General features: G+C 69.1%; 56 protein-coding genes, 1 tRNA gene and 1 pseudogene (1 of these 58 cut by a window edge). 38 read left to right on the plus strand and 20 right to left on the minus strand.

Annotated features, from left to right (window positions below; all coding sequences use genetic code 11):
* The 8 genes from WEB29_08560 to WEB29_08595 all read left to right on the plus strand — a co-directional run.
* Positions 1-743, plus strand: a 743-nt coding sequence (locus WEB29_08560) for a hypothetical protein (protein MEX2136980.1), incomplete at its 5' end; no start/stop codon positions are given.
* Positions 727-990, plus strand: coding sequence for a hypothetical protein (locus WEB29_08565; GenBank protein ID MEX2136981.1), 264 nt, complete (start codon positions 727-729; stop codon positions 988-990). The genes WEB29_08560 and WEB29_08565, both read left to right, overlap by 17 nt.
* On the plus strand, positions 987-1,826 hold the full coding sequence (locus tag WEB29_08570) for a hypothetical protein (protein MEX2136982.1): 840 nt from the start codon (positions 987-989) through the stop codon (positions 1,824-1,826). The genes WEB29_08565 and WEB29_08570 overlap by 4 nt, the downstream gene beginning before the upstream one ends.
* Positions 1,827-1,828: 2 nt before the next feature.
* Positions 1,829-2,524 carry a ThiF family adenylyltransferase gene (locus tag WEB29_08575; protein MEX2136983.1) on the plus strand — a complete coding sequence of 232 codons (696 nt, stop codon included), beginning with the start codon at positions 1,829-1,831 and terminating at the stop codon, positions 2,522-2,524.
* Between the two features lie 91 nt (positions 2,525-2,615).
* Entirely contained in the window at positions 2,616-3,833 is a 1,218-nt protein-coding gene (locus tag WEB29_08580) for an AAA family ATPase (GenBank protein MEX2136984.1), read from the plus strand.
* Positions 3,834-3,886: 53 nt separating this feature from the next.
* Positions 3,887-4,786: a tyrosine-type recombinase/integrase gene (locus WEB29_08585; protein MEX2136985.1), complete on the plus strand. Its 900-nt coding sequence runs from the start codon at positions 3,887-3,889 to the stop codon at positions 4,784-4,786.
* Between the two features lie 466 nt (positions 4,787-5,252).
* Positions 5,253-5,657, plus strand: a complete 405-nt coding sequence (locus tag WEB29_08590; GenBank protein MEX2136986.1) for a hypothetical protein — start codon at positions 5,253-5,255, stop codon at positions 5,655-5,657.
* Between the two features lie 459 nt (positions 5,658-6,116).
* The gene (locus WEB29_08595; protein MEX2136987.1) at positions 6,117-6,782 is read left to right on the plus strand and encodes a hypothetical protein; all 666 of its coding nucleotides are present in this window, start codon (positions 6,117-6,119) and stop codon (positions 6,780-6,782) included.
* 74 nt (positions 6,783-6,856) lie between these two features.
* Here the strand turns inward: WEB29_08595 and WEB29_08600 are convergent, their stop codons facing one another.
* The 5 genes from WEB29_08600 to WEB29_08620 all read right to left on the minus strand — a co-directional run bounded on the left by WEB29_08600 (position 6,857) and on the right by WEB29_08620 (position 11,982).
* Positions 6,857-7,453, minus strand: a complete 597-nt coding sequence (locus WEB29_08600) for a hypothetical protein (GenBank protein MEX2136988.1) — start codon at positions 7,451-7,453, stop codon at positions 6,857-6,859.
* On the minus strand, positions 7,450-8,727 hold the full coding sequence (locus WEB29_08605; protein ID MEX2136989.1) for a hypothetical protein: 1,278 nt from the start codon (positions 8,725-8,727) through the stop codon (positions 7,450-7,452). The genes WEB29_08600 and WEB29_08605 overlap by 4 nt, the downstream gene beginning before the upstream one ends.
* Positions 8,724-9,512 carry an ATP-binding cassette domain-containing protein gene (locus WEB29_08610; protein ID MEX2136990.1) on the minus strand — a complete coding sequence of 263 codons (789 nt, stop codon included), beginning with the start codon at positions 9,510-9,512 and terminating at the stop codon, positions 8,724-8,726. Before WEB29_08610 ends, WEB29_08605 begins: the two co-directional genes overlap by 4 nt.
* A 584-nt stretch (positions 9,513-10,096) precedes the next feature.
* The gene (locus tag WEB29_08615) at positions 10,097-11,128 is read right to left on the minus strand and encodes a hypothetical protein (protein ID MEX2136991.1); all 1,032 of its coding nucleotides are present in this window, start codon (positions 11,126-11,128) and stop codon (positions 10,097-10,099) included.
* Positions 11,128-11,982 carry an ABC transporter ATP-binding protein gene (locus WEB29_08620; protein MEX2136992.1) on the minus strand — a complete coding sequence of 285 codons (855 nt, stop codon included), beginning with the start codon at positions 11,980-11,982 and terminating at the stop codon, positions 11,128-11,130. Before WEB29_08620 ends, WEB29_08615 begins: the two co-directional genes overlap by 1 nt.
* A 133-nt stretch (positions 11,983-12,115) precedes the next feature.
* On the opposite strand from WEB29_08620, the gene WEB29_08625 reads away from it, so the two are divergent.
* The 8 genes from WEB29_08625 (at position 12,116) to WEB29_08660 (ending at position 20,587) form a co-directional block, all read left to right on the plus strand.
* Positions 12,116-13,777, plus strand: coding sequence for an ATP-binding protein (locus WEB29_08625; GenBank protein MEX2136993.1), 1,662 nt, complete (start codon positions 12,116-12,118; stop codon positions 13,775-13,777).
* Complete coding sequence (locus WEB29_08630) at positions 13,774-14,370, plus strand: response regulator transcription factor (protein ID MEX2136994.1); 597 nt, start codon at positions 13,774-13,776, stop codon at positions 14,368-14,370. The genes WEB29_08625 and WEB29_08630 overlap by 4 nt, the downstream gene beginning before the upstream one ends.
* A 261-nt stretch (positions 14,371-14,631) precedes the next feature.
* The gene (locus WEB29_08635) at positions 14,632-15,168 is read left to right on the plus strand and encodes a PadR family transcriptional regulator (GenBank protein MEX2136995.1); all 537 of its coding nucleotides are present in this window, start codon (positions 14,632-14,634) and stop codon (positions 15,166-15,168) included.
* Positions 15,165-15,869, plus strand: a complete 705-nt coding sequence (locus WEB29_08640) for an ABC transporter ATP-binding protein (protein MEX2136996.1) — start codon at positions 15,165-15,167, stop codon at positions 15,867-15,869. Before WEB29_08635 ends, WEB29_08640 begins: the two co-directional genes overlap by 4 nt.
* A complete protein-coding gene (locus tag WEB29_08645; protein ID MEX2136997.1) occupies positions 15,866-18,298 on the plus strand; it encodes an FtsX-like permease family protein in 2,433 nt (810 codons plus the stop codon). Before WEB29_08640 ends, WEB29_08645 begins: the two co-directional genes overlap by 4 nt.
* A gap of 140 nt (positions 18,299-18,438) precedes the next feature.
* Positions 18,439-18,894, plus strand: a complete 456-nt coding sequence (locus WEB29_08650; GenBank protein MEX2136998.1) for a hypothetical protein — start codon at positions 18,439-18,441, stop codon at positions 18,892-18,894.
* Positions 18,895-19,064: 170 nt separating this feature from the next.
* Positions 19,065-19,766: an IS5 family transposase gene (locus tag WEB29_08655; GenBank protein MEX2136999.1), complete on the plus strand. Its 702-nt coding sequence runs from the start codon at positions 19,065-19,067 to the stop codon at positions 19,764-19,766.
* A gap of 521 nt (positions 19,767-20,287) precedes the next feature.
* The gene (locus WEB29_08660) at positions 20,288-20,587 is read left to right on the plus strand and encodes a hypothetical protein (protein ID MEX2137000.1); all 300 of its coding nucleotides are present in this window, start codon (positions 20,288-20,290) and stop codon (positions 20,585-20,587) included.
* A gap of 148 nt (positions 20,588-20,735) precedes the next feature.
* Here WEB29_08660 and WEB29_08665 read toward each other — a convergent pair whose 3' ends face one another.
* Together WEB29_08665 and WEB29_08670 are read right to left on the minus strand one after the other, a co-directional pair.
* On the minus strand, positions 20,736-20,867 hold the full coding sequence (locus tag WEB29_08665) for a hypothetical protein (GenBank protein MEX2137001.1): 132 nt from the start codon (positions 20,865-20,867) through the stop codon (positions 20,736-20,738).
* A 76-nt stretch (positions 20,868-20,943) separates the two neighbouring features.
* Positions 20,944-21,192, minus strand: a complete 249-nt coding sequence (locus WEB29_08670) for a hypothetical protein (protein MEX2137002.1) — start codon at positions 21,190-21,192, stop codon at positions 20,944-20,946.
* 435 nt (positions 21,193-21,627) lie between these two features.
* Here WEB29_08670 and WEB29_08675 point away from each other — a divergent pair, with 435 nt between their 5' ends.
* A complete protein-coding gene (locus tag WEB29_08675; protein MEX2137003.1) occupies positions 21,628-21,930 on the plus strand; it encodes a hypothetical protein in 303 nt (100 codons plus the stop codon).
* A 91-nt stretch (positions 21,931-22,021) separates the two neighbouring features.
* On the opposite strand, the gene WEB29_08680 is transcribed toward WEB29_08675, so the two are convergent.
* The gene (locus tag WEB29_08680) at positions 22,022-23,041 is read right to left on the minus strand and encodes a tyrosine-type recombinase/integrase (protein MEX2137004.1); all 1,020 of its coding nucleotides are present in this window, start codon (positions 23,039-23,041) and stop codon (positions 22,022-22,024) included.
* Between the two features lie 89 nt (positions 23,042-23,130).
* A tRNA-Gln gene (locus WEB29_08685) sits at positions 23,131-23,205 on the minus strand.
* Between the two features lie 158 nt (positions 23,206-23,363).
* Here WEB29_08685 and WEB29_08690 point away from each other — a divergent pair.
* The 10 genes from WEB29_08690 to WEB29_08735 all read left to right on the plus strand — a co-directional run bounded on the left by WEB29_08690 (position 23,364) and on the right by WEB29_08735 (position 35,414).
* A complete protein-coding gene (locus WEB29_08690; protein MEX2137005.1) occupies positions 23,364-23,750 on the plus strand; it encodes a hypothetical protein in 387 nt (128 codons plus the stop codon).
* A gap of 27 nt (positions 23,751-23,777) precedes the next feature.
* Positions 23,778-24,758, plus strand: a complete 981-nt coding sequence (locus WEB29_08695; GenBank protein ID MEX2137006.1) for a pyridoxal-phosphate dependent enzyme — start codon at positions 23,778-23,780, stop codon at positions 24,756-24,758.
* Positions 24,759-24,767: 9 nt separating this feature from the next.
* Positions 24,768-25,451: a hypothetical protein gene (locus WEB29_08700; GenBank protein ID MEX2137007.1), complete on the plus strand. Its 684-nt coding sequence runs from the start codon at positions 24,768-24,770 to the stop codon at positions 25,449-25,451.
* A gap of 8 nt (positions 25,452-25,459) precedes the next feature.
* Positions 25,460-26,038 (plus strand): GNAT family N-acetyltransferase, encoded by a 579-nt coding sequence (locus WEB29_08705; GenBank protein MEX2137008.1) that lies wholly within the window; start codon positions 25,460-25,462, stop codon positions 26,036-26,038.
* Between the two features lie 28 nt (positions 26,039-26,066).
* Positions 26,067-29,621 (plus strand): multifunctional oxoglutarate decarboxylase/oxoglutarate dehydrogenase thiamine pyrophosphate-binding subunit/dihydrolipoyllysine-residue succinyltransferase subunit, encoded by a 3,555-nt coding sequence (locus WEB29_08710; protein ID MEX2137009.1) that lies wholly within the window; start codon positions 26,067-26,069, stop codon positions 29,619-29,621.
* Positions 29,622-29,820: 199 nt separating this feature from the next.
* A complete protein-coding gene (gene thrC, locus WEB29_08715; protein ID MEX2137010.1) occupies positions 29,821-30,879 on the plus strand; it encodes a threonine synthase in 1,059 nt (352 codons plus the stop codon).
* A gap of 30 nt (positions 30,880-30,909) precedes the next feature.
* On the plus strand, positions 30,910-31,479 hold the full coding sequence (locus tag WEB29_08720; protein ID MEX2137011.1) for a DNA-3-methyladenine glycosylase I: 570 nt from the start codon (positions 30,910-30,912) through the stop codon (positions 31,477-31,479).
* A gap of 28 nt (positions 31,480-31,507) precedes the next feature.
* Positions 31,508-32,446 (plus strand): homoserine kinase, encoded by a 939-nt coding sequence (thrB, locus tag WEB29_08725; protein MEX2137012.1) that lies wholly within the window; start codon positions 31,508-31,510, stop codon positions 32,444-32,446.
* Positions 32,443-34,458: an ABC-F family ATP-binding cassette domain-containing protein gene (locus WEB29_08730; GenBank protein ID MEX2137013.1), complete on the plus strand. Its 2,016-nt coding sequence runs from the start codon at positions 32,443-32,445 to the stop codon at positions 34,456-34,458. Before thrB ends, WEB29_08730 begins: the two co-directional genes overlap by 4 nt.
* Complete coding sequence (locus tag WEB29_08735) at positions 34,455-35,414, plus strand: DMT family transporter (GenBank protein MEX2137014.1); 960 nt, start codon at positions 34,455-34,457, stop codon at positions 35,412-35,414. Before WEB29_08730 ends, WEB29_08735 begins: the two co-directional genes overlap by 4 nt.
* Here WEB29_08735 and WEB29_08740 read toward each other — a convergent pair.
* On the minus strand, positions 35,411-36,133 hold the full coding sequence (locus WEB29_08740) for an HAD-IA family hydrolase (GenBank protein MEX2137015.1): 723 nt from the start codon (positions 36,131-36,133) through the stop codon (positions 35,411-35,413). The genes WEB29_08735 and WEB29_08740 overlap by 4 nt on opposite strands.
* Positions 36,134-36,207: 74 nt before the next feature.
* Here WEB29_08740 and WEB29_08745 point away from each other — a divergent pair, with 74 nt between their 5' ends.
* From WEB29_08745 to WEB29_08755, 3 genes are read left to right on the plus strand one after another with little or no spacing between them, the layout of a single operon-like run.
* Entirely contained in the window at positions 36,208-37,107 is a 900-nt protein-coding gene (locus WEB29_08745; protein ID MEX2137016.1) for an A/G-specific adenine glycosylase, read from the plus strand.
* Positions 37,104-37,601 carry a redoxin domain-containing protein gene (locus tag WEB29_08750; protein MEX2137017.1) on the plus strand — a complete coding sequence of 166 codons (498 nt, stop codon included), beginning with the start codon at positions 37,104-37,106 and terminating at the stop codon, positions 37,599-37,601. The genes WEB29_08745 and WEB29_08750 overlap by 4 nt, the downstream gene beginning before the upstream one ends.
* Before the next feature lie 4 nt (positions 37,602-37,605).
* Positions 37,606-38,634, plus strand: coding sequence for an alcohol dehydrogenase catalytic domain-containing protein (locus WEB29_08755; protein MEX2137018.1), 1,029 nt, complete (start codon positions 37,606-37,608; stop codon positions 38,632-38,634).
* A 241-nt stretch (positions 38,635-38,875) separates the two neighbouring features.
* Here the strand turns inward: WEB29_08755 and gltX are convergent, their stop codons facing one another.
* The 5 genes from gltX to WEB29_08780 form a co-directional block, all read right to left on the minus strand.
* On the minus strand, positions 38,876-40,360 hold the full coding sequence (gene gltX / locus WEB29_08760; protein ID MEX2137019.1) for a glutamate--tRNA ligase: 1,485 nt from the start codon (positions 40,358-40,360) through the stop codon (positions 38,876-38,878).
* 140 nt (positions 40,361-40,500) lie between these two features.
* Complete coding sequence (locus WEB29_08765; protein ID MEX2137020.1) at positions 40,501-41,172, minus strand: SGNH/GDSL hydrolase family protein; 672 nt, start codon at positions 41,170-41,172, stop codon at positions 40,501-40,503.
* The gene (locus tag WEB29_08770; GenBank protein ID MEX2137021.1) at positions 41,169-41,543 is read right to left on the minus strand and encodes a DUF1801 domain-containing protein; all 375 of its coding nucleotides are present in this window, start codon (positions 41,541-41,543) and stop codon (positions 41,169-41,171) included. Before WEB29_08770 ends, WEB29_08765 begins: the two co-directional genes overlap by 4 nt.
* A 56-nt stretch (positions 41,544-41,599) precedes the next feature.
* A complete protein-coding gene (locus WEB29_08775) occupies positions 41,600-42,628 on the minus strand; it encodes an asparaginase (protein ID MEX2137022.1) in 1,029 nt (342 codons plus the stop codon).
* A 20-nt stretch (positions 42,629-42,648) separates the two neighbouring features.
* The gene (locus tag WEB29_08780; GenBank protein MEX2137023.1) at positions 42,649-43,296 is read right to left on the minus strand and encodes a polymer-forming cytoskeletal protein; all 648 of its coding nucleotides are present in this window, start codon (positions 43,294-43,296) and stop codon (positions 42,649-42,651) included.
* A gap of 137 nt (positions 43,297-43,433) precedes the next feature.
* Between WEB29_08780 and upp the strand changes: the two genes are divergently transcribed.
* From upp to WEB29_08805, 5 genes are all read left to right on the plus strand, one after another.
* Positions 43,434-44,165: a uracil phosphoribosyltransferase gene (gene upp / locus WEB29_08785; GenBank protein ID MEX2137024.1), complete on the plus strand. Its 732-nt coding sequence runs from the start codon at positions 43,434-43,436 to the stop codon at positions 44,163-44,165.
* Positions 44,166-44,489: 324 nt separating this feature from the next.
* Positions 44,490-44,948, plus strand: coding sequence for an arsenate reductase ArsC (locus WEB29_08790; protein MEX2137025.1), 459 nt, complete (start codon positions 44,490-44,492; stop codon positions 44,946-44,948).
* 50 nt (positions 44,949-44,998) lie between these two features.
* Entirely contained in the window at positions 44,999-45,988 is a 990-nt protein-coding gene (locus tag WEB29_08795; protein MEX2137026.1) for a malate dehydrogenase, read from the plus strand.
* Entirely contained in the window at positions 45,985-47,292 is a 1,308-nt protein-coding gene (locus WEB29_08800; GenBank protein MEX2137027.1) for a citrate synthase, read from the plus strand. The genes WEB29_08795 and WEB29_08800 overlap by 4 nt, the downstream gene beginning before the upstream one ends.
* 10 nt (positions 47,293-47,302) lie before the next feature.
* Positions 47,303-48,082: an MBL fold metallo-hydrolase gene (locus tag WEB29_08805; protein MEX2137028.1), complete on the plus strand. Its 780-nt coding sequence runs from the start codon at positions 47,303-47,305 to the stop codon at positions 48,080-48,082.
* Here the strand turns inward: WEB29_08805 and WEB29_08810 are convergent.
* From WEB29_08810 to WEB29_08825, 4 genes are all read right to left on the minus strand, one after another.
* Positions 48,070-48,609 carry a hypothetical protein gene (locus WEB29_08810; GenBank protein ID MEX2137029.1) on the minus strand — a complete coding sequence of 180 codons (540 nt, stop codon included), beginning with the start codon at positions 48,607-48,609 and terminating at the stop codon, positions 48,070-48,072. The two genes, WEB29_08805 and WEB29_08810, sit on opposite strands and share 13 nt — an antisense overlap.
* A gap of 2 nt (positions 48,610-48,611) precedes the next feature.
* Positions 48,612-49,766 (minus strand): cystathionine gamma-synthase, encoded by a 1,155-nt coding sequence (locus WEB29_08815; GenBank protein MEX2137030.1) that lies wholly within the window; start codon positions 49,764-49,766, stop codon positions 48,612-48,614.
* 8 nt (positions 49,767-49,774) lie between these two features.
* Positions 49,775-51,313 carry a CoA-acylating methylmalonate-semialdehyde dehydrogenase gene (locus tag WEB29_08820; protein MEX2137031.1) on the minus strand — a complete coding sequence of 513 codons (1,539 nt, stop codon included), beginning with the start codon at positions 51,311-51,313 and terminating at the stop codon, positions 49,775-49,777.
* 146 nt (positions 51,314-51,459) lie between these two features.
* Complete coding sequence (locus WEB29_08825; GenBank protein ID MEX2137032.1) at positions 51,460-54,378, minus strand: AAA family ATPase; 2,919 nt, start codon at positions 54,376-54,378, stop codon at positions 51,460-51,462.
* Between the two features lie 182 nt (positions 54,379-54,560).
* Between WEB29_08825 and WEB29_08830 the strand changes: the two genes are divergently transcribed.
* Genes WEB29_08830 through WEB29_08840 form a run of 3 tightly spaced genes read left to right on the plus strand, consistent with a single transcriptional unit; the run spans position 54,561 to position 55,447 of the window.
* Positions 54,561-54,809 (plus strand): SCO4226 family nickel-binding protein, encoded by a 249-nt coding sequence (locus WEB29_08830; protein MEX2137033.1) that lies wholly within the window; start codon positions 54,561-54,563, stop codon positions 54,807-54,809.
* Between the two features lie 23 nt (positions 54,810-54,832).
* Positions 54,833-55,084 (plus strand): DUF4242 domain-containing protein, encoded by a 252-nt coding sequence (locus tag WEB29_08835; protein MEX2137034.1) that lies wholly within the window; start codon positions 54,833-54,835, stop codon positions 55,082-55,084.
* A 42-nt stretch (positions 55,085-55,126) separates the two neighbouring features.
* Positions 55,127-55,447: a hypothetical protein gene (locus tag WEB29_08840; GenBank protein ID MEX2137035.1), complete on the plus strand. Its 321-nt coding sequence runs from the start codon at positions 55,127-55,129 to the stop codon at positions 55,445-55,447.
* A 138-nt stretch (positions 55,448-55,585) separates the two neighbouring features.
* On the opposite strand, the pseudogene WEB29_08845 reads toward WEB29_08840, so the two are convergent.
* A pseudogene (locus WEB29_08845) lies at positions 55,586-56,263 on the minus strand (pyridoxal-phosphate dependent enzyme) (it continues 267 nt past the right edge of the window).

Here is a 56,263-nt window from a genome sequence, read left to right on the forward strand (position 1 = left end):
GCGACCTGGCCACGCTGGTGACCGAGGTGACCGAACGCGAAGTCGCGCTCGACGACCTCCTGAGCCGGCTGGCCGAGCAGCGGTCGGCGTGCAGCGGTGTGCTGCCCGCCGGCTGCCGCTTCTGGGTTCGCTCGCCCGAGGGACGGGAGGTGTTCGTGGTCGAACAGCTCCCGATGCGGCGCCAGATCGAGTACCACGCCTCACGGCGGTACGGCTCCGAGCCGGTGACCCACCGGCTCAGCTTCCCGTACGTCGTGTTCGTGGTGCCGAGCGTCGGCGGTCGCATCGAGAGCGTCATGAACTTCTTCCGCACCAGCCCGCTGGGCAGCCTCGATGATCCGCTCGAGCACAGCTGCCTGCCCAACACCTCCGACGACGGCATCGTCTGCCTGGGATCGGTACAGGTGGCCGGCGACAGCAGCGCCGAACGGATCGAGGCGCTCATCGGGGCGTTCTGGGGATCGCGCTTCAACGCTGACATCCGGCGCCATCCGCTGCCGTTCAGTGGAGGGTTCCGGGCGTGGGCGTCGCGCTCACGACGGGATCCGCTGGCCGGTCTGTCGGCCCCATACGACCGCTACTGGCGCACGCTGCGCCAGGTGGTGGCCGCAGCGGCCGGCATGGCCCCCGAGGACCTGCCGGGAGCGGCGCCCAGCGGCGAGGGCCAGGCGTCAGTGGAGACGCCGGCGCCGGAGCAGGCGCCGCCCGCGGAAGGAGGCGACTCCCATGCGGCGGCTGCTTGAGCCGATGGCCCGCTGTCGGAGCCTCGAGTCCACGCGGACGACGGCATTGCTCGGCCAGCGCCGGGCGGTGTACGCCACCGACGGCTCGATCCCCGGCGAGCTGGCCTGCGCGGCCTTCGCCGTGGCGGCCAAGCTGCTCAGAGACGGGGGGTTCCCCCTCCGCGACGAGCGGCTGGTCGAGTACCGGCGCTTCGCTCACCTCGAGCGCATCGTCCTATGGCTGCCCGATCAGGAGGTGGGGCCATGAGCCTCTTTCCGATCATCACCGCGGACGAGTCCACGGTCGAGGAGGTCTCACTTCCCGCCTTCCTGGTGGCCCGCGACGGGCTCTACCTGCGCAAGCAGAGTCTTCTAGGACTCTCGCAGACGCGGGTCGATGAAGTGGCCCACCTGCCAGCAGCCCGCGAGTACCTGGAGTACGCACTCCCCAAGGTGCCCGCGGCGCTGATGGGCCAGGTGGTCGGCTTCTTCCGCGCCATCTGGTCGCGGCAGAAGTCCGAGGCGCTGGCGCTGCTGAGCTGGGACGGCGAGTCGTTCGGACTGGTTATCCCAGAGCAGCGCGCCGGTGTTGCATCGGTCAAGCACCGGCTCGCTCCGGCGGACGTGCCCAATGGGGTGCGTCTGGTCGGCTCGGTTCACAGCCACGGCGCGCTGAGCGCCGGGGCCAGCCTGACCGACGAGGCCGACGAGGCCGACTTCGATGGCGTCCACATGGTCGTGGTCGGCGACGTCGACGAACGCAGGCCGAGCTACTCGGCGGCGATCGTGGTCGACGGCCGGCGCTTCGGCTGCCGCACCGCGCTGGTGCTGCAGCGGCCGCGGCGCTTCAGCTCACCTCCGGCCGAATGGCTGGAGCGGGTGAAGCCGATCGCGGTCGAGCCGAAGAAGGCCAAGGCCAACGGTCATGCCAGGCCGAACGGGAAGTCACGGTCCTCGTGGACGGTGTCGACCTGGACCTGGCGCGACCGGACCACGCTCGACCGGCTCCTCATCGAGGCGACCGAGCTGGCCAGCGAGCTGGGCGAGAGCCTGGTCTACCAGCTGACGCCGATCGCGACGTCAGCCACGAAAGGAGGAACGTGATGATGCCTGAGCGCATCGTCCTGGTCGGACTGGGCGGCATCGGCTCCCAGCTGCTGCCCAGCCTGGTCCGCTACCTGGCCTTCCGGCCAGAGCCACGCCCGATGCTGGTGCTCGTCGACGGCGACGCCTACGAGCCGGGCAACCGGACGCGGCAGGTCTTCCCCGAGAGCGCCATCGGTTCGAACAAGGCCGAGGCCTTGGCCGAGGTGTATCGGGGCCTGACGGTGCAAGGGGTTGGCGACTACCTGACGGAGTCGAACGTGGCGGAGGTCATCCGCGACGGCGACGCCGTCCTACTGGCGGTCGATAACCACTGGACCCGCTTCGTGGTCGACCAGCACCTCGCCACCTTGGACGAGGTGACGCTCATCAGCGGCGGCAACGACGAGACGGACGGCAACGTCCAGCTCGTCCGCCGCCGGGGTGGTCAGTTCGTCGACGGCAGCCTGGCCGAGATCCACGTGGAGATCGGGCGGGCCACCGAGGCCGAGTTCGCGGCCCGCAACGGCTGCGAGCGACAGGCCGAGGAGCGACCCCAGCTGGTGGTCACCAACCTGATGGTCGCCAGCGCGATGCTCAACTGCCTGTGGGCGGTGCTCGAGCGCGGCAGCGTGTCCTACTCCGAGGTGTACCTCGACGTGATCGCGAACGCGATGAGATCGCGCTCGTGGTTGCGACAGGTGCAGCCCGCGGCGTAGGGCGGTTACCTCACGAGGTGAGGACCTGGCCGGGGAGGCGTCATGCGGCGCTCCCCGGCCAATCCACTCAACACATAGCAGAGACGTTGCGATGAACACATCGGCGCTGGCACGACAACCGAATCCACTGCCCAACCCGTTCCGACCCGGCAACGGCGTTCCGCCGCCGTACCTGGCAGGGCGCGACCGGCTTCTGGCGGCCTTCGAGGACTGGCTGCTCGAGGCGCCGCCCCTGCACGCCAACTGGGCACTGACCGGCCTGCGCGGCACCGGCAAGACGGTGCTGCTCGGCGAGTTCGCGGCACGCGCCGAACGCGCCGGCTGGCTGACCCTGCAGCGCGAGCTGGGCGACCGCCATCGCGACGACGTGCGCTTCGCCGAGGCGCTGGCCGAGGACTGCGAGGCGCTGATCGGCCGTGCCGACGCGATCGCCGCGGTGGGGCAGGCGGTCGAGCGCGGGGCGCGCTGGCTGCGCCCCAAGCGCATCACCGTCGGCGAGGTCAGCGTCGATCCTGAGTATGCCTCCGAGGAGGCGCCGCCGGCAGATGTCATGCGAATCGCTTTCGCGCAGCTCGATTCGATCCTCAGCCACAGCAAGCGACCGGGAGCCATCCTCCTGTACGACGAGGCCCATCTGCTGGCCGATGACCGGCGATCTGAGCGCTTCCCGCTGTCGAGCCTACTCGCCGCTCTCGGTGCGGTGCAACGCCAGCGGCCCCGGGTCCGTGTTGTCCTGGGCGGCCTCCCGACCCTGAGCCTCAACCTCAAGCGCGCCCGCACCTATGCCGAGCGCATGTTCCGCCACGCGGTGGTCGACAACCTCGAGCTTGAGGCTGCCTCGGAGGCGTTGGCGATCCCTCTGGCCACCAGTGGCCGGGGCTTCGGCCTGTCGCTCATCGGCGAGATCGTCGAGCAGACGGCCGGCTATCCGTACTTCCTGCAGTTCTTCGGCGCGTTCACCTGTAGCCGGATCGGGCTCGACCATATCGCGCTCGAGGACTTCCAGCGGGTCGAGGCGGCACTGCTGCACGAGCTCGACCTGGCCTTCTTCGAGGATCGCTTCGAGGGCGCCGCGCCGACCGAACAGGTACTGCTGCTAGCCATGGCCCGCTGCGGCGGTCGCGCCACGCTGGCGCGCCTGTACGACGAGGCGGGCAGCGCGGTCAATGTGCCGGTTGGCCTGCGGCGGCTGATGGACCGCGGCCTGGTCTACCGGCCCACGCGCGCTACGTACGACTTCGCGCTGCCCCTGTTCGGCTCGTACCTGCGGCGGCGGGCGAAAATAACAAAGTTATCGTCGGGACGATAATTTCGATGCCGATGCGCCCAGCACTGCCATCCAGCCTCCTGTTCGATCCCGCATTGGACGAGCTGATCGCAGACTACGAGCAAGCACTCCGCGCAGAAGGGCGCAGCCCACGCACGATCGAGTGGTATGAAATGTTCCTGCGCGAGTTCTGCCGCTTCGCAGGGCGCGCGGGCCGGACGCTGACGTTGGATGACCTGTCTCCGCCCGTCGCTCGTCGCTGGCTAGTCGCACTTCGATCCAGACCGAAGCCACCGGCGCCCGCCAGCCTGGCCGGACGCGTGCGCTCCCTGCGCGCCTTTGGGAGCTGGATACAGTCCGAGTTCGAACTAGACCGTCACCCGTTGCAGGGACTGAAAACGCCGCGCGTTCCACGCACCCTGATCCATTCGTTGCGCGATTCGGACGTGCGAGCCCTACTCGCCGCCGCCGGTCAAGGGCCGTGTGGCGACCGAGACGCGGCACTCCTGCTCGTCATGCTCGATTCAGGCATACGGTTGAGCGAGGTCAGCGGGTTGCACGTGGCGGATGTCGACTTCGAGAACGGTTACTGTCAGGTCATGGGCAAGGGCTCAAAGGAGCGCCGCGTGCCGCTCGGGCGCTCGGCACGCCGCGCGCTACGTCGGATTGTCTTGGCTCGTGGCCACGTGGCGGCCAGCGCGCCACTATTCATCGCCGCCACCGGAGAGCCATTGAGCCGTTCCGGGGTGCAGAAGATCGTGCGCCGTGCTGCGGACCGCGCCGGCCTCGAGGTCCGTTGCTCGCCGCACATCTTGCGCCACACCTTCGCGCGTTCCTTCTTGGCGAACGGTGGAGATGTCTTTAGCCTGCAGCGGATTCTGGGCCACAGTCCCGCGTCGCTCGACGTGACCCGGCGTTACGTGGAACTCCTCGACGAAGACCTGCGGGAGGTGCACCGCCGGGCATCGCCCATGGACCTACTGCGCCACCGTTGAACGGCGTCCTGAGAAGGAATCAGGTCGTTCCGTGGGCACCGATGGTCCACGCGACCAATTCGTCCTCTCAAAGCCAAGTAGCTCAGCGTCGAGCAACGGTTTCGTAAACCGTGCTCGCCATGCTTTTGCCGCCGATACTCAGATCAGAAACAACTGCTGGGGGGCGTGAGTCGAGCGTAGGCCCCCCGTATGACCGCAGTTCTGGCGGCGCGGCCGGATCTGGGCATTCGACCGCGTACGCCCTCCAGATTGCCCCCCACGCGGGGATGTCACCCCGCCAGATGCACCTCGAACAGCCACGGGCCATCGATCTGAGTGGTGCGTCCGGGCAGTAGCCGTTGGGGTCTCTGACGGTCACTTTATGGCTGCAACCGAGCGGCGGCAGGTCGCGGCGTCGGCTAGTGCTGGAGGGACGCATAGCAGCCCGCTGCTTGCCACGGGGCGCACAACTGGCCACGATGGCGGCATGGCCTACTGGATCATCAGCCTGGCGCTCATTGTCTTTGGATTTCTTGGCTCGTGGAGCATCGGGCAGCCGTTCCTGCTGGTCGGTCTGGCAATGCTGGTGCTCGGCGTATTTCGGCATCGCCCGCTGGTCTTCTGGCCGCCGATGCTTGCGGTGATCGCCTACAACATCGTCTATTGGGCTGTAGCACCCTTTTGGTGTGCTACCAGCGAGGCGATCGGGGGGACCTCGCGCACGGTGTGCCGGAGTCTTATCGGGCTTCGATTTGAGGGAGAAGGCATCTACAACCCGTCGCTCATGCCCGCGATCGTTGCGGGTCACGTGGTAGCCGCGTTAGTCCTGGTAGTCGCCTTTGCGCTCCTATGGCGGGATCGCCGCGAGCAGTGGAACGCGGCCGCGAGCTGAGGCTGCCACACTCGTCCCAGCAGATAGCCGGCCGAACCGCCCGGATCGGCCAATCTGAGCGTGAACCACGGAACGGAAGGCGCGCCGGGAGGCGTCTTGGGCTTGCGTGACCCCGCTTGGGGCCCCGAAGATGGGGACCGTCCCCGCGCCACCGGCCACGGTGTCCAGCGCACTCACCCCCAGCCCGCGGGCACGGCAGCTAAGCATCCTGAAGCACTGCGGTTGGGGCAGCTCTTGCGGCTCGTGTTCCCGGAGTACTTCCGCTAGTCGGGTAGCGCCTGACGAGCACGCACCGGCACTCTTGACGTGGCGCTCGGCTGGTCGCCTAATACCGCGCATGGGGCGGATCGGCGCGGGGTAGTTGCTCATTCCACTGCTGCTGGCCGCCTGTGCCAGGACGGATAGCCCGCGTACCGGCGGTGTCCGGTGCTTCTAAGGCGGCGAGCGCGCACTTTGGCTGTGGTCGGCCTTGCCATCGGGGTGATGCTCTCGGGCTGCGCGGTCGCCGCCGACAACCAACTGGAAGCGTATCTGCGCGCGGCAGCGGGCGCCGAGAGGGATCGCGGGTGGCACTACCTCAACGAGTTCGCTCGTGACTTGGGTTACGCCAACGATCAGGCTGCCTACGTCGCTGATGCCACGGCGGCCGATTGGGACTACTTCGAGTGGTCCGATGCACACATCCTGTGGATCGATGATGGCTTCGCCCAGGTCCGACTCACGCTGGTCTCAGCACCAGCGACTGTGCCGCCGCTCCTGCTGCAGCACGCGCTGCTCCATGGGATCTGCAGGGGTGAGGACTTCTCGCCGGCTGGCCTCGGCGCCTTCGTCGATACCCGGCTGTTCAGCGCCGGTGGCCTGTGGGGGGCGGAACAACCGGGTCCGCTGGGCGCTGCAACAGTCAGTTCATTGGTGACGCTGCATTCGGGGAGTAATCGGACGCCGAGCGCGGTCGGCTTTGTCTTCCAGGACCCTCATCTCCTCCCAGGGCTCTCGACGCTAGAGAACGTCATCGTCGCCGGCCTGCGCGCTCGCGACGCGGGCCGCTCGTGCGCGAAGCCCGTGCGCTGCTCGACGCGGTTGGCCTCGGGGAGCGGATGGACTTTCCGCCGGCCGGCCTATTGAGATGGGCACATTGACTGGCGCGCTGCGTCGCAGTGGGGCACGCTGCTGCCATCAGTGGCGCGATCCCCTACAGATCACTGATCCGGTCGTTCGTCACCCTTGGCCTTTAGCAGCACGTAGGCAAGCAAGCCTCCGAGCAACACGCTACCGGTAAGGAGCCAGGACGCGCGGTCTGCCCCATCAGCTGCGATCCACGCCCATCGGGCAGGGTGGAAGACGTCCTCGCCACCGCCTGCCACCGCCACCGCCAGGAGGTAGACCGCGGGGATGACGGCCGCCACGCGCCAGCCGACGAACGGGTAGGCCAGCAACAGGAGCCCCAGGAAGACGAGCAGGTCGCGGGCAGCGATGGCGCCCGCCGGTGCCAGCCCTGTACGCTGCATGAGGTACGCCCCACTTGCGGTCAGCCCCACGGCCAGTCCCGCCAGCATGAGGTCCAGCCAGCGGACGGGGCGGCTGCCCACTGTCTCCAGCTGTCCATCACCCCGTCCACACCCCCAGCCGACGGCCACCGGCACGGCCAGGGCCAGGAAGCAGGCCGCCGCGACCGTCGCGCCGACGGGGCTCGGAGTCGCTGATGCGGCCGACGCCGGCAGGGCCAGCCCCACCAGCGTCAGCACCATGGCGAGGCCGATGACCGGCGCACCGCGCACCTGGAGCCACAGGCTCATGGGACAACGGCGATCTGATCGATCGGGAGGCCCTCGCACATCTGCGACAGGCGCTCGGCACGGGCCATCCACTCGCGGCGCACCTCAGGTGTGGCAGCCTCGAGGTCCACCACGACCGCGAGTACCTCGGGGTAAGGCGGACCCTGGGTGTATCCGTACTGGTCCTCAAGTCCCGCCTGGCTCATGCCACCGGCCGCCGCGTACCAGGCCTGCAGGTAGTCGAGCACGATGGCCCCGGTGCTGCCGCCCGGACAATCGGGGAAGGGAGGCGCCATGCTGTAGGCGAGGCTGTTGATGATGTCGTCCCGCTGCGATAGGGCGCCGTTGAAGCTGAAGGCAAGGGCGCCTTCGGGCTTCACGCTCGCATCGGCCTCGGTGTAGACCGATGGTGCTGGGATGCCGGCCGCCTGCCAGACCGTGCGGACGTCGCGGACGATGCCGGCCACTTCATCGGCCCGTTGGCGATGCTCCGGCCAGGTGCAGACGGTGACGCCATCCGTGGTCGAGCAGTCGAGTGCGGCGGGATCTCGCGCGACCGTTGGGGAGTACGTCATACCGCTGACCAGCGCGACACCCACGGCCAGCGACAGAGCCAACGGTACCGCCGGAACGACGACGCGACGCAGCATGCCCGCGCCGCCGCTGACGAGCAGCGCCGCGGCGCCGATGATGCCGGCGTCCACCAGACCCGACGCCATCGCGGCTTTGAGGTCCAGGTCGCGCTCAAGCCCGCAGCAGTCGCGGAACATGCCGGTCAGGTGCCGCAGCCAGAGCGGATCCATGGCCGGCAGGAAGGCCAGCCACAGGAACGGCAGCACGATGGCGACTGGGCCGGCCACGGCGAACGGCAGCAGCAGCCCCAGGGCCAGGCCGAGTGCGCCGAAGCCGGCCAGATCGAGCGCCGACATGGCGATGAAGCGAGCATCGGGCAGCCCGCCGCCCGAGCGTGCCAGCTGGGCCACGATAGCGACCGTCACCGCCAGCACCCCGACCAGCACCGCCGGCACGACCGCCCAGAAGCCGATGGCCAGGCGCGATCGGACCGATGGCGCCGACCACACGCGGCCGCGCCGCAGGCGCGACCCCTCCCAGGCGGCGCTGGCGGCGACGAAGGGCGCGATGAACCCCAGGGTGCTGGTCCCCTGAGCCGACGCGTCGACCGCGTATCCGTCGGACGGGTAGAGGAAGCCGACGTAGGCCGCGGCGAGCACGCAGATCGGAATGGCCAGCCAGAAGGCCGGCATGGCCCGCAGAGCGGTGCGCAGACGGATCATCGGTCGCCGTCGACGAGGGTGGCGTAGGCAGCCTCGGCGGGGTAGCTGCTGCCGCCGGGCGCCAGGGCCATGAAGGCGGTTACGGTGCCCTGGAACCGAATCTGGCCGTGGTCAAGGACGACGACGGTGTCGAACAGGTCGGTCAGGTCGTCGACCTGGTGGGTGGAGACGACCACCGGCACGCCTCGCGCGAGGTCGCGGACCGTCTCCCGGAAGCGGGCGCGTTGCCCGGGGTCGAGACCGGCGGTGGGTTCATCGAGGAGCAGCAGCTGTGCTCGGTGCACGAGGAGCTGAGCCAGGCTGACACGACGCTGCTGCCCGCCGGACAGCTGCGCGGTGCGGCGATCCGTCTCGCCGGTCAAGCCGACCTTCTCGAGAGCCGAGGGTGCAGCGTGCCACGCATCGGCGCGCGACATGCCTTTCAGCCAGCCGGCGTAGGCAACCTGCTCACGCGCGGTGGTTCCGGGGATGGCGCGGAAGTGCTGTGGCATCCAGCCCACGGCCCGCCGGATGGCGCCGACATCGCGCCGCCGGGTCGCTTCGTGTTCGCCGAGTCGCACGCTCCCCCCTGTCGGGCGCAGGGCGGTGGCGCCGAGTGACAGCAGGGTCGTCTTGCCGGCGCCGTTCGGGCCCAGGATGACCGTCGCGCCTGCCGGCGTTGCCCAGCTGAACTCATCGAAGACGCGCGGCCCGGCACCGCCCAGGACGGTCGATCGAGGGTATGAGAAGACGAGGCCGGTGAAGGCCAGGCTCGGGTATTCAGGTCCGTGCAGCACGGCGACCACGGCGATCCTCCTTGGGAACTGCATCGTAGTCCGGCCAACGGCGACGGTCACTACGGGAAATCACGGAACCCAACGCGCGAAATCCCGTTCGGGGGATCGCGGTTCGTGTGTCATTCGAAGGGCCTTAGTAACCCGATCTCACTCAGCCACTCGAAGGTAGTCCGTGGCGCCTTTTCGTGGTTGCAGGTCCAGCATGTAATTTGGCCATTTTGGAATTCGTTTGACCCGCCGCGCGATCGTGGATACGCGTGGTCGATGTTCGATTGGAGCGGCCCGTGACCGGAATCGTGGCGGTGAGACCCTAGGCCACTCGTAGGGCGCTCCGCCAGCCCGCGATGCTCGCGGTCGGCCACGACCGCGACGAGGGTCGGGATTGCCGGCACACTATGCACAACAGCTCGCGACCGGAAGCGACATCGTGGGGCTTGCCCGAATCGACGCGGACCGCGAGCGGTAGGTCGAGGATCTCGATGACGACCGTGCGTTTGGCGTCGTTGGTCCCCACGCGGCGGCAGCCTTGGGAACGGCGATCGTTGGCCTGCCGGTGGTTCGTCCCTCACGCTCTTCGAGAGCGTGTCCGCATGTCACGTCGGTCGCCGTCGATTCACGAGCCAGACCGCTGCCCCGACGCCCGCCAATCCGACGAGGCCGAAGGTGATGCCGTCGTACGGAGCCCATCCCAGCGCCATGTCGTCGGTCACCCCAAGGGTCACCCCCACGTACCCGTGCTCCGAGAGCCAAGTACTGCCCGGCGTGTCTTGAACATCGGCAGGGTCGGCTGGCGGCACGCCGGCCTCAGTGGCAACCCTTCGGGCCTCCTCGTGTCCAAGCAGCTGGCCGTCCGGCGCAAACCAGCCCCAGCTGGTTGCGACTGCGCCCGGGATGTTGATGTATTCCCCCGTCTCCGCTGAGTACTCGGCGATAGGCTGCGGCTCCAGGGTTCCAAGCCACCTCTCGTGCGCCTGGCCCAGCGCGAAGAGGATCGCGAAGGTCAGGGCGGCACCGAAGAGGAAGGCCGGGAGCGTCCTCCCGAGGAGTGCACCGACCGCCAGGCCGATGCCGAATGCCCCAAAGGCCCGCACCACGGCCAACGGTCCATTGAGCCCGATTAGCGCCGAGAATCCACCGTACCCCCACCGCACCCAGTCGTCGGCGACTGGCATGGCCGCGATCGCCGCGATGGTCATGGCTGCCAGCAGGACCAGGCCGATGGGCCTCACCTGACGAGCCAACCAGCGAACCCGCGAGCCGTTGAGCGACCATGCCGTTGGAGCCGTCCGGGCTTCCAGCTCGCGCGCGACGATCGGGACACCACCCAGCAGGCCCAGCAGGAAGGGCAGGGCACCCATCACCGACAGCGGCACCGTCCCCTCGCCATCAAGGTAGCTCTCGCCCAGGATCCCCGATCCCGCTTGGATGAGCGCGAAGCAGTCCGCGCCAGCACCGGTTGCATCCTGCAACGCCAAAGCTCGATCGATACATGCCTGCGAGATGTGCAGTGCGTCGATCCGGAGCGCGATGCTGATCCCCAGGACCGTAGCTGCAACCGCTGCGAGAGCCGCCACGCCGACCTCGAAGCGATGCAGCTTGAGGGTCACCCACGCGGCGGCCAGCATCAGGCGGCAGCCTCACTACCGTCGGGTGCAGCCGCGGACATGTGGCCGAGCACGATCTCCTCCAGCGAGGCCGGGCGGCCGATCGAGGTGCGACGCACAAGGGCCAGCGACTCGCCACCGGGGGCGGGGAACGATCCGATCGCGCGATCGCTTCCGAGCTCCCCCGCTGCCACGGTTCGGTATTCCTGCTTCGCGGCTGCGATGGACGTGTGCAGGACCAGCCTGCCGTGGGCCAGCACGACGAGCCAGTCGCAGGCCTGGTCAACATCGGTCACCAGGTGCGAGGACAGGACCGCCGTGGCGCCACGCGTTCGGATGTCGTCGACGAGCGCCGTCAGGAAGTGCCGTCGCGCCAACGGATCGAGATTGGCCAACGGCTCGTCGAGCAGGAGCAGCGGCGCGCGAGTGCCGAGCGCCAGCGCCAGGCCGACCTGCGCCTGCTCGCCGCCGGAGAGCTCTCCGACCTTGCGATCCACGGAGAGACCGATCTCCTCGATGCGCCGCCGGGCCCACGCGCGGTCGAATGATGGTCGCGCCGCTCCAGCCATGTGCAGGTGATCGCCGATCGACAGGCTGCGGTACAGCGCTGGCTGCTGTGGGACGTAGCCGATGGCGTTCACGGCCTCGGTGCGGTTGCGCTGTGGGTCATGGCCATCCACCAGGATTCGACCTTCGTCGGGCGGCTCGAAGCCGAGGCAGGCCCGGATAAGCGTTGACTTGCCGGCGCCGTTAGGCCCGACCAGCGCAGTAATCGATCCCTCGGCAATCGTCAGTGATAGATCCCGAACGGCCCAGGGCTGACTCCGGCGGTAGCGCCGGCCGAATCGCTCGGTGTGCAGCGGTGTCTCAGACATCGGCGGACCCTTGTGAGGTTCGCTCCAACGTACCGCCAGGCAAAGGCCTCGCCTATTGATGATTCTGCCGATGGCGCGGTGCGTGATTTCACGTAGTGCTAGAGACGCGGGGCTCTGGTACGGTGCCGAGGAGATGCGTCCGCTTTCCGTGCTGAGGGCCTACCTGAACGCCGGCCTGCCGCCGCGGATCCGCGACCTGTTCGCCGTCGGCGTGATTGTGATAACCGCAATCCTCGGTCTCAGCGCCTTCCGGACGGGCGCGCCGGACGAGGGCATCACCTTTTACCTCGGCCCCGACCGTATGGTGGTGGCCGACATCTCGCCTTGGGGAGCGGCCGCTCAATCGTCGCTGCGACCAGGGATGGTGGTGCTGCGCATCAATCAGTCGTCAGTCAGCCCGATCGCCAGCGACCGCGACCAGCCCGTCCGCCAATCTGAAGAGTGGCCGGCCATCGTCGCGGAGCGACTCGACTACGTGGAGGCCATCTCGGTCGCCGACTACGACCAGGCGCTGGCATCCGGCAGCGATCCACCCCTGACCGCTGTCCACGCCTACCTGGCCACACCGGGCAGCATCGAGGAGAGCTGGCCCAGCGTGGTCGTTGGCCTCGCGCTGCTGGCGGGGGTCTGGTGGTGGTTGCTTGGTTACTGCGCGGCCCCAGTCCGGGGCTTGGCAGGCGCAGCATCCGCTGCCATCACCGTGCCGTTGTTCCTGCTCCCCTTTGCGCTGACTTGGGGTCGCGATACGCTGCTGCTGCTCGCTGTCATCCTGCCGCTCGCATCCCTGCCACTGGCCGATGGCCTGAGTGGGCTCCTCCCGGCAACAGAGCGACACGCGGCTCGGGCGCTTCTCCTCACCGCTGTGCTGGTGGCAGTCGGCGTCGGCATCCTCCTCGTACAGACTGGATCGGGTGGCCCCGCCACGCTGGTCTCGGTCGGGATGGCCGCTGCGGTTCCAATCATCTCCGCAGCAAGCCTCTCTCGAAACGACAGCAAGACTCGATTCAACAACGGCGGGATGACGCTTGCCCCGTTGGAACTGGCGGCGCTCAGTCTGACACCGCTGTTCGGGCTGATCGCGCTCGGGTTCCATTCCACGAGTCTGCTGTGGCTTCTGGTCTTCTGGGTGATTGTGCTGGCTGCGGCCCAGCGCTTCTCGATCGCGCCTCTGAATCGGACGGTGGCGACGACCCGCCTGCAGCGGGACCTGGTGGTGGAGGCCACCGAGGCGGAGCGTGCGCGCATCGCCACCGACCTGCACGACGTGGCCCTTCAGGAGCTGACCATGCTCGCCATGCGGCTCGACGCGAAAGGTGACGAGGAATCGGCGGACGCAGCGCGCGAGGTGGCCGATCGGGTGCGTGAGATCTGCGGCGACTTACGCCTGCCACTCCTCGACGACTTCGGCGTCGGCCCAGCCTTGGCGTGGCTCGTGGACCGTCTCGATCAGGCGACGCCGGCGCGCATCACGCTCGCGCAGAATGACGCAGGCCGCTTACCGCCCGAGGTGGAACTAGCCATCTTCCGCGTCGCCCAGGAGGCGCTGGGCAATGCGGTTCGCCACGGGATCCCGCCAATCGTCGTCCGATTCCAAGCGGGCAGCGGTCGCGCCTCCCTCTCGATCGATGACGCAGGGCCCGGCATCGGTCCGGATGCAGTGCAAGGCGCCCAGCAGGCGGGCCGTTTCGGCCTGCTCAACATGCAACAGCGGGCGGAGCAGGTGGGTGCGCTTCTGGATGTGCGGAGATGGCCGGGAGGCGGGACGCACGTGGCGCTGGAGTGGCGAGCCCCATGATCCGGCTGGCAATCGTCGATGACCACCCGGTCGTGCGTGAAGGAATCGCGGCTCTGTTGCGTGAACAACCCGACATCGAGGTGGTCGCGCTAGCCGGCGATGCTGAGGCCGCGGTCCCGCTCCTGGCCGACGAGACGCTCGATGTTGTCCTGCTGGACATCCGGCTTGGGTCGATGAGTGGTCTCCAGCTCCTTTCTGCGGAGGGCCGACCCCCCAGGCCGGCGATCGTGGTGCTCACCGCCTACGACTACCCGCACTATGCCGATACCGCTCTCCGGCTGGGCGCCTCCGGGTACGTGCTCAAGAGCGCGCCATTCGCTCAGCTGCTGTCGGCAATCCGCCGGGCAGCCGACGGCCAGCTCGCGTTCGACATTCGGCCAACACGAGGCGTCCGACTGACGCCACGCGAGGCGGTCGTCGTCTCGTTGGTGGTCCAGGGCCACAGCAATGACGAGATTGCCGGTCAGCTGGGTATCAGCGCCCGGACCGTTGAGACGCACCTCAGACACCTGTTCGAGCGGCTCGGTTTGGCATCGCGGACCGAGTTGGCGACGCGCGCCCTCCGTGAGGGCTGGCTCGACCTGCCCGCCTGAGGTGGGTTGCAGATCGACCCGCCACGCGCCTCTCAACCGCTGCTCTCAGTTAGCCGCACGCGCCTCTGAGACGGCCCCCCTCTGCTCGCCCCCCTGCAACTGGCACCGATCGTATGACCATCGCCCTCTGCACCGCCGGTCCCGCGCAAGCGTCCTGCCTGAGAACGAGTAAGGACGTAAGACCCCGCGCCATCTTGCGCATTACATACTCGGTATGTAATGATCCGCGCGAAATCGCTCGCCACAAGGGAAGACCGTCCAGTGTCAGTACGCTTCGGGTTGCTTGCGCTCCTCGCAGAGGCGCCCACGCATGGGTACCAGCTCAAGACCGATTTCGAGCGCCGGACCGCAAACCAGTGGGCGCTGAACATCGGCCAGGTGTACACAACGCTCCAGCGCCTGGAGCGCGATGGCCTGGTCCTGCCGATCGAGCCCGCCGATGACCGGCACGAATACTCGATCACCGCAGCGGGCCGTCGCCTGCTCGATGACTGGTTCATCACCCCGGTCCTCGCCGAGGGGCCGCCGCGCGACGAGCTGACGATCAAGGTCCTGCTCGCCATCGCCGCCGGCGACATCGACGTCACCGGAGTCCTGCAGCGCCAGCGAACGGCATCGGTCGAGCAGCTGCAGGCCTATACCCGGCGTAAGGCGCAGGCAGACCCGCAGCGAGAGGTCGCTTTCCTGATGATGCTCGACGCGCTCATCTTCCGCACCGAGGCGGAGATCCGCTGGCTGGACGCCTGCGAGGCGCGCATCCTCCAGATGGCCAAGGCAACCAGGGGGGAAACCGAGTGACCACGCTGGTGCAGCTCGACGGTGCCGCCCGCTGGTTCGGCAGCGGCCACACCGAGGTGGTCGCCCTCCATCCCACCGACCTGACCGTCTCCAGCGGCGAGCTGGTGGCGATCATGGGTCCGTCGGGGTCCGGCAAGACCACGCTGCTCTCGCTGGTCGGCGGTCTCGACCGACCGAGCCGCGGGCGGGTTCTGGTCGAAGGCACGGACGTTGGCGCACTCGGCGCTCGGGAGCTGGCGATCCTGCGGCGGCGAACGGTGGGCTATGTCTTCCAGGATCTCAACCTGCTGGCCGGGCTCAACGCACGCGAGAACGTCAGCCTCCCGCTGGAACTCGACGGGCGGCCGCTTGGCGAAGCACGCCAGGCCGCCCAAGAAGCGCTTGATTCGGTCGGCCTGGCGAGCCTTGTCGACCGCTTCCCCGATGACCTGTCCGGTGGCGAGCAGCAGCGGGTGGCGATCGCCCGAGCGCTCGTCGGCGGCCGTCGCATCCTCCTCGCCGACGAGCCAACCGGTGCCCTCGATTCGATCACTGGCGAATCGGTCATGCGCCTGCTGCGCGCCCACTGCAACGAGGGCGGAACGGCGATTCTGGTGACGCACGACGCGGCCCACGCCGCCTGGGCGGACAGGGTCGTCTTCCTCCGCGACGGACGGGTCGTGGATGAGGCCCGGTCCCCCTCGAAGCACGACACGGCATGAACACCGCTGGCACGCGGGCCATCCTGCGCATCGCCCGCCGCAACATCGGCCGCAGCCGATGGCGCAGTGCACTCATCGCCGTGCTGATCATGTTGCCGGTCGCCGCCATGGTGGGAGCGACTGCGGTGATGATCGCAGTCACCCCTACCGCCGAGCAGAGCGCCTCGCATCAGATGGGCCGCGCCGATCTACTGGTCTATCCCAGCGGCGAGGGCGCTAGCGTGGCTGCCCTCCAGGGCGTCCTTCCACCCGGGAGCCGGATCGAGCCGTTCGTGTACGGCGAGGATCACCTGGTCCTGACCGGGATGGAGGCCTCGGTCACGGTCCGCTCGCTGGATCTGCAGGGGTTGGCCCACGGGATGGTCAGCCTGCTGAGCGGGCGCACCCCGGCCGACGGGAGCGAGGTGGCGATCAGCCAAGCGGTCAGCGCCCTGGCCGGTGTCGGCATCGGCGACCGGACCACTCTGAAGGGGCTGGGGACACCGACCGTGGTGGGTCTCGTCGAGGACAGCTTCGACCTGCAGTCGCGCTTCATCCTGGTGGACGGGTCGGCGGCGCGTACAGCTCCCGATGATTCCGTCACCTGGCTGGTGGGTCTGCCCAGCGGCACTGATCCGGGGAGTCTCGATTGGTCAAGCGTCACGGGACCGACCGGCTCGCTCTTCGCGGTTACCACGCGCACCAATCGGGTCTCGGCGGCCGACCAGGCCAGCCCGACGATCATCGTGCTCGGCGGGCTGGCGATGGTCGAGGTCGCGCTGGTCGCCTCCGCCGCATTCGCCGTCAGCGTCCGGCGGCGGCAGCGCGAACTGGGTCTCATGGCCGCCGCCGGCGCGTCCCCGCGTCACCTGGCAGGGACCGTGTTGGCGGAGGGGCTCCTGCTCGGTGTCCTAGGCTCGCTCGCCGGGATCGTGGTCGGGCTGCTTGCTGCGGAGGCGTTCTCGCCATGGCTCGACCAGCTCACCGATCGACGGACACCGCCTATCAGCCTCTCACCGACCTGGATCGGCATGGCGGCGGGGATCGGGCTCATTGCCAATCTGCTGGCGGCGCTCGCGCCGGCCTGGACCGCAGCCCGTGTTCCCGTGACCACCGCACTGTCGGGGCGCCGGCCGCCATCGACTCCCGCGCGCAGGACCCTCGCGTTCGGCGTGGCGCTCATTGGCATCGCTATCGGCCTGACGCTGGGCGGCTCTGCCCTCCGTCTGCGGGACGGTGGGAACCCGCTCAGCATCCCGATGCTGCTGCTTGGTGCGGTGGGCGGGACACTGGGCTTTGGCGCCTGCAGCCCGTGGCTAGTGGAACGGCTCGAGCGGCCGGCGCGCTTCCTACCCTTGGCCAGCCGCATCGCGCTGCGGGACACCGCGAGGGCGCGGTCACGGAACGGTCCGATCATCACCGCCATCCTGGCCAGCTTCGCTGCGACCGTGGCGCTTGCCGCCTATGCCACCAGCCTGGCCGCCTCTAACGCCGCTCACTGGCAACCGTACATGCAGTCAGACCAGATCTACCTGCAGGGCAATGTCGATGAGGCCGGGCCGGACGTTGCAGAAGCACTTGGAGCGGTTGCTGCCGCCCCGATCCCCGGTATCGGCAGCGAGGGTCAGTTCCCGCTCGTGACTACCGGCAACGGCGCCACCCGCCAGCAGTTCGGCTATGTCACCGTTGGCGATGCCGAATTGTTGAAGGTCCTGCATGCCGAGGACGCCGTGACGGACCTGCAGGACGGATCGGTGGTGCTGTTGCCTGAGAAGCCGCTCAACGTGTCGACTGCCACCGTCGAAGTGACCGATGCGCAGGGAACAGTGGTCAGCACGACAAATCTCCCGGCCCGGGTGGTTGCCATCGGACTGGCGACTGGGGCGCTTCCGCAAGCGGTGGTGTCGGCCGAGACGGCCCGCCGGCTCGGCTTGGGCATTCCCGCGAACGGCAGATACCTCCTGCGCCTCTCACGCGACGTCACCGATGCGGATCTGGCCAAAGCAGCCGAGATCGCCGGCGGCTATCCGGACACGTTCGCTGACGCCGCCCTGCCACCGCATCTGGCTGGCGAGGGATTCCGAATCGTGATGTTGGTCGCCAGCCTGCTGCTGGCCCTGAGCGTGACCGGCGTGGCAGTCGCCCTCGGCGAGGCCGAGTCGCGCCCCGAGCAGCGCACGCTTCTGGCCCTCGGCGCACACCCGCAGTTACGTCGATGGGTCGCTGCCGGGCGTGCCGGTTCCATCGCACTGCTCGCTGGAGTGCTCGCGGTCCCTGCGGGCCTGCTCCCCGTGTGGGGCCTGTTCGCCAGCCGCAACGCACCGCTCGTCGTACCGGTGCCGGAGGTACTCGCCGCGGTTATCGCCTTGCCGGTCCTTGCGATCGTAGGCACGTTGCTCCTCAGCCGGCCGATCCCCAGCTGGTCGGCCTTCAGAGATCTCGCCCGCTAGCGCCCCGAGATGTTTCTGTCGCCCCAGGGGGGCATGCCTCCGTTGGGCCAGTGTGCGTCAATGACGCCACAGAGACTCAGGTACGACTTTGTGCTGTGGGGGGGTAACCACGTGAGTGCAGTGGAGAAGGAGTTGCAAGCATGCCAATGATCGCCGACCGAGTCGATGCTGCCCGTCGGGGCGCCAATGACACCGTCATCTGTCGGCTCCCCTCCGGCTGGGCGGTCGTCGGCGATCTTCAGTTCCTGCCTGGCTACTGCCTGCTGCTGGCGGATCCGGTTGTAGCCAGCCTGAACGACCTCGACGACGCGCGCCGCGACGAGTTCCTGCGCGACATGGCCCGCCTCGGGGACGCGATCCTGCATGTCACGTCGGCAGAACGGATCAACTACGAGATCCTGGGCAATTCCGAGCCGGAGCTGCACGCGCATCTCTTCCCGCGCTACACGACTGAACCGCCCGAGCTGCGGCGGATGCCCGCATGGTTCTACGACTGGGCCGCAGCACCGCGATACGACGCCGAGACGCACGCGGGGCTGCGCGACGCGCTGCGGAGAGCGCTCCTGGGCGACGCCGGGCCAGCGGCCCAGCCGTGACCGCTCTGCAGCCCGAACAGTTGCGGAACCGGCGCCACACCCGTTGCCCGGTCTGTACGACTAAGGGCCTGTGGCCGAAAGTTCGTGCCGGGCTGAGCCGCTTCGCGCCAGATAAGGTGTCGCATCCGACGCTCAGGTTGCCGGCATGGCCTTCGCGATCGCCTTGACCGATGCGCAGGGGGAGCTGGTCGCCGACCTGTTCGACCCGCCCGCCCGCCGCGGCGCGCCAGCCCAGATCCCGCGCCGTCAGATGGTCGAGGGCGATGCTGTTCCTGGCCCGCACCGGCTGCCAATGGCACTACCTGCCCGAGCGCTACGGGGCCTGGAGCGCGGCCTGGGCCCAGTGGCGGCGCTGGCGGGCCAACGGCGTCTGGGAGCGGGCGATGGCCAGGCTGGCGGCGGTGGTGCGGGTGCTCCACGATCGAGAGCCGCTGCCGTCGATGGTCATGATCGACGCCCAGACCGTGCGGGGCGCTCGCTACGGCCCGACCTTCCACGCGGCCGGTGGCCGAGGCGACCGCACGATCGGCACTAAGCGCAGTATGCTGGCCGAGATTCTGGGGCTGCCGGTCGCCGCCCACGCCGGCTCGGCCCGCCCGCACGACGTCACCGCTGCTCGGGAGCTCCTGCGCCAGCACCTCCCGGACCTGCCCCGCCTGCGGGCCATCGTCGGCGAACGGGCCTCCCGCGGCCTGGCCAAGCTCGCCGCGCGCAAGCGCGTGCGGCTCGACGTCAAGGCGCGGCCACCTGGCCAATCGGGCTTCGTCCCGATGGCCCCGCTGTATCGGATCGAGCACGCCATCGCCCAACTCGGGCGCTGGCGACGCCTGTCGCGCTGCTACGAGGGCACCGAGGCTAGCGCCCGGGCCTAGCTCGAGGTCGCCTCCGTCGGCTACCTCGTCTGGCGGGCAGTCGTCTAGCGGGGCGAGCCTCGCGCCTCGCCAGCATCTCCGTCTGCCGGAGCCGGGCTCAACGCGCTCGCCCGGCGATCCTCGGCCGGTCCCCTCACCGCCCCGGCGCCGGCGCCGGGCCACCCTGCGTCGCTGGTGTCACTGAGGGCTCAGACCCCCACTCCCAGATCAAGTCGATTTCATACACAGGCCCTAAGGCCCTGTGTATGAACCCCCAGCGGCGGAGCGTGAATGTCTGATCGTGCGATGGGCCGATTGGCACTTGACCCGGGCCAGCCGTGTCATAGTCTCGCCCTGCACTTGGGCAGTAGAGGATGAACATGCGTTTCCGCACGCTTCTCATCGTGATGTTGGCGTCGGCTCTGACGGCCTGCTCGGCGACGAGCACCACGCCTGAACCAGCCGGGTCCGCTCCGCCTCCGCCCCAAGCGCCGGCGGGGTGGGCTTCTGCCGGCTCATTCGGGGGTGCCGGCGGAACGGGAATGACCGCGATGTCCCTCTTCCTTCAAGAAGGGCCGGTCGCCGTGAGCACAGCTTGCCAGGGCAGCGGCGACCTGGTGGTCATGCTCTCGGGGTTGCCGCCATCCGACGCCCAGCCGGTCGTGGGCACTTCGGCGATCTTCCGGTGTGACGAGCAGACCGCGACCGCTCGCGTCGAGTTGACTGACGCACCCTCGGGGGACGTAAGGGTCTCGGCGTTCGTCGTCGAAGGGGGCGGGACCACTCGCCATGCGGCATACAACATCTCGGTCGAGCAGCCGCTGGGAACCGCCTCGCAGTGAGCCCACTGCGCGTTGGTCAACTTCGATGATGTAGGCCACCAGGGGCAGCCTGAACTCGAAATGCGACAGCTTCTATGGCGCGAATGGGCTATTCGGGATCAGGAGTTCATACACCGGGCCTAAGTGAACGGCAGACCCAAGTTTGGTGTCAGGTTGTCGCGTACTGGGCCGTGCTCTTGGCCGCCACCACCCTCGGCAAGTTTTCGCGGGCGGCCTCGGCCATCGTCGCGGCAATCGTGACGAAGTAGCCCAATGATCGTGCCTGCATGACCATCTCCATCAGGTGCGCGAGTATCCGTAAAGCACGCCAGAAGACGGGTGTATATGGGCTCCGCCGGCAGGTTCACGCCAGAAGCCTAGGGACCCGCCGGCGCGATGTCGTAGGGGCAGATGTGGAAGGCCTCGTTCAGATCCTCGCCTCCGCCGAGGCCGTCGAGCACGAGGCCCTCCCGACCGATGACGGTGCCCCACGGATTGACCACCACGGCGCGGCCGTTGACCCGCCAGGCGGCGATGCCAGCGGGCCAGAAGACGGGCAGCGTCTCGCCGGTCGCCACCGCTACCAGAATCAGCTCGTCTCCGGAGGTCGCGACCCGGACCGGCACCAGCAGGGCTGCCGGGCAGCCCGGCGTGAGACCTGGAGGGTCGGTGCGTAGGTGTAGGGCATGGGCGCCGTACGGCGGCGCCGGACCGAGGAACAGACGCGCGACGGCGGACGCAGCGATCACAACGGACAAAATCGCTGCAACCAATCCCCACCTTCCCCGGGTCACGGCCGCATTGTGATCCTCGGATCGCTGTCACATCAATAGTGGGCTGTGCGAGTGTGCGTGAATACACCATGAGCAGGGTCCCGGGGTGGCTTCTGCGGAGGTCCTCACGGCCCACATCCGCACAATGGGGTATCCACGTGAGCGCAGTAGGATGGGCGCATGCGGATGCCGAAACGATTCAAGGACATGCCTTGGTTTCGCATTCCATCGCGGTCGCGACATGCTGGTCCTGGCCTGGTTTCGGGACACGGTGGTCCTGACCCGGTTATGGAGATCCTCGTTGCGGAGATCCTCGATCCGGTCCTGGTCCCGCTCGGATTCGCGCCCGGCCAGGGCGGTATTGTTGGGGAACGCGGTCAGGTGATCTTCTGCCGAGGTGAGATCGACAGCCCAGATGGTGGTTGCGTGGATCTCGTCCTTGACGTCGAAGCCACGCCCGACTGGAAGATCACCGACGTCCGCTACTGGGGGTTTCCGAGCGACCGATGGCACCTCGACTTCGACCGAGGCGCCCGACTTGCTGATCAGCTGGCCGGCCTCGCGCAGACCCTCCCGGACGAGTTGGGGTAGGGGCGTTGCGCGCGGCGGCCCTACCGACACGGTGACCCAGTACAACGCAGGACTGGCTGGCGGCCGTGACCTGACTCTTGGGACGCCGACCCTACCTCAGGCCCTGCCGAGAACGATGAGCCGGGGGTGCACTCCTCGGCGTATGAACTTCAGGACGCACTGCCCCCGCTCCCAAGAGGCGATCGGCCGGAGAGGCGGCGCGGTGGCGAGCAGCTACGTCGGTGTCCGCCAGCGCCACGTAGCGCTTGACCATGTCCAGCGTGGCGTGGCCCAGGATGCGCTGCAGGCTGAAGGCATCACCGCCGTTGACCAGGTAGGCGTGCGCGAAGGTGTGGCGCAGGGTGTGCGGGCTGCAGCGGCCGGGGATGCCGGCGCGCAGCTTGAGGCGCCGAAAGACCTGCTGGATGCCGCGCCAGCCCAGCGCGCCGCCACGGCGCGAGCGGAAGATCACGCCGTCGGGTGCGCCATCATCCTGGCGCAGATAGCGCGCCAGCGCCTGCCGGGCGATGCTGCCGACCGGCACGATCCGCTCCCGCGCCCCCTTGCCCACGACCTTGACGCTGCCGTCGGGATGCAGGTCGGCGCTGCGCAGCCCGGCCAGCTCCGACAGGCGCAGGCCGGTGTCGAAGAACAGCAGCAGGATGGCCCGGTCGCGGGTCGAGGCGCCATCCAGCAGGCGGCGCAGCGCATCGTCGCTCAGCGGCTCGACCAGCTTGTGCGGCACCCGCGGCCGACGCAGCATCCGCAGCGCGCGCGCCTCAGCCAGCTCCTCGGCGGCGCACCAGTTGCCGAAGGCCTTCAGGCCGCGCACGTAGCCGGCCACCGAGACCGGCGACAAGGTCGCACGCAGGCCGAGCAGCCAGTCCCGCAGCTCAGCCGGCGCCAGCATGTCGAGCGGCCGATCGGCACCCAGATCGCGCCGCGCACGGCCCAGCACCATCCGATACCACTCGATCGTCTTGGGCGAGGCGCCCTCCGCGCCCTTGGCGGTCAGAAACAGCTCGATCGCTCGGCCGACGGTCAGCCGGACGACTGCAGAATCAGGTGCCCACGCGCCGCGTAGCCAAGAGTCAGGTGCCCAAGAATCAGGGGAGTCAGGTGCCCTAGCCATGATTCGTCCTCCTTGCCGAGGACGAGACAGAGGCCAAATACCACCACCCGTGGTATGGTCGAGAGCACGAATCCCACATGTTGTGGGATTGGCTGGGGCGGAAGGATTCGAACCTTCGATCTCCTGATCCAGAGTCAGGCGCCTTACCGCTTGGCCACACCCCAACAGTGCCGGCCGATGTTACCAGACCACCCCTGAATGACCGATCTCGCGTCCATAGGTCCGGGGACCACTAGCCCGGATTGGCGGTGGCAGTCCATCGAACCCATCGGTAGGGTTTTGGCATCCAGGCACCGCCCCAGTTAGAGGCCGGTCAAGACCGATGAGCACTGCAGTTGAACCCCGCGAATGGCGCCGCTATGGCCTCGGTGGGCCGCCGGAGCCATGGCAGCACGATGCCCAGCGTGACATCGATCGTCTGGCAACCTCGTATTACCTCGACGTCATGGAGTTGCGCAGCCAGATCCTCGCGTCGCACCCCGATGAGGAGGTGTGGCTGAAGGTGGAGGAGCTCCACACGACGGCCACCCGGCACAAGACGGAGATCGACTACACCCTGCGCCACTGGGCGACTCCGGTTGAGCGCGCTCGCGTGGCTGATCGGCTCGGCTCGATGATGCGGATCGCCCGTCGCCTGAACACGTTCCTGCATCGCCCGCACGGGCCACTCGGGGACGGCGACCCCGCGCCCGAGCCCACCGTCGCCTGAGGGCCACCCGGCTCTACACTCCGGGGCATGCCCCGCTATCCGCTCCTGGCCGACATCCTCGAGGCTCGAGGGCGCCTGCACGGCATCGCCCTCAACACGCCGCTCGAGGACTCTCCGACCCTCGCTTCCGAAAGCGGCGCAACCGAGCTGCGCCTGAAGCTGGAGATGCTCCAGCCAACCGGATCGTTCAAGACCCGCGGGGCCCATAACAAGGTCGCGCTGGTGGCCGCCGCTCAGCCGGACGCCGAGCTGGTGACGGCCAGCAGCGGCAATCACGGTATTGCCGTCGCCACCGCCGCGGCGCTGCATGGGATGCGGTTGACGGTGCTGGTCGGCGCGTCGGTCTCACCCGCCAAGCTGGAACGGCTGCGGGCGCTCGAGTCCGACAGCTGCGTGGTCGAGATCTTCGGCCGCGACTCCGACGACGCCGAGGCGGAGGCGCGACGTCGCGACACCGAGCGGATCGCGGTGTACGTGCCCCCGTACAACGATGCGGACGTGATCGCCGGGCAGGGCACGGTCGCGGCCGAGGTGCTCGAGGAATGGCCGGCCTGCGACGCCCTGGTGGTCCCGATCGGGGGCGGCGGGTTGATCGCCGGCATCGGCCTGTGGGCCAAGGCGCTCAAGCCGGGCCTGCGCCTGGTGGGGGTCCAGCCGTCGGCCTCGCCGCCGATGTACGCCTACCTGGAGTCGAATTCCACCAAGCCGATGCCGATCGCCCCGACCCTGGCCGACGGGGTTGCCGGCAACATCGAGCGCGACAGCATCACCTGGAAGATGTGCCGCCAGCTCATCGATGAGGTGGTGCTGGTCGACGAGGAGCAGATCGCCGATGCCATGCGCTGGGCGATCGAGGTTCACCACCTGGTGGTGGAGGGGAGCGGCGCGCTCGGCATCGCTGCGCTGCGGGCTCAGCTCGGCGGTCTCGCCGGTCGCCACGTGGCGGTGGTGCTCAGCGGCCGCAACGTGGACGCCGAGACGCTGCAGCGCGTGCTGGCGCAGGGGTAGCATCGGGCCGTGACGGAGCCGATTCAGCCACTGCAGTCCCGCGGCGGGAGCCGGGGCGCGGCCGTGCTCGGCGTGGCCCTGATCGTGCTGGGGTTGATCTTCTTTGCCGGCCAGGCGCTGAACATGGACATCGGCGAGGTGGCCTGGCCGTTCTATGTCGTTGCGCCCGGCCTGGCACTGGCGACCCTGGGCCTGACCCAGCGGCGCGGCTCGGGACTGACGATCGCCGGCAGCGTGGTGACGATGGTCGGCCTGGTTCTCCTCTACCAGAACGCCACCGATCGGTTCGAGAGCTGGGCATACGCCTGGGCGCTGGTAGGCCCCGGCGGCAATGGCCTCGGCATGCTGCTGTACGGGACCCGCAGCGGCGACCCCAAGATGGCGCGCGACGGCTTCCGGACGATCCTCGGTGCGCTGGGCCTCTTCGCCGTTGGGCTTGTCTTCTTCGAGGGGATCATCGGTATCAGCGGGGACCGTCTGCCGCTCCCCAACTGGGTGCTGCCGGTGGCCGTGATCGTGATCGGCGTGCTGGTCCTGCTGCGTGGCCTGACCTTCCGCGATCGCTCGGCACCGTCTTGGGGCGGCGCGGACGAGGAGGGCGGTGCGCCGGTCCCCAGCTCGCCGCCTGACGGCGAGCCGCCAGCGGAGGCGGTCGGCGCCACCCCCGCCGAGGAACCCCGGGCCGAGAGCTGAGCCAGGCCGTGCTGGAGGTCCACCCGGTCACTGCCGACCGCTGGGAAGAGCTGGCCGCCTTCTTCGGCCCTTCCGGCGCCTTTGGGCATTGCTGGTGCACCTGGTGGCGGCAGACAGGAGCGGAGTCCAGCAAGGGCGTAGAGAAGGGCGGCGCTGCCAACCGCGCGCTGATGCACGAGATCGTGAAGGCCGGCTCCGAGCCCGGCCTGCTCGCCTATCGCGACGGCCAGCCGGTCGGCTGGATCAGCGTCGCTCCCCGCCCGCAGTACGGACGCATCATTCGCTCGCGGCGGATCGGCCCTGAGCCCGAGGAGGCAGCCAACGAGCGCATCTGGTCGGTCGTCTGCTTCTGGATCCCGCGCAGGGAGCGGGGCAAGGGAGTCGCGAACGGCCTGCTGAAGGCGGCGGTCGACCACGCGCGTGCACGCGGCGCGGCGGTCCTCGAGGCATACCCCCTCGACACGGCTGGTGGGCGGCACCCGCCTGCGAATGTGTTCACCGGCACCCTGGCGATGTTCCAGCGCGCGGGCTTCAGGGAGGTTGACCGGCCGCGAGGCGCGCAGCTGGTCGTGCGGCGGGACCTGTAGCAGGGGGGCACGTATCCTTAGCGGCACCGTGGCAGACGAAGAGGCGACCGAGACCACGCGCATCGAGCGAGCCCTGGAGGGGGTCAACGCCGGCTACATCGCGGAGATGCAGGAGCGATGGCAGGCGGACCCCGCATCGGTCGATCCGGAGTGGCGGGCCATCTTCGAACCCGCCATCGCCCCTCCCACAGATGGCCAGGCGGCTGTGCCTCCACCGGCCGAGGCCTCCTCACCAGCAACCGATGTGGCCGCCCCGGTTCTCCCGGGTGGCGCGACGCCACTTCGCGGCCCCGCCGCGCGGCTCAGCCGCAACATGACCGCATCGCTCGCGGTCCCAACCGCCAGCAGCTTCCGCGACGTTGAGGTGGCGACGCTCGAGGCGCGGCGGCGAGAGCTCGTCGCACAGCTGACACCGCGCCGGGTCAGCTTCACGCACCTGATCGGCTTCGCCATCGCCCGAGCCGCGGCCGAGCAGCCCGGCATGACCGCCTACCACCTGGAGGCCGATGGCGCGGCGTATCGCGTCGATCCGGGCGGCGTGCACCTGGGGCTGGCGGTCGATGTCGAACGGCCCGATGGCGGCCGCTTCCTGGTGGTGCCGGTGATCCGCTCCGCCGAAGCGATGGACTTCACCGCCTTCCAGGCTCGATACGAGGAGCTGGTCGAGAAGGCGCGCGCCAACCGCCTCTCACCGGATGACATGGCCGGGGCCACCATCACGCTCACCAACCCTGGGACGCTCGGAACGACCGCCTCCGTCGCGCGGCTGATGCCGGGACAGGGCGCCATCGTGGCGACCGGCGCCATCCGGGACGTGGGTCCGGCGCGGGTCATGACCATCAGTTCGACCTATGACCATCGTGTCATCCAGGGCGCCGAGTCTGGCGCCTTCCTGGGGCGCATCGACGCGCTCCTGCAGGGAGCGGATGGCTTCTACGAGTCGCTCGGGCTGGAGCCGAGCGCCGCAACACCACCGCCCCCAGCTGCCGCAACGGCGGCCTCGACCGATGACCTCCGAGCGGTGGCGGCCGGAATGGCGCTTGTCCGCGCGTATCGGTCCTTCGGGCATCTCGCGGCCCGGCTCGATCCGCTCGGCAGCGAGCCGGTGGGCGACCCGGCGCTGGCTCCCGAGCCGCTGGGCCTGACGCCGGAGGCGATGGAACGCGTCCCGACAGACCTGCTGCGCATCGACGTGCCGGGGGCGACGCTGGCCGAGGCGCTGCCCGCCCTGCGGGCGACCTACTGCGGCTCCATTGCCTACGAGGTCGAGCACATCGCCAGCCACGACGAGCGCGTCTGGCTACGGCAGGCGATCGAGTCCGGCGCGCATCGGGCCCCCATGAGCCCCGAGGAGAAGCGTGCCCTGCTCGAACGGCTGACAGTGGCGGAAGGCCTGGAGCGCTTCCTGCACAAGGCCTACCTGGGACAGAAGCGGTTCAGCATCGAGGGCCTCGACACCATGGTCCCGATGCTCGACCAGCTGCTCGCGGGTGCGGGCGCCTCCGGTGCGCAGGACGTGGTGATCGGGATGGCGCACCGTGGACGGCTGAATGTGCTGGCGCACATCGTGGGGGTCAGCTACGAGGGCATCCTGGCCGAGTTCGAGGCGAGCCGCGGTGGGAGCGACGCCCTCGTTCCCAAAGGTGGGCTGGACGACGTGAAGTACCACCTCGGCGCGCATGGGACTTTCACAACTCCGGATGGCAAGGCGTTGCGTGTCACCCTGTCCCCCAATCCGAGTCATCTCGAGGCGGTCAATCCGGTGGTCGAGGGCCACGCGCGGGCGCAGCAGTCGGATCGGAGCGCCGCGGTGGCAACGGTCGATCCGGATCGGACGATCCCGATCCTGATTCATGGCGACGCGGCCTTTGCCGCTCAGGGGGTGGTGGCCGAGACGTTCAACATGGCGCGCCTGGCGGGCTACCGGACGGGCGGCACCCTGCACCTGATCGCCAACAACCAGGTTGGCTTCACCACCGAGCCCAGCGAGGCTCGCTCAACCGTCTACTCCAGCGACCTGGCCAAGGGGTTCGACGCACCGATCATCCACGTCAACTCGGACGATGCGGAGGCCTGCCTCGCGGCCGCGCGGCTCGCCTGGATGTATCGCGAGAAGTTCCACGGCGACGTGGTGATCGACCTGGTCGGGTACCGGCGCTACGGCCACAACGAGGGGGACGAGCCCGCTTATACCCAGCCGAAGATGTACACCGCCATCGCTGCGCACGCGAGCGTGCGCGAGCAATATCGGTCCAGCCTGGTCGATGGCGGAGTCGTCTCCGCGCAGGAGGCCGATGACTGGGCGAAGGCCTTCGCCAAGGACCTTGCCACCAGGCAGGCCGCCGTCCGCAAGCACGCGGAGCCGCAGCTCGACCGCGGCGAGGAGGCGATCTCCGCGGAGGAGTCGCCCGTGCCGATCACTGCCGTCAAGGCCAAGGTTCTGCGCGCCGTCAACACGGCGCTGCTGGCCACCCCCTCCGGCTTCACCCTCAACCCGAAGCTTGCCAAGCAGCTCGACCGCCGGCTGGCGGCGCTCGACGATCCCGAGCCGCGCATCGAGTGGGCACATGCCGAGGCGCTGGCCTTCGGCTCGCTCCTGCTCGAGGGCAGTCCCATCCGCCTGACCGGTCAGGACACCGTGCGCGGCACCTTCAGCCAGCGACACCTGGCCTTGCACGATGCAAAGAGCGGCGACGTCCACGTCCCGATCCACCACCTGCCCGGCGCACGGGCCAGCTTCGAGCTGCACAACAGCCCGCTCTCCGAATATGCCTGCCTTGGCTTCGAGTACGGCTACGCGACCACGGCGCCCGAGGCGCTGGTGCTGTGGGAGGCGCAGTACGGCGACTTCGTAAACGGGGCCGAGATCATCGTCGACCAGTTCATCATCGCCGGGCTGGCCAAGTGGCGGCAGACCTCGCGGCTCACCCTGCTCCTGCCACACGGCTACGAGGGATCGGGGCCTGAGCACTCATCGGCGCGCCTGGAGCGGTTCCTGGCGCTCGGTGCCGAGGGCAACATCCGGGTCGTCTATCCCACTACCCCGGCGCAGTACTTCCATGTGCTGCGCCGCCAGGCCCGCCACGGCGACATGCGCCCGATGGTGGTCATGGCTCCGAAGTCGCTCCTCCGCCTGCCGCAGGCGGCATCCCGTCTGGCCGACCTGACGGATGGCGCGTTCGCATCGGTCCTGGACGATCCCGCCGTGGCGGCAGCCGATGCCGTCCGTCGCGTGATCCTGTGCAGCGGCAAGGTCTACTACGACCTGGCCGGCTCGGAGCTGCGCGCGGAACAGTCCGACCTGGCGATCGTGCGCTGTGAGCGCCTGTATCCGTTCCCCACCGACGAACTCGAGGTCGTGCTCGCCCGCTATCCGGGCGTCGAACGAGTGGCCTGGGTCCAGGAGGAGCCGCGCAACATGGGCGCCCGCAAGTTCGTGCTGCCCAAGATCCGGCACCTCGTCCCGTTCCGGATTCCGCTCGGCGATATCAGCCGGCCCGAGCGGTCACGTCCGGCGGAGGGCTATCCGGCCGCGCACCACATCGAGCAGGCGCGCATCGTGCGAGAAGCGCTCACCAGCTAGGGATGCGATTCACCACGTAGCTGGTGCGTCGGGCAGAGGACACTATTCAAGTCGTCCTCCGATCCCTCATTCCCTCGGGGACTCGGCGGTCGGGCGGAGGCGACGCACCCGCGCTTCGGCCCTCACTCCAGTCGTCCTGTGAATAGCCCGCGTTGCCTCGCCCCGGGGCAGAGCCCGCAAGTCTTCCTATACTCGGCCGATGCCTCCGCACCTCCCGCTCTTGGAGCGGTACCGGGACCTCCTCGCTCGGCCAGGCGAAGCCTTCCCGATCACCCTCGGCGAGGGCGGCACCCCGCTGGTCCACGCCTCACGGCTCGGCGCGGAGCTGGGCCTCGACGCTCTCTACCTGAAGTTCGAGGGGACCAACCCGACCGGCTCGTTCAAGGACCGTGGCATGGTGCTGGCCGTCAACCGGGCGGTGGCTTCGGGCGCGCGGGCCGTGGTCTGCGCCTCGACCGGCAACACCGCTGCGTCGGCGGCAGCCTACGCGGCCGCTGCCGGGCTCCCCTGCCACGTCGTCCTGCCGGCCGGCAAGGTGGCCCGCGGCAAGCTGGCGCAGGCCCTCGCCACCGGAGCCCGACTCATCACGGTCGACGGCAACTTCGACCAGGCACTGGCAGCCGTCAGGGCGCTCGGCGACGAGGGGAGTGTCGCCATTGTCAACTCGGTCAACCCGGATCGCATCGCCGGGCAGCAGACCGGGGCGTTCGAGATCGTCGACGAGCTCGGCCGGGCACCCGATGCTGTGGCCCTGCCGGTCGGCAACGCGGGCAACATCACCGCCTACTGGGCCGGCTTCGTACGCTACGCCGCCTCCGGCCGGACTGACGGCCGCCGGCCGCGCATGCTCGGCTTCCAGGCCGAGGGCGCGGCACCGATCGTGAACGGGGCGCCGGTCGAGTCGCCGGAGACGGTCGCCACGGCCATCCGCATCGGGAATCCAGCCTCCTGGGAGGGAGCGGTGGGCGCTCGCGATGAGTCCGGGGGACTGATCGAAACGGTCAGCGACGAGGAGATCCTCGCCATGCAGCTGCGGATTGCTCGCAGCGAGGGCGTCTTTTGCGAGCCGGCCTCGGCGGCGGGGGTCGCGGGCGTGGCGCGCCTTGCCCATGAGGGAAGGCTCGGCCGCGCGGAGACGGTCGTCTGCATCCTGACCGGGCACGGGCTGAAGGATCCTGACGCCGTGGCCGGGGAGGAAGGCTCGCTCTCGCTGGTCGCAGCCGACGCGGCGTCAATTCGTAAGGCAATGCGCCTCTAGCCCAGGTGGGATTGGCTCTAGACTCGACCCATGGCCGACGCTCGCCCGCGCTGCCCGTGGGGAACGGGCGATCCTCTCAACCTCGCCTACCACGACACCGACTGGGGCGTCTCGATCCACGACGATCGGCGCCTCTTCGAGCTGCTCAGCCTGGAGGGAGCGCAGGCCGGCCTGACCTGGATCACGATCCTGCGCAAGCGCGAGGGCTACCGGCGCGCCTTCGATGGCTGGGATCCCGAGCGCATCGCCGCGTACGGGGCCGAAGACGAGGCTCGCCTCCTGGCCGATCCCGGGATCGTGCGAAATCGGGCCAAGATCAGGTCCGTCATCGGGAATGCAGGAGCCTACCTGCGCCTGACCGATGCGCCGGGTGCCTTCGACCGCTACGTGTGGTCCTTCGTGGATGGGACGCCCGTCGTGAACCGATGGACTTCTATGAGCGCGGTCCCCGCCGAGACGGATGCCTCACGAGCCCTGTCGCGGGACCTGAAGAAGCGCGGCTTCTCCTTCGTGGGGCCGACCAGCGTGTACGCCTTCATGCAGTCCGCCGGCCTGGTCAACGACCACCTGGTCAGCTGCTTCCGTCACGGCGAGGTCTAGCGCCCGGCCGTCCGTATACTCGGGCCGCATGCCCACGCCCATGGCCACGATCGAGGTGCCGGCCAGCAGCGCCAACCTGGGAAGTGGCTTCGACTGTTTCGCCGCCGCGCTCAGCCTGAAGCTGCGCGCCGAGCTGTACGCCGGCGACGAGGCCGGCATCCTGCTGAACGCCCATGGCGAGGGCGCCCCCGGCCCGGACGACGATCCGGCGCAGAACCTCCTGATCCGCGCATTCCGTGAGGGCCTGCGCCTGGCACATGGATCAGAGCACGGGGCCGGCGCCTGGCGGATCGAGGCGAGCAGCATGATCCCGGCCGCGCGCGGCCTCGGGAGCAGCGCCGCCGCAATCGTGGCCGGGCTCCTGCTCGGAGCGGCTGCCGGGCGCCACGCCCCCGATGCGGACGAACTGTTCACCCTGGCTGCAACGCTGGAGGGTCACGCGGACAATGTCGCGGCGGCCCTGTATGGCGGCATCACCCTGTCGGTGGCCGGGGAGGTGGGCACGACCCCACTCCTGCGACGCTTCCGCGTCCCGGAGGCATGGATCCCGGTCCTGTTCATCGCGTCGGCCACGAGCCGCACCCAGGGGATGCGCGACGCGCTGCCGGCGACGGTCCCGCATCACGAGGCCGCGGCGGCCGCTGCGCGCGCCGCGCTGCTGGCAACCGCCGTGGTCACCTCGGACGCCGGCCTGCTGCGCACCGCCATGGATGATCGGCTGCACCAACCGTACCGGCTGCCATTGCTGCCGGGGACGGCGGGGCTGATCGGGACTGCCTATGACCACGGCGCGGCAGGGGCGGCGCTCTCCGGCGCGGGGCCCAGCGTGCTTGCCATCTGCGACTCGCCGATCAGCGCCCACGCGGTCGAGAAGGCGTGGAACTCGGCCGAGGTACAGGGCATGGCGACTCGCCTGCGCTTCGACACCGGCGGCGCCCGCCTCAGCACGCCAGAAGCGGTCCGATGAGCCTCGTCACCTTGACCGGGATCGCCAAGAGCCACGGCGCCCAGCACCTCTTCGACAACGTCAACCTCCAGATCGGCACCGGCCGGCGGATCGCGATCGTGGGTCCGAACGGCGCCGGCAAGACGACCCTGCTCGAGATCATCACCGGCGAGCAGGAGGCCGACACCGGGACGGTCACGCGCGGCAAGAACCTGGCGATCGGCTACCTGCGCCAGGAGGTGGCCCAGTCGCAGGGACGCACGGTGGTGGCCGAGGTGCTGGCAGGCGCCGGCGCGGTGAGCGGCATCGAGCGCCGGATGCGGCACATCGAGGCGGAGATGGCCGAGGCGAGCGGCGATCCGGCCGCCGCGGACGAGCTGGCCGAGCTGATGGACGAGTACGGCCGGCTCCAGCATCGCTTCGAGCAGCTGGGCGGCTGGTCGCTGGAGGCAGAGGCGCGCCGCATCCTCGGCGGGCTCGGCTTCGCGCAGGCCGACATGGACCGTGACATCGGCCAGTTCTCCGGTGGCTGGATGATGCGCGTGGCGCTCGGCCGCCTGCTGCTCGCCAACCCCGACCTCCTTCTGGCCGACGAGCCGACCAATCACCTCGACCTGGCATCGGTCGAATGGCTGCAGGGATTCCTGGCCGAATACGCCGGGGCGGTGGTGCTGGTCAGCCACGACCGCGACTTCATCAACGCCGTCGTCAACCGCGTGGCGGAGCTGAACCACGGCCTCTTCACCGAATACGTGGGCGACTTCGCCGATTTCGTCGAGCAGCGCGATGAGCGGATCGCCCAGCTTGAGATGCTGGCCAAGTCCCAGGGGCGCACCATCGCCCGGATCGAGCGCTACATCGAGCGCTTCCGCTACAAGAAGGCGAAGGCCAGGCAGGTCCAGAGCCGGATCAAGCAGGTGGCGCGCATCGAGCGGATCGAGGTGCCCACTAACCGGACCAGGTCGGTCAAGTTCCGCTTCCCGGCGCCGCAGCGCAGCGGCCGGGTGGTCATCACCCTCGATGGGATCGTGAAGCGCTACGGGGCACACACCGTCTACGACGGCCTCGACCTGGTCCTGGAGCGCGGGCAGAGGGTGGCCCTCATCGGTCCAAACGGAGCCGGAAAGAGCACGCTCCTCAAGATCCTGGCGGGCGTCCTGCCATTCGAGGGCGGCGCGCGCGAGCTCGGCATCAACGTTCGGGTCGCCTATTTCGCCCAGCACCAGATCGACGCCCTGAACCCAGCCAACACGGTCTTCGAGGAGTTGGCAGGGGCCGCCGCGCGGATGAGCACCGCCGAGATGCGCCGTCTTCTCGGCGCGTTCCTCTTCACCGGGGCAGCGATCGAGAAGAAGGTGGAGATCCTGTCGGGTGGCGAGCAGACCCGCCTGGCACTGGCCAAGCTGATGGCCGATCCAGCCAACCTGCTCTGTCTCGACGAGCCGACCAACCACCTGGACATCCAGTCTCGTGACGTCCTGGAGGACGCCCTCAACGCCTTCCCCGGCACGATCGTGTTGATCACGCACGACCGATACCTGATTCGCTCGGTGGCGAACGCGATCGTCGAGGTCAACGCCGGCGAGGCAACCCTCTACCCCGGCGACTTCGAGTACTACGCGGCCAAGCGCGGGCTGGACATCGAGACGCGCGGAGCGGTGGAGGGGATCGCCACTCCCCGTGGGATCGAGGCCGTTCCAGCGCGTCCGCGCGAGTCGGCGGTCGATGCCGCCGCGCGCAAGCGAGTCGAGGCGGAGGCGCGCAATCGCCGCTATCGCCGGACCCGTGACCTGCGCGATGCCCTGGAGCGGGTCGAAAAGGAAGTCCGCGAGACCGATGCGGCCCTGGCCGAGATGAGCGAGCGCCTGGCCGATCCCGCCATCTATGCAGATCATCACGCCTTCCGTGAGCTGATCGACGGTCACAATGCGGCCAGAGACTTAGCCGACCAGCTCGGCACGGAATGGGCGCGGTTGAGCGCCGAGCTCGAGGCCGCCGAGGCGGAGGAAAGCCTCGCCCCCAGCGCCCGATGATCTCGCGGCCCTCGTCCGATGTCATCGGCGCGCTCCTGATCGTGGTCGCCGCCTCAGGGTTCGGGGTGCTCGGTCCCATGGCCCAGTACGCGAATCAGGCCGGGGTTTCGAGCCTGACCCTGGTGACGTGGCGTGCAGGGGTGGGCGCCCTCGTCGTGCTGCTCTTCGTCGTCGTGCGAGCCGCGGCCGGGACTCGGCTGTGGCGACCGTGGCGCGAGCTCCCGCGACGCGATCGGCTCGTCCTGGCGCTGTCGGCCCCGACCAATGCGGCCCTCAACCTGGCCATGTTCGTCGCCTTCGTGCGCATCGGGATTGCGCTCGCATTGCTGATCTTCTACATCTACCCCGCCCTGGTGGCCCTGGCCAGCGTGATCTGGTTCGGGGAGCGGCTCGACCGGCTGCGGTGGGCGGCGCTCGGCATCTCGATGGCGGGCGTGGTACTGGTCGTGGCCGGGGCCGGCGACCTTGGATCACTCGACGCGCTGGGGATCGGCCTGGCGGCGATCGGCGCGCTGGCCCAGATGTTCTACGCGCTTGCCGCGCACCACGGCTTTCGCGCGGTCCCCGGGACACAGGCCGCGACATTCACCATGGGAGGCGCCACCCTCCTCTACCTGGTCGCGTTTGCGGTGATCGGCCGGCTACCGGAGATGGGCCAGCCGCTCGCCAGCGTGGCAGCGCTCTGGCCGGTCCTCGTCGCGGGGCTGGTGGGGGCGGGGCTGGCGACGGTCTGCTTCATCGCTGGCATTCGGATGCTGGGCGCGCCGCGCGCGACCATCCTTGCGACCCTCGAGCCGGTGGTCGGGATCGCCCTGGCGGCGTTCCTGTTCGGCGCGCTGCCGACTCCTCCGCAGGTCGCCGGCGGGGCACTGATCATCGCCGCCGGGATCGTGCTGCAACTGCGTCCGAGCGGCGAGATCGCGGAGCACGAGGCGGTCGCCGACCCTCCCGCCTAGCTCGAGCGAACGACTTCCGGCAGCTCGGCCAGCGAAGCGATCACCCTGGCCTCCGGTGGAACGGCCTCGCGCCGGTCGCTCCACTCCGGCCGGCGGATGAGGATCCCGTCCATCCCGGCGGCTTCGGCACCCTCGATATCGGCCCGATACGAGTCCCCGACCATCAGCGCCTCTCGGGGAGTGACGCCGGCGCGCGCGGCGGCGAGGCGGAAGAGGGAAGGATCGGGCTTGGAGAGGCCGACTGCGCCCGACGCGATCACGAAGTCAAGCTCTTTCCCCAGTCCCAGCCCGTCGACGATCGGCAGCAGATTCGAGCCCCAGTCGGAGACGATGCCGAGCCCCATGCCCAGCTCCCGCAGCTCGCGAACGGCCGGCAGCACGTCGGGGTACAGCTCCCAGGACTCGGGAGCGTACTGCGCCGCAAGGATCGTATCGATCAGCTGGTGGTCGGGATCCTCGACCCCCAGCTCGCGCAGCATGAGCGAGTGGTATTGGCGCCAGGCCGCGTCGATCTTCGCGTCGTCGCCCCAGGTGTCGTTCCCCGACCGGTGATAGCTGTCCCAGAACCAGCGGTCCGCGACCTTCCATGCCTGCTGCACCTGCTCGTCGGTGATGTGGCGGCCGTGCTCGGCAAGAAGGCCGCGCAACGCGTCGCCCAGCGTGTTCCGCGGCGCGAGCAGCGTGAAGCCGGCATCGAGGCAGATGAGTCGGTAGCGCATTCGGCCGCCTACGGTAGCCCGCATCTCGACAAGGTGTTCAAGTGATCTGATCAGTTGGGCGCTACCCTCCGCGTGTGTCCGAACAGCTGACCGATGGCTCCGCGCTGGCGCGCGTTCGCTCCTCGCTGCTGTCCTGGTACGCGACCGATCACCGCGACTTTCCGTGGCGTCGCACCGCCGATCCGTATGCCGTCCTGGTCAGCGAGGTGATGCTCCAGCAGACCCGGGCCTCGCGCGTAGCAGAGCGCTTCCCAACCTTCTTGCGCCGATTCCCCACGGCCGCTGCCCTTGCCGCCGCAACCGAGGCGCAGGTCCTCGCCGCATGGTCCGGCCTCGGCTACAACCGGCGTGCGCTGGCCCTGCGCCGAGCGGCGACCGAGGTCGCCGACCACGGCTGGCCGCGGGGCGTGGCCGCGCTCGAGCGGCTGCCGGGGATCGGTCCATACACCGCTCCGGCCGTGGCCAGCCTCGCCTTTGGAGAGCCGGTGGGCGTCGTGGACACCAACGTCCGCCGCTGGCTGGTGCGTCGCTTTGGCGTCCGAGCAGACGGCCCACCACACGTGCTGCAGGCCCTCGCCGATGCCCTCGCTACCGCCGGCAACGCCGCCGACGCGGCGCCCTGGACCCACGCCACCATGGAATTCGGGGCGTCGGTCTGCACTCCGCGCAACCCGCGGTGCGACGCGTGCCCCATCGCCGATGGTTGCCCCTCGCGAGGCATGGCAGCATCGGTCCCGGTCCCGCGCCAGGCGCCCTTCGCAGGTTCGGATCGCGCCCACCGCGGTGCCATTCTCCGTGCCCTGTCCGGAACCCGCGATCATTCCATCACGATTCGAGCGGCGAGCGATCTCGTGCCCCGGGGCGCAGCTGAGCGCGTCCTCGCCGGGCTCGAGCGCGACGGACTCCTGCATCGGTCCGGTCGACGACTGCTGCTGGGCGGTCGGTCGGAGTCGGCCGCTACAATCGGCCCGTGAGCACCGCGACCGCCGGCCTCAAGGTCAAGATCGGCGACCAGATCCCGTCGGTTGGGCTGCGCGCCACGGACGGGTATCTGCTCAACCTGCGGAGCCTCGTCGGCAAGCAGCCGGTGATCCTCCTCTTCTTCGGCGGCCCCACCCTCAAGGGAGCTGCCCGTGAGCGCGGCGACGCTCTGGCCGAAGCGCTCAAGGAGGCGCACCCACGGCTCGCCCGCCAGGGCGTGACGGTCATCGGCGTCACGACCGGCAACGAGCAGCAGCAGGCCGCCTATGTGAAAGAGCTTGACCTGCCGTACCTCCTCTTCTCCGACGAGCGCCTGATCGCGGTGTCGCACCTGGGCATTCGCACGACCGAGGTGCGCGGCACCGTCAACGCCGAGCCGACCGCCTTCGCCGTGGGCGTGGACGGCACCATCCTGGACATCGTCGAGCAGGCCACGCCCAAGGGCCTGGTTGCCCGTCTGCTCGAGGCGATCTTCCCGCCGGGCTAGGCCGATGCTCGCCGTCCGGAGCTACGCCCCCGGCGAGCCGCTGCGCATCGAGGAGATGCCGCTCCCCAAGCCGAAGGGCCCGGAGATCAGGATCAGGGTCGGCGGCTGCGGCGTGTGCCACACCGATCTGCATATCGCCCGCACCAATCGCATCCGCGTCCTGCGGCCGCTCACCCTTGGCCACGAAGTCGCCGGCTGGATCGACGCTGCCGGCCGACGCGCCGCCGCGGAACTGAAACGGGCGCGGCTGGCCGAGGGAGACGGGGTGCTCGTCTTCGGCGGCTGGGGCTGCGGCGCCTGCACCCAGTGCGCCGCCGGCGCCGAGCAGCGTTGCGAGCGCTCCGCGTCGCCCGGGTTTCAGCGGGACGGTGGCTACGCCGAGTACATGCTGGTGCCTCATGCGCGCCACCTGGTTGCCCTTGGTCATCTCCACCCCGATTATGCCGCCCCGCTGGCCGACGCCGGCGTGACACCCTGGCGCGCCGTTCAGCGCGCCACGCCGTGGTTGCAGCCCGGGGCGCGGGTGCTGCTCATCGGCTTCGGAGGGCTCGGCCAGTTCGCGCTCCAGTACCTGCGCCGCCTGCCAGAGCTGACGATTGCGGTTCGTGAGCTGAGCCCCGACAAGCTGACGCTGGCCGGGGAACTGGGCGCGGACCTGGGGCTGCTGATGGGCGACGAGGCGCTAGTGGAGCTGGGCCTCGGCGGACCAGCCGACGTGGTCTTCGACTTCGTCGGCAACGATCCCAGCCTCGACTACGCGGCTCGCAACGTCGCGCCGGGCGGCCTCGTGGCGGTCGTCGGCGAGGGCGGCGGCCGCTACGAGTTCACGTTCGACCGCATGCCGGTCGAGGCAAGCCTGACCACCACCGCCTGGGGCTCGTTGAACGACCTGCACAGCGTGGTCAGACTTGCCAAGCGCGGCCGGCTGAAGTGGCACGTTGAACGGATGCCGCTGGCCGAGGCCGCAATCGCCCACGACCGGCTGGCCGAGGGTCGCGTCAGCGGCCGGATCGTCCTCGTCCCGGGGACCTAGGCGATTCGCGCCCTGGCGGCGACGCGCCCGGCCAGCAGCCCGGACGCCGCAGCTGCCACTGGCCCGTAATTCTCAGCGCCGGGCGCTTACGTCGGAGAAGCGGCGTAGGGGATGGCTGACCCAGAGCTACCTCCCAACCTGTGAGACGTATCTGGTCGACCGCCACATAGGGGGTCGCGCGCGGGCCGTAAGACACCGTCAGTGAGAATTACCTCACGTGCGGCAGCAGCCCGAATTCAGGTCAGTCGGAGAGACGCGCTATGGCGGCGTCGATGCGTGCCAGCGTTCGCTCCCGCCCCAGGAGTTCCATCGAGCCGAAGAGCGGCGGCGACACGAGGCGGCCGGTGATCGCCACCCGCAGCGGCCGGAAGAAGTCGCCGGCTTTCCAGCCATGCGCCTCGGCGGTGGTACGGCAGATCGCCTCCAGCTCGCCGGCGGCGAAATCGGGCTCGGGCACGGCGGCCAGCGCCTCGTGCGCCAAGCGCAGCGCCTCTGCGGTCTCATCGGCGGACCGCCCCTTGGGCAGCAGCAGTTCCGGCTCGTACAGCGCGGCGACCTGCTCATCATTCTCGGTCAGGAAGGCGGCCAGCTCGGTGGCATCGCCCAGCCTGACGAGCCGTTCCTTGAGCAGCGGCGCCAGGCGCATCAGGATCCCGTCGTCGAGCTGCTCCGGCAGGAACGGGCGCAGGCGGTAGGCCAGCTGCCCATCGGCCAGCGATCGGATGTACACCCCGTTCAGATAGTCCAGACGGTCCTTGTCGAAGACCGCGCCCGCCTTGTGGACCTCGCCGATCTCGAACCGCTCCGCCAGCTCGGCGATCGAGAAGATCTCCTCCTCGGTCCCCGGCGACCAGCCCACGAAGGCGAGGAAGTTGACCATCGCCTCGGGCAGGTAGCCCTGCTCCCGGTAGGCGGTGATCGCGGTCTGCGACTTGCGCTTGCTCATCTTCGACCGATCCGGGTTCAGGATCAGCGGGATGTGCCCGAACTTCGGCTCCCCGTAGCCGAGCGCCCGGATCAGGGCGATGTGCTTGGGCGTGTTCGACAGGTGGTCCTCGCCGCGCACCACGTGCGTGATCGCCATTGCCTCGTCGTCGACCACCACCACGAAGTGGTAGAGCGGCATCCCGTCGCCGCGAACGATGACAAAGTCACCCAGCAGCGCGTTGTCGAACTCGACCTCGCCGCGGATCAGGTCGTCGAAGCGGATCTTCTCCGCGGGAACCGAGAACCGGAGTGCCGGACGGCGGCCTTCCGCCTCGAAGGCGGCGCGATCGGCATCGGTCAGGCGCAGGCAGCGACCGTTGTAGCGCGGCGCCTGGTGGTTGCGCTCCTGCTCGTGGCGCACCGCGTCGAGCTCATCGGGCGTGCAGTAGCAGTGGTAGGCCACACCACTGGCCAGGAGCCGATCGGCCTCGCGTGCATACAGCTCCATGCGCTGGCTCTGGCGGTAGGGCGCGTATGGCCCGATGTCGTCGCCCCCCGCCACCTGTGGCCCCTCGTCCCAGCTGATCCCGAGCCAGTGCAGGCTGTCGATGATGTCGCTCTCCCAGGCCTCCGTCCCGCGAGCCACGTCCGTGTCCTCGACTCGCAGCACGTAGGTGCCGCCGACGTGGCGTGCGAAGAGGAAGTTGTAGAGGCTGGTGCGCGCCGTGCCGATGTGCAGCGGGCCGGTGGGGCTGGGCGCCATCCGGACGCGGATGGGGGTCGGATCGGGGGTGCTCATCGGTCGCCCGATGGTAGCAGGGGGGCCTGCGCGGTCGGTGGCGCCCGAGGGTGGGCGTCCGCGTCATGACCCTCTGTGCGGCCGTGCGGCTGTGCAGCTGTGCAGCACAAACGACCATGACCACAGCGCTGCAGCCCGAGCTACTCGCCGAGCAGGTCCTCCACGACCGGTTGGATCGCGTCGACCCACATCGAGTATTGGGCACCCGAGGGATGCAGGCCGTCGCGGGCGACCAACGACCGGTCGCTCGCGGCCGCCTGCGAGATCTCGAAGATCTCCGGCACGAAACGTATCCCGCGTGCGGCGCACGCCTCGCCGAGGAGCACGTTGACCCGCTCGATCCCCGCTCGCTGCTGCTCCGGCGAGCCAAACGCGCCACCCTGCGGGGTCGCGGTGTAATCCGGCGTGGCAATGCACAGCGCCCGGTCTGCGGCCACGGAGGCGAGCATCGCATCGATGATCTCCTCGACGTTGGTGCGGTAGACCTGCTCGGGGACTCCCTGGACGACGTCATTGGCGCCGATCATCAGCGTGACGAATTGGGGCCGCAGCCCTGCCAGAGCCGGCAGCTCATCGTCGATCAGGTCAGCCGAGGTGTGGCCATTCACGCCCAGGTTCGCGACGAGCTGCAGTGCGGGCAGCCGAGCCACCAGCTGGCTGGGCCAGCTCTCGGCGGCGCTGATCGAGGTGCCGATCGTGTACGAATCGCCGAGCGCCACGTACCGCAACGCACCCTCCGGGACCGATGAGGCGGCCGGGCTGCAGGCTCCCAGTCCCATGACGAGGGCGGCGGCCGCCAGGCCGGCCTTCACCGCCCCAGCGTCGGGTTGCCCTTCGCGGTATTCAGTTGCACCGCCTGCTTCACGAGCTCGCGCAGCGCATCGGCCGGGATGTCGTCGACCGACGTGATCTTGATGTGTCGCATGCGCTCCCCGTCTCCGGTGAGCACCTTCTTGGGATCGTCCATCTCGGTGCCGCGCCAGAAGCCGATGTCGACGTGCTTCGGATAGGCCTTCATCCAGATCATCGGTCCGTTCCATTCCCAGACCGGCTGGGCCCACTTGATCCCCACCGCGGAGTGCGGCGCTCCCTCCTTGACGACCTCGCGCAGCCGCTTCATGGCGTCCGTGCGCCAGTCGTCGAACGCGGCGATGTACTCGTCAACGGTCTTCTGCCCGTTCATCGGTCAGTTGGTCCTCATTGCGTATGCGAACAATGTAGCCGGAGGCCCAAGGCGGGTCAGGCGAGCACTGCGCGGACCTCCCCGACGATGTCGCCGCGTGGGTCGACGATCCTTGGCGCCGTGCGCTCGCGCACGCGCGCAAGCCCTTCCGCGTCAAGCACGCCGAGTCGCGCCAGGGCAGCAGAGGCCGCCACGTCACCTGCTCGACGGGCGAGGTCGCCGTCCTCGATCTTCACCGCCAGCCCAACAGGGGCGTTGGCCGTCCCGTTCTTCAGCACCCCGATCGCCCGGATGCCCTCCGCGCCCGCCTTCGACACCAGCCGCCCGGGTCGCGCCCTCATCAGCTCGGTGTCAAACCGGCGCCGGTCGCCGGCGACGAGCTCGGGGTGGGCCGTCATCGCGTCGCGGATCCGCTCCAATGCCATCCGTAGCGCGGCATCTGGTACCGAGGAGGGGTCCGCGAGGCGCGCGAAGGCCAGCGCCAGGCCGCGAAGTGGCAGTCCGAACGACACGACGCCGCAGCCGTCGGTGGCAGTTTCGATCGCGGACCTGGCAATGCCGCTCATGAGCGCAACCGTGTCGAGTGCCAGCTCCTGCACGGGGTGATCGGGCTGCCAGTAGGTCTCGATCGGCCAGCCGGCGGCCTTGGCATGGAGGGCCATCGCAGCATGCTTGCCTGAGCAGTTGTGCCGCAGCGGGGTGAGCGGCTCACCGTCGCGGATCAGGCGCTGTGCCGTCTCGACATCGAATGGCGGGTGGACGCCGCAGGCCAGCACGTCGCGGGTGAGCCCGCCTGCCCGCAGGACGGCCTGGACCGTTCGTACGTGACGATCCTCGCCGGAATGAGAGGCGGCCATGATCGCAAGCGACTCGGTCGGGTTTGGAAAGTCGTACGCGTCGAACCGGCCGGAGGCGACGAAGGGTGCGAGCTGGAATGGCTTCGCCGAGGACCGAATGAAGGCGAACTCGTCGGGGTCACCGAAGGACCAGGTCAACTCCCCAGTTGGCGAGACGACTGCGATCGAGCCGCGGTGGCGCGACTCGACCCGATCGCCGCGAGTGACCTCGACCAGGAGGCGGGCCACCCGGGCGCGGACCTATCGGGTCAGGAGTTGCTGCCGGTGCCGGTGCCCGAGGCGGCCCGGTCGGGCGCGGGCTGACCCTCGCGATCCTTGTTGAAGATGCTCCCCTGGCCCTGCGACGCGGCGGACGACTGGGCGGCAGGCTGTGCGGTGCCCCCGCCCTTGGCGGGTGCGCTGGCGGCCGCCGGTGTGGGGGCGTTGGAGGAGGCGCGGCCCTCGGGGGTCATCATGACGCCGCCCTCGAAGTGGGCACCCTCCTTGACGACCAGGACCTGGGCCTTGACCTTGCCCTTGACCCGGCCGGTCGAGCCGATCTCGAAGCGGCCGCCGCAGTCGACGTCCCCCTCGTAATCGCCGTTAATGATCACGTTCGCGGCGGTGATCGAGCTGCGAACCTTTGCCTGTGGGCTGATGATCAGGGTCCCGGAGCACTCGATCTCACCGCTCGCCTCGCCCTCGATCCGCAGGTCGCGGTCCGAGACGTACTTGCCGTTGAAGCGGGCGTGCGGATCGATGACGCTCTCGTTGCCCGGATCTGGGCGGCGGAACTCCATCGGATTGGGCGACGTCATCTCTGCCTCATCGGGAAAGCTATCGGGATACAGGTTGCCGACGACGTCCTCGCGGAGGCCAGAGTCGGCCTTGGTGTCTCGCTTGGTTCCGAAGACCACAGCTGGCTCCTTCCTCTGCGTCGCGGAGCACAACGTGCTGGCACAGGGCGCGACGAATCGGCGTAAGGACGGATAGCCTAGCAGCCAAACGGAAATCGAGGTAGTGGGCAATCCGGGCGCCGCCTAGAATTCGCCCGATGGATGCCGCCCGATTCCCGAATCTGCACGTCTCGCAGCACCCGCTGGTCGCGCACAAGCTCGCCCTGCTGCGGGACCGAACAACCGAGCCCAAGAAGTTCCGCGAGCTGGTTCGTGAGCTCTCCTGGCTGCTCGGCTACGAGGCGATGGCCGACCTGACCACTCGGCCGATCACCGTCGAGACGCCGCTGGAGCCGATGGCCGGCGTCGAGCTCGAGCCGAAGGTCGGGCTCGTCCCCGTGCTGCGGGCCGGCCTGGGAATGGTGGATGCCATGCTCGAGCTGATGCCGAGCGCCGAGGTGTGGCATATCGGCCTGTACCGCGATGAGCGCAGCCTGAAGCCGGTCGAGTACTACAACAAGCTTCCCGACGCTGCCACTGTGCAGGTCTGCCTCATCCTGGACCCGATGCTGGCGACCGGCGGCTCGTCGTCCGCCACGGTCGACATCCTCAAGGCCTGGGGCGCCGCCCGCGTCAAGCAGGTCTCGCTGATCGCCGCCCCAGAGGGGGTGGCAACGCTCTCGGCCGCGCATCCCGACGTCGCCATCCACGTCGGTGCCGTCGACCGAGCGCTGAATGAGCGAGGGTACATCGTGCCCGGCCTGGGCGACGCCGGGGATCGGCAGTTCGGAACCTTCGCAGGGCCATCATCCGAGCCGGGGCACGATCCTGCGGACGAGACCGCGGAAGTGGTGCGGCGCCTGCAGCGCAACCTCGCCGGCGACGTGTAACGGCGAGCGTCGTCCCGGGCGGTTATTCAGCAACAGACTGGTCGGTCGGGCGAACCCTTGGACCTGTCGCTCCGCCCACGCAGCAGTCACCCAGAGACTGAGGCGTCGGAGGAAGGCGTGCCGGTGGACATACCAGTGCCCCTGTGAATAACGGCCGGCACGCGGCCGGTTCCGGGCAACGAAGTGCCCCGAAGGAACCGCCGCCGGTCCGTTGATGCAATCTCGGGTGCCCTTGGCTGCCCCTTCGGGACAACCAGAGAATAGGCGCCGGCCCACCGGCATGGCAATCCCACTTATCCCCGAATTTCAAGGAACCTTCATAACTTGTCCACAGCCCATCCCCGAGTCGGGCGCTACGCTGGCGGCATTACCAAGCGCCGCGTCCTGTTCGTGTGCACGCACAACTCGGCCCGCTCGCAGATGGCGGAGGGGATGCTGCGGGCCTGGGCCAGCGACCGCTTCGAGGTCTCCAGCGGCGGGATCGAGGCGACCGGCGTTCGCCCCGAGGCGATCGCCGTCATGCACGAGCTCGGGATCGATATCAGCGCTCACGCATCCAAGACGATCGAGCAGTTCATGGGTCAGCCGTGGGACTGGCTGATCCCGGTCTGCGAGGAAGGATGCGAGGCCTGTCCATACGTCCCCGGGGCAAAGGCGGTCCTTCGCTGGTCGTTCGACGACCCGTCGAGCGCCACCGGCAGCGAGGAGCAGCGCCTGGCCGAGTTTCGTCGCGTGCGGGACGAGCTGGCGACCGCCATCCACGCTTTCGTGGCGGCGAACTGAGCCTGGGTCGCCCGGCCTCCGCGAAAGGCGCTGCGCTAGACTCGCTCGCGATGCCCGACTCGCACGTGAAGGTGGCGGTCACCGGCGCCGCCGGACAGATCGGCTACGCCCTCCTCTTCCGGATCGCCTCCGGCCAGATGTTCGGCCCGCGCACCACCGTCGACCTGCACCTGTTGGAGCTCGAGGCTGCCCTGCCAGCGCTCGAGGGGGTGGCGATGGAGGTGGAGGACTGCGCCTTCCCGCTGCTGCGGCGTGTGGTGCGGACATCCAGCGCCGACGAGGCCTTCGCCGGGGTCAACTGGGCCCTGCTGGTGGGGGCGGTCCCGCGCAAAGCGGGGATGGAGCGCAAGGATTTGCTGACCATCAACGGCGGCATCTTCTCAACGCAGGGCCGGGCGATCGCCCGCAACGCCGCGCCGGACGTCCGGACGCTGGTGGTCGGCAACCCGTGCAACACCAACTGCCTGATCGCCGCCGCGAATGCGCCGGAGATCCCAGCCGACCGATGGTTCGCGATGACCATGCTCGACGAGAACCGTGGCCGCTCACAGCTGGCGGCGCGAGCGGGCGTGCCGGTCGAAGCGGTGATGGACCTCGCGATCTGGGGCAACCACTCCTCGACCCAGTTTCCCGATTTCTACCATGCCCGGATCAGTGGTCAGGGGGCAGCCGAGGTCATCGACGATGAGGCCTGGCTGCAGGGCGACTTCATCAGCATCGTCCAGCAGCGCGGTGCGGCGATCATCGCGGCTCGCGGTCAATCGAGCGCCGCCAGCGCGGCCAACGCCGTGATCGACACCGTTCGCAACATCACCCAGCCGAGCGGCGAGATCTTCAGCTCCGCGATCCCGGCACCCGCGGAAGGCGGCTACGGCGTTCCAGAGGGGATCGTCTTCGGCTACCCGCTGCGCGCGGGCGCGCCGGGCAGCGTCAAGGTCGAGCCCGGAATCGTCCACAATGCGTGGGCACAGGCCAGGGTCGACGCGAGTCTGGCCGAGCTGATCGAGGAGCGCGAAGCGGTCATGGAACATATCCGATGACGAATGAGACGCTGACGGCCAACGAGGCCGCCACCATCACCATCGCAGGGGGCAGCACCGAGCTGCCAGTCGTGCACGGCACGGCCGGCGACGACGGGATCGATATCGGTAACCTGCGAGCCCAGGCCGGCGTCGTGACGCTCGACAACGGATACCGCAACACCGGGTCATGCGCCAGCGCCATCACCTACCTCGATGGCGACGCGGGGATCCTCCGCTACCGGGGCTACCCGATCGAGCAGCTCGCCGAGAAGAGCACCTTCCTGGAGGTCGCCTACCTTCTCATCTACGGTGAGCTGCCCACCACGGCGCAGCTCGAGACATTCGTCGACAGCATCACGCGCCACTCCCTGATCCACGAGGAGATGCGTCGCTTCTTCGACAGCTTCCCGAAGAACGCGCACCCGATGGCGGTCCTCTCCGCCGGTGCCTCGGCGCTGTCGACCTTCTACCAGGACAGCCACGACCCATTCAACCCGGATCACGTCGAGATCAGCACGCATCGGCTGCTGGCCAAGATGCCGACCATCGCGGCCTGGGCCTACAAGAAGAGCATCGGGCAGCCGTACGTGTATCCACGCAATGAGCTGGACTACTCGGCGAACTTCCTGAACATGATGTTCAGCGTCCCGGCCGAGCCGTACGTCGTGGATCCGGTGGTGGCGGAGGCGCTCGACCTGCTGCTGGTGCTGCACGCCGACCACGAGCAGAACTGCTCCACGTCCACCGTCCGTATGGTCGGATCCAGCCACGCCAACCTGTTTGCGTCGATCAGCGCCGGCCTGGACGCACTGTGGGGACCGCTCCACGGCGGCGCCAACCAGGCCGCCATCGAGATGCTGGAGCAGATCGCCGCCGACGGAGGCGACGTGAACAAGTACGTGGCCAGGGCCAAGGACAAGAAGGATGGCTTCCGGCTGATGGGCTTCGGCCACCCCGTGTACCACAATTTCGACCCGCGGGCCAAGATCATCAAGGCCGCCGCCGACCGCGTGCTGCATGCGCTGGGCCGCGACGACCCACTCCTCGAGATCGCCCAGCGCCTCGCGGAGGTGGCGCTCCACGACGAGTACTTCATCGAGCGCAAGCTCTACCCGAACGTGGACTTCTATTCGGGGCTGATCTACCGGGCCATTGGCTTCCCGGACTCGATGTTCACCGCCCTGTTCGCGATCGGCCGCATGCCGGGATGGATCGCGCATTGGCGTGAAATGATCGCGGACCCGGCGACCAGGGTCGGTCGCCCACGCCAGGTGTACGTCGGCGCCGCCGCGCGCGACTACGTCTCCCTCGAGCAGCGCTGAGGCCCGGCACATGCGACTGACAGTCCTGGGGCGCAGCCCCGCGCGTCCAAATCCCGGCGAGGCGTGTGCCGGCTACCTGGTCGAGGGTGGCGGCTCGCGCATCCTGATGGACGTTGGGCCGGGTGTGGTGGCGCAGCTGCTGCGCCGCAACACGCCCGACGAGCTCGACGCGGTGGTGATCAGCCACATGCACACGGACCACTGCCTCGACCTGATCACGCTCCGCTACAGCTACCCGTGGATCGACGTCGCCAAGCGGCGGCTGACCGTGATCGTGCCGCCGGGCTCCACCGGCCAGCTGGCGGAGATGGCGCTCGGCGCGGGCTACGCCAACTTCTTCGACAAGAGCTTCATCTTCGTGGAGCACGACGGCAAGCGGCCGATCGAGGTCGGCAACCTGCGCCTTGAGCCGGAGGAGACGCAGCACTACGTGCGTACCTGGGGCTTCCGCATCTCCGCAACCGGGGCCGATGAGGACCCTGATCGGATCCTGACCTACTCAGCCGACTCCGGGCCGTGTGACGCGCTGCCGCGCCTGGCCGACGGCGCCGAGCTGTTCCTGTGCGAGGCGGCCCTGCGATCGCTCAAAGAGGACGACCCCGAGCCGCAGAGCCGCGGGCATCTGCTGCCTTCGGAGGCGGCCGCGACTGCGCAGGACGCGCGGGCGCGGAAGCTGCTGCTGACCCACATCCCGGTCGCTGACGGCGGTGAGTGGGCGCTGACGGAGGCCCGTTCGGCCTACGACGGATCGGTCGAGATCGCAGAGCCGCTGCAAAGCTACGAGGTCTGATCGGCTTCCGACACGACTCGCGCAGCGCCGATGTAGCGATCCGCCGACCAGGTGGCAAGCGCCCACAGCACCGATACCGCCAATGTGATGCCGAAGACGGCGACCGTCACGCGTAGCGCGCCGCCACCCAGCACCGCCTCCATCACGACCGTCACCAGCAGCAGACCGCCGATCACGATCGCCGCCATCACCAGCCCGATCTTGGCCGCGGTCACCACGAACCAGCCCAGCGACCGGCTCTGGGCCCGGCCGGTCAGCCACAGGACGGTTGGGCCGGTCGCCCCGTACAGCGAGACATAGAGCCCCGGCGCGCCGAAGAGGTGCTCGGTCCCCAGGCGCAGCTGCAGCACCAGCGCCGCGAGTAGCCAGGCCGCCAGCAGCGCGCTTCCCGCCCCAACGCCGATCAGCCACACCAGCAGCAGGGTGGCGGTGCCGCCGGAGAGACGCTCGACCAGCTCGCCGTCATTCCCCTCGACCAGCCTGGTCGGCCCGTCCTCGGGGAGCTGCGGGGGGACCTCGTCGGGCACCGTCACGCGGAGGCGACCTGCAACGCCGCCTCCAGGTCGGCGATCAGGTCCTCGACCGCCTCGATCCCCACCGAGAGGCGAACCAGGTCCGCGGGCACCTCCAGCGGCGAGCCGGCAGCCGAGAGATGCGTCATCACCGCCGGCAATTCGATCAGCGACTCGACCGCCCCCAGGGATTCGGCAAGCGTGAAGAGGCGGGTCGCCTCCGCCAGGCGACGGGCCGCGGGCTCTCCGCCGGCCAGCTCGAAGCTGAGCATCGCCCCGGGGAGGCGCATCTGCCGAAGCGTCAGCTCGTGCTGGGGGTGATCGGGCAGGCCGGGGTAGTAGACCCGCGTGACCGCGCCCCGGCCGGCGAGCCAGTCGGCGATGAGAGCCGCGTTGGCCGACGCTCGCTCCATGCGCAGCGCGACGGTGCGCATGCCACGCATCACCAGCCAGCAGTCGAACGGAGATGGGACCGCGCCGGCGGCGTTCTGGTGGAATCGCAGCTTCTCCTCGAGGTCGTCGCGGCGGGTGACGAGCAGCCCGCTGATCACGTCCGAGTGCCCGGAGAGGTACTTGGTGGCCGAGTGCACAACGACGTCGGCGCCCAGCTCCAGCGGCCGCTGCAGGAACGGTGTCGCAAAGGTGTTGTCGACCACGGTCAGCGCGCCGGCCACGGCCGCCAGCCGCGCCACGGCGCTGATGTCGATTACCTTGAGGAGCGGGTTCGTCGGTGTCTCGACCCAGACCATGCGCGGAGCGGGCGTCCCGCCCAGCGCCGCGGCGAGCGCGTCGAGGTCGCGCAGGTCCACCGCATCGGTCTGCACCCCATATCGGCTCCAGACCTTCGAGGCAAGGCGCCAGGTGCCTCCATACGCGTCGTCCGACAGGATCAGCCGGTCGCCCGGGTCGAGCAGGTAGAGCACGTTCTGCGTCGCCGCCAGTCCTGAGGCATAGGCAAGCCCGTGAGTGCCGCCCTCGAGCTCCGCGATCGCGGCCTCCAGCGCCTGGCGAGTCGGATTGCCGCTCCGTCCGTACTCGTAGCCTCGGCGCGGCTTGCCGACGCCGTCCTGCCGGAAGGTGGCGCTCATCTGGATCGACGGCGAGACGCCGCCGCTGATCTCGTCGGGCTCCGCGCCGGCGTGGACGGCCAGCGTCTCGAATCGGTCTGTCATTCAGGTTGTCAGCGGGTGCGTGGGAAGCCCAGGTCGACCTTGCTCGTCGCCGGATCGGGCCAGCGGGAGGTGACTACCTTGGCCCGCGTATAGAACTGCACTCCCTCAGGACCGTACATGTGCAGGTCACCGAAGAGCGACGCCTTCCAGCCGCCGAAGGAGTAGTAGGCGACCGGCACCGGGATCGGCACGTTGATGCCGACCATCCCGACGTTGACGTCGAACTGGAACTGGCGCGCTGCCCCACCGTCGCGGGTGTAGATGGCCGTGCCATTGGCGTACGGGTTGTCGTCGAGTACCTTCATCGCATCGGTGTAGGTGGGGACGCGCACGATCTCGAGCACAGGCCCGAAGATCTCGTTGCGGTAGCAATCCATCTCCGGCGTCACGTTGTCGAGCAGCGACACGCCCAGGAAGAAGCCCTTTCCCTCCTGGTAGAGCGCGTGCTTCCGGCCGTCGACCTGCAGCGTCGCGCCCTGCGCGGGGCCGCTCTCCAGGTACGAGGCCACCTTGTCGCGGTGCTCGCGCGTGATCAGCGGGCCCATCTCGGCGTCGCCGTCAGTGCCGGGGCCGACCTTGATCTTCGGCAGGCGCCGCTCGATGGCGTCTACCAGCGGGTCGGCCACGTCGCCGACTGCCACGACCACGCTGATCGCCATGCAGCGCTCGCCGGCTGAGCCGTAGGCGGCAGAGACGGCGGCATCGGCGGCCATCTCGATATCGGCGTCCGGCAGGACCACCATGTGGTTCTTGGCCCCGCCGAGTGCCTGGACGCGCTTCCCATTCCTGGTGCCCGTCTCATAAATGTGGCGCGCCACCGGCGTCGAGCCCACGAACGAGACAGCGGCGATGTCCGGGTGCTCGAGGATACGGTCGACCGCAACCCGGTCGCCCTGCACCACGTTGAAGACGCCGTCGGGCACCCCGGCCTCCTTCAGCAGCTCCCCCAGGTAGACCGATGCCGACGGATCCTTCTCGGACGGCTTGAGCACGAACGTGTTGCCGCAGGCGATGGCGTTGCCGAACATCCACATCGGCACCATGGCCGGGAAGTTGAAGGGAGTGATGCCGGCAGCCACGCCGAGGGGCTGGCGGATCTGGTAGACGTCGATGCCGGAGCTGACCTGCTCGCTGAAGCCGCCCTTGAGCAGGTGCGGGATGCCGGTCGCGAACTCGAGGTTCTCGAGGCCGCGCGCCACCTCGCCCAGGGCGTCGCTCGGCACCTTGCCGTGCTCGCGGGTCAGGTGCGCGGCAATCTCCCCTCGATGCTCCTCGACCAGGTTGCGGATGCGGAACAGGATCTCAGTTCGGCGGCCGAGGCTGGTCGCGCGCCAGGCCGGGAACGCGGCGTTGGCCGCCGCGACCGCCGCGTCGACCTCCTCGACCGACGCGAAGTCGACCTCGCGCGCCAGCTCGCCGGTGGCGGGGTTGTAGACCGGCCCGCTGCGCCCGCTGCTGCCCGCCACGCGAGCGCCATTGATCCAGTGGCTGATGCGCTCGGCGGTATGAGCGCCCGTGCCGGCGGGGGGCTGGGCGACGGTGGTCATGCGGGAGCGGCTCCGTTGTGCGTGAGGGAAAGAGTACCCCGCGAGGGCCTAGATTGCCTATGCATGCCTTGTGGCCGTAGGTCGCGCGGGCTTGGACCGACTCGGCTTTGGACTCCTCGACGGAGGACCCCCGTCAGGCCGCGGAATCACCGATCCCCGCGGACGCCGGGAGAGGCCAAAGCCAGCGCGTCCTGCCGGATCGGCGTCGGGTTGACGGTGGTCGCGACCCAGCTGGCGATCTCGGTTCGGCGCGCCGCTCCAAGCTTGGCGAGGACGTGCTCCACGTGCGCGCTCACCGTCCTCGGGGAGACCGACAGCTCATTGGCAATCTCGCCATTGGTCAGGCCGCTGGCGATAAGGCGCGCGACCTCGTACTCGCGGACGGTGAGCGGGTGCCAGGCCGGTTCCTCCGCTGAATGGCGTCGGTTCAGGCGCTCCAGCTCCTCGACGCGGGCAAGCACCGGCGGGCTGTCCAGTCGCTCCGCAGTGGCCCGCACATCAGCGATAAGTTTGGAGGCCTCGATCGCGCGGCTCAGGCGGAGCATGCAGCCGGCGAGGTCCAGTCGGGCCCACATGCCCTCCCACACCCTGCCGCGACCATCCCAGCCCCGCACTGACCGCTCCAGTGAGGCCCGCGCGGCGGCGAGGCTACCCGCAGACAGCGCGAGGAGGCCGGAGGCGTGGTCGAGCGCTGCCGATCGGTCGCGCCCTTCCAGGAAGGCCGCCGCAGTGGCGAACCAGCGTTCCGCATCCGCCGGTCGCCCGGCCGCGATCCGCGCCCGAACTCCGGTGACGACGATCGGCGCAAAGCGGGCCCGCTCGCCGCTTTGGGTTGCCAGCTCGAGCGCCTTCCCGGTGCGGGTGATCGCCTGCTCGTGGTCACCGGCGAGGAGGTCACGCTCGGCCAAACCCCACGAAGCGGCGAGCACGAAATCAGGTGCAGATAGGGCGTCGGCGAACGCCTCCGCGGCTCCCAGGTGTTCCACAACCGTTGTCTGATCTCCGCGGGCGAGGGCGGCATAGCCGATTGCCCAGCGCGCCATGACGGCGGCCCGCTCGCAGCCGCGATCTGCGAGCGCGTGCTCCCCTTGGGCTGCTGCCGCGTCCCAGCGCCCGTCGGCCCACGCTACCAGCGCACTTGTGGCCGCCATCACGTGAGCGCAGTGCGACTGGTCGATTGCATCCGCATAGCGCAGCCCCTCATCAATGAAGTGCGCAGCTCGCGGATAGTCCATCACGCGCGCGGCCATCACCGCCCCGTCGCGGTATGCCGTGACCCCGCCGTCCTCGAAGCCGCGCTCGCGAGCCTCCCGGGCAACCGCCGCGATGCGATTCAGTCCCTCCTCCACGCGCCCGTCGAGCACGTCCACCATACCGTCCAGGGACGCGACCCAGAGGAGTGCCTCGTCATCACCCGCCTCCCGGCTGGCCTGGCGTGCAGACTCCATCGCGGCGCGCGCGGTATCGAGGTCCAGCGACTCCAGCGAAACGTAGCTGAGCTCGATCTGCAAACCGGCCAAAGCGCTGCTGGTGCGCGATCCTGGGGACAATGCCGCAATCTCCTCCATGGCCGCCCTGATGGCCGTCAGTCGGTCCGCCACCGGTCGCGCGCGGCGACGTGCCATGCCGATCAGCGTGACGAGCTGGGTCGCCGCAGCGACATCGTCGCCAGCCTCCTGGAACCGTGCGCGAGCTTCCCGGGCCGCCCATTCGCACAGGTCCGTCTCCTCGACGGCAGCTGCCTCGATTGAATAGGCCTCGAAGATCTCGGCCTGCTCTGTGACAGGTAGCTCCGGCGGCAGGTTGTCGACGGCACGGCGGCACAGGTCGAACGCTTCCCTGTGCGACGAGAGGCGCGAGGCGACCCGCGCCCCCTGGAGCGCCGAGCGGAATGCCTGCGTGGTCATCCCGGCGCGCTCATAGTGAAGCGAGGCGTGGATCTCCGAGGCGCCTTCCAGCTCTCCGCCGAACTCGCCCGCGCGCGCGTGCAGCCGGCGGCGCTCGTTCTCCGGCAGGCTGCGGTACAGGACATCGCGCAGGACCTGGTGGCGGAAGTCATACAGGCCGCGGGTCCCGGGCGGCTCCAGGACGTGCTCGTCCAGCAGCTCGCGAAGGGCCGCGTGCAGCGAGTCGGCTGGCACATCCATGATGCCGGCCAGGACCTCCGGCACGAAGCAGCGTCCGATCACCGCCCCCGAACGTGCAACCACTTGCGCCTCCGGGGAGAGGTGGCGGATGCGCTGCAGGATGGCGTCCTCCAGAGTGTCCGGGACGCCTGCATCCCGAATCAGACGGCCGTCGATGCGTTCTCGGTCACCGAGGGCGCCCAGTAGCTCTTCGATATGCAGCGGGACGCCGTCAGTGCGCTCGTACACCGCAGCCACCACGTCGCGCGGGGCCGGCAGCCCGGTGTCGAGGATTAGCGCTGTCATCAGGGCAGTCTGCTCGCGGGTCAATGGAGCCAGGCGCGCCTCCTCGGCCATCCGCTGAGTCAGCAGCCGGGCGCGCCAGGCGCGCAGCAGCGCGTCTGGGACCAGCTCATCGGTCCGGTAGACCCCAACCAGCAACAGAGGACGGTCCCCGCTGGCGCGTGCAAGCTCGGTGAGGATCTCGAGGCTCAGGTCGTCGGCCCATTGCAGATCGTCGAAGGCGAGCATGGTTGGCGCGTCAAGCGCGCCAACCATTAGATCAACGGCTTGTAGCACAAGCAACCGGCGCTGCGGGTGCGGTGCCGCGATGCTCGTGTCGGCCAGCTCCAGCAGCTTGCGCCCGAGCTCCTGCCACGGCTCACATCGGACCATCGATCGAGCCATGTCCAGCAGCGATGCGGCCGGGACGTCGCGGTCCTGGGGCGCGAGGAAGCCGCCTGCTGTCCGAAAGCCCGCGGCCGTCGCCTTGGTGTCGATCGCGCTCAGCAGGCGCGACTTGCCGATGCCGGCCTCACCAGCGAGCAGCAGGAACTGACGTCGTCCCGCTGCAGCTTCCTCCAGTCGGCGTTCAGCCAGATCGAGGAGGTCATCGCGGCCGATCAGGATCGGCGACAAGCGAGCACCGAAACGTGGCATGGCCCGAGTCTACGCACCAGATCAAGCGGGTCATCGGTCGAATGACCTATGTCTGGAGGGCCGGCCCGCTGCCTTGGCGCGCCATCGGTCGAAACGCCTGCCGGCTCATTGGTCATGCGGGCGATGACAGCGCCAAAGATCGTCCGCACCCTCACAGACGAGATCCGTAGCGAAGGTGGTTGATGGCCAAGTTCATGGATGTCCACTCAGGGTTCGTGGGCGTGACCGCCCAGCAGCTGAAGGAAGCGCACGAGCGCGACCTAGCAGCTGAGGCAGACGAGGGCGTGCATTTCGAACGCGCCTGGCTCGACCCGGAGAGGGGGAAGGTCTTCTGCCTGGCGACCGGGCCCACACGCGAGGCGGTCATGCGCGTGCATGAGCGGGCTGGCCACCCGACGCGAGAGGTCTACGAGCTCCAGATAGAGATATGACCAGAAGGTCTGTAGGAGGAACGATGCCGCTCTTCATGGACACCCACAACCTCGATGGCGGCGTCACCACCGACGCCGTCGCCCAGGCCCACATGGCCGATCTCAAGACCCAGGACCGCTACGGCGTGCGCTACCTGCGCTACTGGGTAAACGAGAGCGACGGGAAGATCTACTGCCTGGTCGATGCGCCGGATGCGGATGCCGCCAACCGCGTGCACCGCGAGGCCCATGGCCTGGTGGCCGACGCCATCTATCCCGTGGTCGAGGGGCAGTAGCGGCTGCCTCACCCATCGCGCACACACACAGAGGAGATACCGATGAAGCGTCTCGTACTTGCCGCACTGTTCGCGTCGGCCCTGACCGCCTCGCTGGCCGGCCTGGCCGCCGCCCACGACGACTCGACCTGTACCAACCTGTTCGGTTATCCGCACGGGTATCACATCGTCGCCGACTACGTGACCGGCCTCGGGAGCGAGTTCCTTGGTGGTCCCGGCATCGATTGGCCGCCAACCGAGCTCAACGCCGCCGGCGGGGCTGCACTCCCAGGTGGACCCGGTCCGGCCTTCCACTTCGTGAACGGCGTGGCTCCCGGCGCGTCGTTCTGCACCGACTCGAAATCGCCGGGCGCCCACTTGTAGACAGCAGCGATCCGGGGTGGGCGGTGCGCAGCGCGCCACCCATCCCAGCAGTCCTCAGCCGACTGAGCGACCCCGGCGCACGACGAGGTCGGCGTGCGTGGTCCGCCAGTCGTAGGCGTCTACCTGCTCGTCGCCGGCAAGCAGCCCGACCTCCCGCAGCCAGTCGTCGTTGTAGAGCTTGCCCAGGTAGTTGCGTCCGCTGTCAGGCACCAGGATGACGAACAGCGCAGCGGGGTCCTCTACGGATCGGGCCACCTGTAGGGCCGCCCAAAGCGCCATCCCACCGGACTCCCCGAACAGGATCCCCTCGACCGCCGTCGCCTGTCGGGCGGTGAGCATCGAGTCGCGGTCCGAGACCCTTACGATCAGGTCGCAGATCTCGGTGTCGTACGTCTTGGGCCAGAAGTCCTCGCCGACCCCCTCGGTCAGGTACGGCTGCGCATCACCGCCGGAGAAGACGCTCCCCGCCGGGTCGGCCCCGACCACCACGACCTTCGGGTTCTGTTCGTGGAGGTAGTGCCCGACGCCGCTGACCGTGCCGCCCGTCCCAACTCCCGCCACGAAGTGCGTGACTCGCCGCTCCGTCGCCTCCCAGATCTCGGGGCCGGTTGCGGAGTAATGGGCCCCCGGATTGGCGGGGTTGGTGTACTGGTCCGGCTTCCAGGCGTTGGGGATCTCGCGTGCCATCCGGTCGCTGACGCGGTAGTAGCTGCGCTCATCGTCCGGCGCGACGTCGGTGGGACAGATCACGACCTCCGCCCCGTACGCGCGCAACAGTGCCCGCTTCTCCTGGGACTGCTTGTCGGCCATCACGAA

This window comes from Chloroflexota bacterium (genome assembly GCA_040902225.1).
Taxonomy (GTDB): Bacteria; Chloroflexota; Limnocylindria; order QHBO01; family QHBO01; genus CF-167.

Excerpts from the sequence above, each read along its gene's own strand:
- WEB29_08800 (MEX2137027.1), top strand. The coding sequence starts at position 45,985 with ATGACGAATGAGACGCTGACGGCCAACGAGGCCGCCACCATCACCATC.
- WEB29_08630 (MEX2136994.1), top strand. The coding sequence starts at position 13,774 with ATGATCCGGCTGGCAATCGTCGATGACCACCCGGTCGTGCGTGAAGGA.
- WEB29_08600 (MEX2136988.1), bottom strand. The coding sequence starts at position 7,453 with ATGAGCCTGTGGCTCCAGGTGCGCGGTGCGCCGGTCATCGGCCTCGCC.
- WEB29_08660 (MEX2137000.1), top strand. The coding sequence starts at position 20,288 with ATGACCGCGATGTCCCTCTTCCTTCAAGAAGGGCCGGTCGCCGTGAGC.
- WEB29_08650 (MEX2136998.1), top strand. The coding sequence starts at position 18,439 with ATGCCAATGATCGCCGACCGAGTCGATGCTGCCCGTCGGGGCGCCAAT.
- WEB29_08755 (MEX2137018.1), top strand. The coding sequence starts at position 37,606 with ATGCTCGCCGTCCGGAGCTACGCCCCCGGCGAGCCGCTGCGCATCGAG.
- WEB29_08615 (MEX2136991.1), bottom strand. The coding sequence starts at position 11,128 with ATGCTGGCCGCCGCGTGGGTGACCCTCAAGCTGCATCGCTTCGAGGTC.
- thrC (MEX2137010.1), top strand. The coding sequence starts at position 29,821 with ATGCCTCCGCACCTCCCGCTCTTGGAGCGGTACCGGGACCTCCTCGCT.
- WEB29_08720 (MEX2137011.1), top strand. The coding sequence starts at position 30,910 with ATGGCCGACGCTCGCCCGCGCTGCCCGTGGGGAACGGGCGATCCTCTC.
- WEB29_08820 (MEX2137031.1), bottom strand. The coding sequence starts at position 51,313 with ATGACCACCGTCGCCCAGCCCCCCGCCGGCACGGGCGCTCATACCGCC.
- WEB29_08840 (MEX2137035.1), top strand. The coding sequence starts at position 55,127 with ATGAAGCGTCTCGTACTTGCCGCACTGTTCGCGTCGGCCCTGACCGCC.
- WEB29_08815 (MEX2137030.1), bottom strand. The coding sequence starts at position 49,766 with ATGACAGACCGATTCGAGACGCTGGCCGTCCACGCCGGCGCGGAGCCC.
- WEB29_08735 (MEX2137014.1), top strand. The coding sequence starts at position 34,455 with ATGATCTCGCGGCCCTCGTCCGATGTCATCGGCGCGCTCCTGATCGTG.
- WEB29_08625 (MEX2136993.1), top strand. The coding sequence starts at position 12,116 with ATGCGTCCGCTTTCCGTGCTGAGGGCCTACCTGAACGCCGGCCTGCCG.
- WEB29_08580 (MEX2136984.1), top strand. The coding sequence starts at position 2,616 with ATGAACACATCGGCGCTGGCACGACAACCGAATCCACTGCCCAACCCG.
- upp (MEX2137024.1), top strand. The coding sequence starts at position 43,434 with ATGGATGCCGCCCGATTCCCGAATCTGCACGTCTCGCAGCACCCGCTG.
- WEB29_08565 (MEX2136981.1), top strand. The coding sequence starts at position 727 with ATGCGGCGGCTGCTTGAGCCGATGGCCCGCTGTCGGAGCCTCGAGTCC.
- WEB29_08730 (MEX2137013.1), top strand. The coding sequence starts at position 32,443 with ATGAGCCTCGTCACCTTGACCGGGATCGCCAAGAGCCACGGCGCCCAG.
- WEB29_08695 (MEX2137006.1), top strand. The coding sequence starts at position 23,778 with ATGCCCCGCTATCCGCTCCTGGCCGACATCCTCGAGGCTCGAGGGCGC.
- WEB29_08665 (MEX2137001.1), bottom strand. The coding sequence starts at position 20,867 with ATGGAGATGGTCATGCAGGCACGATCATTGGGCTACTTCGTCACGATT.
- WEB29_08830 (MEX2137033.1), top strand. The coding sequence starts at position 54,561 with ATGGCCAAGTTCATGGATGTCCACTCAGGGTTCGTGGGCGTGACCGCC.
- WEB29_08620 (MEX2136992.1), bottom strand. The coding sequence starts at position 11,982 with ATGTCTGAGACACCGCTGCACACCGAGCGATTCGGCCGGCGCTACCGC.
- WEB29_08805 (MEX2137028.1), top strand. The coding sequence starts at position 47,303 with ATGCGACTGACAGTCCTGGGGCGCAGCCCCGCGCGTCCAAATCCCGGC.
- WEB29_08605 (MEX2136989.1), bottom strand. The coding sequence starts at position 8,727 with ATGATCCGTCTGCGCACCGCTCTGCGGGCCATGCCGGCCTTCTGGCTG.
- WEB29_08770 (MEX2137021.1), bottom strand. The coding sequence starts at position 41,543 with ATGAACGGGCAGAAGACCGTTGACGAGTACATCGCCGCGTTCGACGAC.
- WEB29_08590 (MEX2136986.1), top strand. The coding sequence starts at position 5,253 with ATGGCCTACTGGATCATCAGCCTGGCGCTCATTGTCTTTGGATTTCTT.
- WEB29_08680 (MEX2137004.1), bottom strand. The coding sequence starts at position 23,041 with ATGGCTAGGGCACCTGACTCCCCTGATTCTTGGGCACCTGACTCTTGG.
- WEB29_08835 (MEX2137034.1), top strand. The coding sequence starts at position 54,833 with ATGCCGCTCTTCATGGACACCCACAACCTCGATGGCGGCGTCACCACC.
- WEB29_08740 (MEX2137015.1), bottom strand. The coding sequence starts at position 36,133 with ATGCGCTACCGACTCATCTGCCTCGATGCCGGCTTCACGCTGCTCGCG.
- WEB29_08825 (MEX2137032.1), bottom strand. The coding sequence starts at position 54,378 with ATGCCACGTTTCGGTGCTCGCTTGTCGCCGATCCTGATCGGCCGCGAT.
- WEB29_08690 (MEX2137005.1), top strand. The coding sequence starts at position 23,364 with ATGAGCACTGCAGTTGAACCCCGCGAATGGCGCCGCTATGGCCTCGGT.
- thrB (MEX2137012.1), top strand. The coding sequence starts at position 31,508 with ATGCCCACGCCCATGGCCACGATCGAGGTGCCGGCCAGCAGCGCCAAC.
- gltX (MEX2137019.1), bottom strand. The coding sequence starts at position 40,360 with ATGAGCACCCCCGATCCGACCCCCATCCGCGTCCGGATGGCGCCCAGC.
- WEB29_08575 (MEX2136983.1), top strand. The coding sequence starts at position 1,829 with ATGCCTGAGCGCATCGTCCTGGTCGGACTGGGCGGCATCGGCTCCCAG.
- WEB29_08655 (MEX2136999.1), top strand. The coding sequence starts at position 19,065 with ATGCGCAGGGGGAGCTGGTCGCCGACCTGTTCGACCCGCCCGCCCGCC.
- WEB29_08570 (MEX2136982.1), top strand. The coding sequence starts at position 987 with ATGAGCCTCTTTCCGATCATCACCGCGGACGAGTCCACGGTCGAGGAG.
- WEB29_08675 (MEX2137003.1), top strand. The coding sequence starts at position 21,628 with ATGGAGATCCTCGTTGCGGAGATCCTCGATCCGGTCCTGGTCCCGCTC.
- WEB29_08645 (MEX2136997.1), top strand. The coding sequence starts at position 15,866 with ATGAACACCGCTGGCACGCGGGCCATCCTGCGCATCGCCCGCCGCAAC.
- WEB29_08795 (MEX2137026.1), top strand. The coding sequence starts at position 44,999 with ATGCCCGACTCGCACGTGAAGGTGGCGGTCACCGGCGCCGCCGGACAG.